Here is a 53,923-nt window from a genome sequence, read left to right on the forward strand (position 1 = left end):
TGCACCCACAACAATAACAACAGGTAGATCTGCTCATGAACACACACTTTTCCGGGGTTGTACTGTGCCTGCTGGCCAGTGGTTTCTCCGCCGGCAGCTTCGCTTATGACGCCCTCGATCCTCAATCGCCCTGGCTGCTGGGAGACTGGAACGGCGAGCGGCAAAAGCTCGCTGAACAGGGCTTCGACTTCACCCTCAAGTACGTCGCCGAACTGGGCTCCAACCTGGCTGGCGGCTATGACAGCAGCACCACGGCGCGGCTCAGCGACCAGATCATCCTCGGCGTCGACATGGACCTGCAAAAGCTCCTGGGCTGGCAGGACGCGACGCTGCGCATCGGCATCGGCGAACGCCATGGCAAGGACATCACCAACGACCGCGTGCACCACCCCGACGCCACCGGCCTGACCTCGACCATGGAAGTCTACGGCGGCGGCAACGCCTGGCGCCTGTCGCAGCTGTGGTACGAGCAGAAGTTCTTCGAGCGCAAACTGGCGGTGAAGCTCGGCCGCTTCGGCCACGGCGAAGACTTCGACCAGTTCCCCTGCGAATTCCAGAACGTGACCCTGTGCGGCTCCCAGGAAGGCAACTGGAACGGCACCTGGAACAGCTTCCCCATCAGCCAGTGGGCCATCCGCGCGCGCTACCAGTTCACCCCCGAGTTTTATGTGCAGGCCGGCGCCTATGACAAGAACCCCGGCAACGCCGAGCTGAGCAACGGCTTCAAGCCGTTTATCGCCGGCTCCATCGGCACCAGCTTCCCGGTGGAAGCGGTGTGGAAAGGCCGGATCAATGACCTCTCTTCCGAGTACCACCTGGGCTATTACTACAGCGACGTGGACGGCCGCGACCCGCTCAAGGACGCCAACGGCAACGCCGCCGCCCTCAGTGGCCAGCCGTACAAGAAATACGCCGACAACAGCGGCTGGTGGCTCTCGGCCCAGCAGCAACTGACCACTGTCGACGGCAACAACAAACGCGGGCTGAACGTATTCACCAACCTGACGTTCAACGACCCGGACAGCAGCAGGGTGAAAAACCTGATCCAGGTCGGCCTGATCTATCGCGGGCCTTTTGCTTCGCGCCCGGACGACACCGTCGGCCTCGGCGCCTCGCGGCTCAAGGTCAACGACCGGGTCAGCCGCAACGCCGAGCTGATCAACGCCAGCAACGGTGTGAATGCCCTGGACGACGCTCTCTACGTGCCGGAGCAGAAGCGCGAGTACAGCTATGAAATCAACTACGGCTACCAGGCCACCCGGTGGCTGATGGTGCGGCCCAACCTGCAATACGTGAAATACCCCGGTGGCCTGACCCAGACCGACTCGGCCGTGGTCGGCGGCGTGCAATTCATCGCCGACTTCTAAGCCCCTGCGACACGCCCCGTCCGCCGCGCTCAACCGAGTGCTGTCGTGACGGGGCGCAACTTGCTACATTCGGCGCCCTCTGGACAGGAGGTCCCCATGCTGCGCCATCCGCTGTTCAACCAACCCTACCAACCCGAGTTGCGCTCCTGCATCGCCTGGTTCATTGGCTATGACATGCCCCCGGAACTGGATGCCGAACTGAGCCGCTACAACCCCAATGACCCCGAAGACCGCGAATACCTGATCCGCCAGTACGGCCTGAAACGCTTCTACAACCAGGAAAATTTTCGCCATCGGCAGCGGCTGGTGGAGGTCCTGGAAACGGCCCTGGCCGATCCGGACTACGACTTCGAGCAGATCTGGGAACCCGTCGAGGACGACTATGAATTCGATCAGTGGCCCAGCAGTTGGCCCGCCGTGCTCGACAACAGCCGAGACTTCTTCCAGCGCATGCTCAATGCCGCACGGGAGCTGTGGCACGAAGACCTGACCCGCGCGAGCCTGCCTTCGCTGGCAGAGTGCCGGGCCATCCCGACCCGCGATCGCGGTTCCAGCGACTGGCTGTTCAGCATCGACAACACCGAGGCCTGGCGCGCCGTCTTCGATATCACGGCCACCCCCTATGACCTGGACACCTTGGGCGCGCAGTTCCAACGCGAGCAATTGAGCTTGAACCTGTCCGGCGTCCTGCCGCGCCAGTCCGTGCCGGCCAGTTGGCCGGTGAGCCAGGCCCCGACCCACTGCAGCTTCGTGCTCAACGTCCAGGGCATCAGCGAACTGGCGGTCAGCGGCTGCCGTTTCGACGGGCGCATGCGCACCCAATTGACCCGTTTGAACCCGGGTTATCACCTGCGCCTGGAGATCGGCTTCGACTGCGTGATCGAATGCGTGGCGCTGTACGTGAGCATTGCCGACGTCAAAGGGACACGAGATGAAAAGCAACTTTGAAATAGCCCTGGAACGCCAGGAAACACCCCAGTTCTTTCGCGGCCAGGGCGAGTACCTGACCCGGGATGGCGATTGGGACGAACACCTGTTCTGCATCAACTGGCCGGGCATCTTCGCCTACCTGCGCGACCACGCCGACGGCGAGCAGCAACTGAGCACCAGCTTCGAAGGCTACGTGTACAGCATCAAGGAAAGCCTGGAGGACTGCTTCGGCCTGCGGGAGAACCTGTTCGGTTACTACACCACCCGCACCCGCTGGGCGCCCGAGAGCAGCGACCTGATGGCGCAACTGCCAGAGCCTTGCCGACGGCGGATCATCCAGCGCCTGAGCTGGTACCGCTGGCAGTTGGAAAACCACACCCGCCTGCTGTCGCAACGGGCACAACGCATGGCCGAACACGGCGCTGCCGCCGAGTTCATCGACCTGCCCGCTTCGCCCTACGCCTGAACGCGCCGGCCGCCGAGATCATTGATCCTCGGCGTCTTGATCGTCCTGCTGATCGGTATCCACCTGCGCTTCTTGATCGATATCCTCCTCGCCCTCTTCAAGTTCGAAGTCTTTGCGACTCTCCTTGATGGCCTGACGGATATCCGCGCCCTTGATCGGGCAGTTCAACATTGCAGCTATGCGGTCGATGCGTGGCGCCATGACCCGCCTCTCACTTTCTGGAAACTGGCTGGATAGTGCGCGCTTTCGGCGCTCACGACCAACTCTTGCGCATTATTCAGGCTTCAGGGCCTTCAGGCGCAGGTTCAGGTCCTCCTGTGGATAACGTTTGTGCAAGGCCGCCAACAGCGCATCGGCTTGGGCTGCCTGGCCGTCCTTACGCAGGCGCAACACCTCACGCAGTTGCTGATCCAGCGGCTTGGCCGGCGCCGCAGCACGTTTGGCCATCTTGGCTTGCGCGGGTTCTGGCGAGGGTTTGGCCAACGGCGGCGCTTCATCCATCAGCATCTCGGCCTGGGGCGAGGCGGCAAAGCGGCCCATCGGCGCCACGGGTGCAGGGGCCGCGGGCGCGCTCAAGGCACCGGCCAACTCAGCGGGGGCCGACTCGGCCCGCAAGCGCGCCAGCGGCGCAGCGGGGGCCGCAGCGGGTGCCGGTGCAGGTGCCAACATCGGCGTCGGGTACGGCTCGGGCGAGCGCTGGACCCATGTCAGGATCAGGGCCACGCCAAACAGGCTGGCGAACGCCATCTGCCAACGCGGCTTCTGGCAGGCGTTCAGCCAGCGCTGCCACAGGCTTGGCGCAGGGGCCGGGACTTCACGCCGGGCGCTGGCCAGAATCAACGCATCGAGGCTGGCCGGCGGTTCACCAACACGGTGTTGGCGCAGGTGCGTGAGCATCTGCTCTTCGGCAGACGGCGGGGTTTGTCGGGCGTCAGTCATGTCAGTACCTCGTCGGCCAGCAGCCGACGCAGTTTTTTCAGCGCGTAACGGAAACGGCTTTTCACCGTTTCCAGCGGTGTGGCGGTCAGGCTGGCGATCTCCGGCAACTCCAGCTCGCCATGGGCCCGCAACAGGAACACTTCCCGCTGGTCGGCGGGCAAGTCCTGCAGGGCGGCTTCAATGCGCTGCCGATCACGACTCAGGCTCAATTGCTGCTCGGGGCCGGGGTCGTTGTCGGCCTGGCCGTGGGCCTCTTCGTCGTAGCTGTCGTGCAGCGGATTGCGCACCCCATGCTTGCGCCAGTGGTCGATCAGCCGGTTGCGGGCGATCTGGTACAGCCAGGTGCGAAAGCTCGCCCGGCCCTGGGGCTGGCTGGCGCTGCGAATCAGGCTCAGCCAGGTGTCCTGATACACCTCGTCAACCAGCTCCGGGCTGTTGCACAGGCCTTGGAGAAACCGGTAAAGGCCCTGGCGATGGCGCTGGTAAAGCACCTCGAAGGCCACGGGATCACCGGCGCGGTAGCGCGCCAGCAGCGTTTCATCGCTGCGGGCGTCGACACTGGGTTGTGCAGCTGACATAAGCGCGCTGAACTCCTGTTCGCTGCAAGGCATGGGATTACTCAAGGCGGCCCTGGACGTTGGCCGCATTGGCCGGTGCCGGAGTTTGCAGGCTTTGCGCCAACTCGACCAGTTGCACAAATTCGCCGCGCAAGCCGAAGGGGTCGTCACCCTTGGCGCCACGGGCCAGGGCTGCGGTGTCCTTGAGGCTGAAGCTGGCGGTGTAGCGCCCGTCCTTGAGCTGCTGGGCGAACGCTGCCACGGCTGCCGCAAAGCGTAGATCATCGCTGGCCTGGGCCAGGCTGCGGTCTGTTGGCGTGGCGCTGACAGGGCGTTCGATCAGGCGGCTGCTGCCTCCTTCCGGGGCTTTGTAACGCACCCGCAGCATGGCCAGCTCGCCTGACTTGCCGCCCTGCTCGGGGGCCTTGGCCTGGCCGTAACGCAGCGGCTCCAGCCAGCCCTTCTGGCCTACCGGAACAATTTCATACAACGCGGTGACCGTATGCCCGGCACCGATTTCCCCAGCGTCGACCTTGTCATTGCTGAAGTCTTCACGCTTGAGCGCGCGGTTTTCGTAACCCAGCAAGCGGTACTCGCTGACCTGGGCCAGGTTGAACTCCACTTGCAGCTTCACGTCCTTGGCCACCACCGCCAGGGTGGAACTGAGCTGATCCACCAGCACCTTGCGCGCTTCGCGCAGGTTGTCGATGTAGGCGTAGTTGCCATCGCCGGCATCGGCCAGTTGCTCCATCAGGTGCTCGTTGTAGTTGCCCACGCCAAAGCCCAGGGTGGTCAGCGACACGCCGCTCTTACGCTGCTCGGTGGCCATTTGCTTGAGGCTGTCGAAGTCGCTGATGCCCACGTTGAAGTCGCCGTCGGTGGCCAGCAGGATGCGGTTGATCCCGTCCTTGATAAAGCCCTGGCGGGCCATCTGGTACGCCAGCTCGATGCCCGAAGCCCCCGCCGTGGAACCGCCGGCGGTGAGTTGCTCGATGGCTGCGCGAATCTTGGCTTTGTCGCGCCCGGAGGTAGGCTCCAGCACCACCCGAGACTCGCCGGCATACACCACCAGCGACACTCGGTCCTGGTCACGCAGTTGATCCACCAGCAGCTTGAGGGTGCTTTTCACCATGGGCAGGCCTTCGCGGCGGTCCATGGAGCCGGACACGTCCACCAGGAACACCAGGTTGGCCGGTGCCAACTCGGCCACGGCACGGTCCGAGGCCTTGATGCCGATACGCAGCAATTGGGTGTGCGGGTTCCACGGCGACGGCGCCAGCTCGGTGGTCACGCCAAAGGGCGAACCGTCCTTGGGCAGGGCGTAATCGTAGGGGAAGTAATTGACCATCTCCTCCAGGCGCACCGCGCCCTCGGGCGGCAGGCTGCCCTGGTTCAGCAGGCGGCGCACGTTGGCATAAGCTCCCGTGTCCACGTCGGCACTGAAGGTCGAGACCGGCGCCTCGGCAACGCTGTGGATCGGGTTATCCGGCAGGTTCTGATACTGCTCACGGGACGGCTCGGCGTAAGCGGTCGAGCGGGAGTCCGGTGCCCTCTTGGCCAGACGCATCGGTGTGGGCGCCGCCGGCATGCCCAAACTGCGCGTGACCTCCATGTCCGCCTGCGGCGCTGCCTGCTCGACCAATGGCTCGACCGGGGCCTGCAAGGCACCTTGGGGCTCGGGGCTGGCGACGGATGGCGGTGGCGAAGAGACGCCGCAACCGGCAATGGCCAACAACAACCCGGCGGCGAAACCCTGTGCGGCCGGGCGAAGGTAATGCAGAGGAAGGGACATGGGGGCTGACCTCGGGAAAGAAATGATCCATTCCTCCCATCAGACGAAGGGCTTCAGCGATTCGGGTTAAGCCCCCAGCATTTTTTTACTCAGCGCACGTAACGGCGCACCACGCTGCTGTTGCGCAGCACATGGCCGTTGATCTTCTCCAGCAATTGCACACGGGTCAGGCCGGCCGGCAGCGCGTCGGGGGCCAGGTCCAGGGCAAAAATCTGGATCACGTAGTGGTGCGCGCTGTCGCCCACCGGCGGGCATGGGCCGACGTAGGTGGTGATGTTCTTGCTGTTGGTGCCGCCCAGGCCTTCCAGGGTGGCCTTGGTGCCGGCGCCGGCAGCAATCTGCCGGGTACCGGCTTGATGCCGTAATGCACCCAGTGGTCCACGCCCTGGCCCTTGGCGCCGTCCGGGTCGTGCATGACGATGGCGTAGCTGCGAGTGCCCTCGGGGCCTGCGGTCCAGTTCAGGGCCGGGGAGTTGTTGTGCCCGCCGCAGCCCTTGGCGTCGCTGGCATTGCCAGTGGTGAACAGGCGGTCATCCGAAACCCCTGGAATGTTCAAGGTGAAACGCTCCTGGGCCTGGGCCGGCAGGTGCAGGCACAGCAACAGGGCGCTGGCGACCAGCCAAGGAGTGCGAGAGGCAAAGCGAGACATACGGAAGCACCTTTTTGCGGATGGGGTCAGGGGGCCAGAAGACTATAGGCGAGCCTCGGCACGGCACACCGGGAGAGATTGAGCTTGAGGATGGGGGTGCTTGTAAATGGCCCGAGGTGGATTTAATCAAACCCGCGCGGCAGCGAGCGGCCTCGGGCCAGGCCGAGGCCAGCGCCTCCTCAGTGGGCGGGGCCCATGATTTCTCGAACGTCGTCGTCCAGGTCCTCAAGGCTGAGCTCCGGGTTCAACAGGGCCAGTTGCTCAGCGCTGATGGTCAGGCTGTGCAGCACCGCCTCGATCACGTCCTTGGGCAAGTCCACTTCGTAATCGTCAGCCGCCAACTGTTGATACAGCGCTGCCGTGTCGACGAAAAAACCCAGCCAGGCATAAGCGCCCAGGTTCGCCGGCGCCGCCGACCACGACGGCTCATCGACACCCCGCCAGAAAAAAGAACCGGGCGCGGTCATTGGAGAACGCTGGCTCGTTCTTGAAACTGGCGAAACGCTCCGGCACTTGCTGCAAGAGTTCGCCGGTATCAGTCACGGCTCCGGGTTCAACCACCTTGCCCGCCACGCCTTCAGCGGTGAAGTGCAAGAAGTACTCGCTGCCCGAACTGTCACGCATCGACGCCATCAGTTCCTGCCCAGCGCCATCCCAATCGCCGTTGCAGGAAAAGTACCGGTATTGCCACTCGGGCATGACGGCGGCTTCCAGCAGTGCCAGCCCCTGGGCCAGCCTTTTCAGCTCGTTGATTGGGGGTAATTGGTTTATCGCGTTGAGAGCCTGGGCCATAAGCCGCACCTGTTCCTTGTGCCTGTTAGCGAAGCCGCTGTTTAACCGCCGGGTTTTATGCCCCGCCGCGGCCAATGTTCGAAAAGTCGAACGTTGGATGTCGGCCGTCACTGTAACGCCACTTTTTCCCCGACATAAACGCATCCTCGCCAAAGTGGCTGCGGATCGCCAAACGCACCTCGTCCGGCACCGGGTCAGTGACCTGCTCGGTGGCCTGCAGCCAATACAGATCATCGGCCAACTGCTCGATCCGCAGGAAAGGCGCACGCTCGATAAGCTCCCTGCCGAACAGCTCGATGTAGGGTTTGCCGTAGAGGGAGACATTGGGGATTTCAGGCAATCGCAGGCTGAGATTGAAAGGCGTGTCCCACCCGGGAAAGGCCATGCTTCGGATGTCGCCGTACACCCCCTCGGTGGAGGCCGCCAAGCGCTTCACCAGGGCCAGGAAGTCGTCGAGCACCGCGGGTTTCTTGAGAAACGCCTTGTGCATCAGGAACCCGCCGACAAAGGGCAATGACGGCGGCGTCGACTTGTTCCACTGCACCTGATACTCACCACTGCCCCCCGCCGACAGGACCAGGCTGCCAGCCTCAGCCGTATGGCCGGGCTGGGCCAGGAACTTGACGGGTTCATCCACGTCGACGAAGGGCTGGTTTCCCTCGAAGGGCCCAAACTGGGTGGGCCGTATGGAACTCGGGGCAGCCTGAAGCGTGTGCACGATTTCCCGCGCCACCACGGGGTCGGAAAAGTCGCGCAATGAACTCAATGAAAAGGTAATGCCTGGAAGTAAATGGCTCACGAAACACCTCACCAGGTGGACGTTATAAAAAACTAAATTATTAAACAGCCTATTAAACATACCGCCACAGGAACCGTGGCTTTTAATTTATTTTTTAAAAAGTTATATACACCCCTTTTTTTTCGTCTATCGCCTGCTCAAGCATTTCTTTAAACTCTCTAACAGCCTCAAGCGCATCATCTGGAACTTTTCCTTCGACCTCCAAAACCTTACTTAAGCTTTCGCTCACTTCATTTTGAGTCTGGAAGTAAGAACCCATTTTCCCAGGATCAAAAAAATTTTCATCCGAACCTAACGGCACGCCTAAAAAAGGCGAAAACCTTAATTGACTTTCATCAGAAAACAGCTCTTGAGAAATACTCCACCACAAGCCAAGCCCTCGGTCATCAGTGGGCGAATAATATTTCGTAAGTGCGAAATCCCCATACTGATGAACATCCTTGCTTTCAAGCATATCCTCCCAGCCATTTTCTAACGCGAAACCCTCATATGGATCAACTAAATACTGCTTATTAGAAATAATGAAATCCCGCACCTGATCGATATCTCCCGAACGCAAACTGCCCTCCAACAACGGCTTAAGTTCACGATTGAAACCATCAATATCAAAAACAAATGCTTTATGCTCATAGCTCATAATTTAAATCCCGTGATTTTATGGCAAAAATTCACTTGGCAAGTGCAAATCTGTTCTCACAGGTACGCCGGTTTTAGGGTCATATCGCTGTATGCCTATGGTTTGTAGCAAAACGCCCTCTCTTTGCCTGAATGCCTCAATAAACCTAATGATCTCTTGTCTATCCTTCGCGATCGGACAGCCTAACAGCTTATCATCCACAATAAGCCTACGATCAAAGTTAGCTGCATCAAGAATGGCTTTTTGGAGATTTGCTCCGGGCGGTGCTTCCCCTGTTTTCAAATCGACTCGCTTTGGAACAAAAATTGGATTCCCCGACTTATCGACAGTAGGTTGTTCAACGATACTGAACAATCCGGACTCTCTGCGAATATCCGCTTGTTCTTTATAGACCTATTTACCAAGAAAAGTCGTTGCTGCTTCACCGGTAACGGCTGCCTTGCTAACCCCGTTCGCTCTCAGCTCTTTTGCACCAAAAAACCACTCTTATTTTTCTAATTTCTCCATCACATATTGATCAAGATATTCTTTTAGAGGCTTGGCAGTCCCTAGAACATGAAGCTCTCCTGTTTCCTTATCAATTAGGAACGGTCCGTTTCCAGCCAGTTGAGCCGAAAAACTCACTGTCTCTAAATACTCTTTAGACTGATAGCAAAAGAACCAGCCCTCAGAAAACTCTCCCTCATGTGTTAACTGCAGAGGACCATCTGAGTCTTTTAAATACGCCTTAGCTCGTTCCAGAGCACTCTCATAGGTAATCATTAATTAGTTATCAGTAACTGTAGCGCCTTAAAGTTACTCATATTAGCCGGCTTTCCAGCTTGCCCATCTAGATATCGGATAACCCCATTCTGATTAACTACGTTGAATACATGGCCTGGCTGACCTGGACCATAGGAACCGAACACAATACCGCGCGCCGTCCCCGCCACCGTCCATGTGTTGGGTGATCGGGTGAAGACACACCGCTAAACTTAGCGCCATATTGCTTCTCTAGCACTGTCAACGGAACACCTTTGGTGGAATTTATCGGCAATACAGATGCTGAGTTACCTGCCAGTGTTGCATCAGTAGCAATCGAATAATTAACACAGTTATGGGTTCGTCCAGCATCTGGATAACCTGGATTGACGTTCCTTATTGAACCTGCAGTCTCATCCGCAACGCCTGTCGCTTTTGGACCAAGTGTTCAACTGCCGTTCTGATCCAACACCTTTATCTCGCGCCAGTAAATACTTTCTGGTAATGCCTGATTCTGATTAAACAGTGAAAAAATCTCAATCACATCATCAATATTAAACCACTCATCTTTTTTTAATGGAACACGGCCTGCGCTAAACGACAGCAGGGTTCCATCTTCAAAGTTCGTGCTGGAGTTTGAATGATAACCTCTAAACAGCTTTTTACTTTTTGCGTCATATCTTTCAATAAAACAAGTAAATCTGCCTCCAGCCACTTGCACGTAGTTACCCTCATCGTCAGTAATGCATGCGAATGAGCTAGGGCCGTAGCTTTTTAATTTTTTTAGCACCTTTATAATCTGCGCCTGATTAACACCAACTTTTACAGGACTATTTTCGGCTTCGAGCTTCATATTTACCACCATCACGACACATAGACTATTGTAGTGTTTTCGATAACTTTGCCATTTAGCCGTCCTTTTTCTTGCGCCCCAAACTTATTAACAAAGTAGTCGACAAACTCTTGATAGCTGGTCTTGCTAGCGGTTCCGCTTTTGACCTCAAGACCGTGCAATTTACCGTTCGCATCACGTACTACTATGTCATACCTACAATCACCGAGAGGTCATTTAACAACCATCTCAGTGCCTACAACTTCCATCCAGTTTGATTCTAAATGTTTAGCAAACTCATCTGCCTTGACTGTTCCCGGAGGAGATACACCAGTCGTACTTGCAAATTTTCCGTCAGGGGTTCGATAGCTTCCATCTGAATGCAGTTTTATTTCGGGAGTTAGATTATTCTCTAGGCTAACTTTCGTCCCGCCCGTCGTAGCTGTACCTGCTACCTCCTTTGCATCACCAGTCGCTTTTGGACCAACAGTATCAACCGACGCGAATTTCGCTGCCTACACGCGCAACGCCAGACGTGGCGCGGCCTGCGCGCCGGTCAGCCCAGCTGATTCGCGCTCACTGAATAAAACCACCCCGACGCGGGTTTTGAGCCTGTCACAGCACACCCGGACGACCCAAATCAGCCGACGACAAAAAGGCCCTGGCGGTTCGGTGGCGAGGCCATCGGACCGCCAGGGGCCAACAAGCGCAGCGCGTTAGGCTTCGGGGTTCAAAGGGGTTTCCCCTTTGGTACGGTCGATTGGTTACGAATGGCGCAGCTCATTTGTAAACAGTCGGTAACGTGCCTCACCAAAAACGTGCTGGCTCTACGTCAGAGGGAAATTGCTCTGAGTCGCTCTAAATTGATCTGATTTGCTCTACGCTTCTCTAATTTTCACTAACCCAACGGGGTATCGGGGCACAGCCCTGATCAGGTTTTTGGGGAGACCGACTGCGTGCAGGCGGTGGCCACAAAACATTTCCTGTCCGGCAGCAGCAATTGGAAGCCATTGATCAACTACCCAAGAGCCAACAGAAATTTATTGCGCAGATGCTCGATGCCCTGATCGCTCAAGCCACGACCAAAGCGAGCAACGAAGGACGGGAGGTTTTGCAGTAAGCAGATAGAACAACACCGGCGCGAGGCCGGTGCAATTCCAATCACTTTTACAGAAAACATCAGTGAGAGTTCTGCAATCGGGGCCAAGCAAAATATCTAAACATCAAGTTATGGATATATGCCGAGCCGCTCAAGCTCAGAGAAAAAATACTCCATACCTTCCCGCATGCTATCTGTATCTTTCCTTATTACAACATCATTACTTGTCGACATATTTAAAATAAAAGTATAAATATTACGTTCTCTTTCGCCATCCACCTTAAAGATGAAAAAACCCTTATTTTTCATCGCCACCAACTCTAGCACTTGAATAAATTCCTCTAGCCCGACGCTATTCATATTTGGCGACCGAAACGGGCTGCATATTTTTCAGAAAGCTCATAGAAAGACATTAATCCAGCCCTCTTAATGCTTTTGAAATATCTTGGACATTAGTCAGCTTCCCCGTCGCAACCTTATCCACAACATTCCAAATAATTTGTTTTGGCGGGCCATCCACGCCGTTTTTTATAATCAACTGCTCAACCACCTCAACGGCAGTCCGCTTGTTCCCATTATCAAACAGATGCCCGCCAGCAATATCCCTGACCATTGAGCCAGCCTTATTATAAAAACCATCATAATTGGCAGCATTTGCAATAGCCGTATCAACTTCTCTAAATGAAACCGAACCGCCAAACTGTGAATTTATAGCAGTGATGTCGTCTGCACTTAAGCCGACCTTGAAACCACCAAGACCTGTTCCACTTGGAAGGTTTGACGCTGAACTTAAGCCACTAGTAGCTAGATCATCTACCTTTCCGGCAGCGCCACCAGTTACTTTTGCACCACCCAACGCCAACGGCGAGCTCACGGACTGGCTATAGGAGCTTAGTTCTTTCGCTCCATTGGGGTAAACCACCTTCATCGTATCGTCGGACACCGTGACGACGCTGCCCTTGGGCAGTACTTTGCCGGTGGCCAAGGTGATTGCTTCACTGAGCTGGACCGTGGTGTTGGCCTGGATGACTTTGCTCTCGACCAGCTTCGCCCCGCCCACCAGCAGCAGTTCGCCGCTACCGGCTGCCACGGCCTTGGCACCGGCGGCGCCTGCGGCTCCAGCCCGGCCAACGGGGGTGAACTCGAGCATGGTCACGGGTTTCAGGTCCGGGATGACCGTGGACGTGGCCCGCTCGGTGAGGTCGTCGAAGCGCTGGCTGGAGCCGTTGAAGAGACTGATCTCGGAGTACTTGTTGAGCGCCGTCTTCGAGCCGTACTGGTTGCCGGTCAGGGCGATGTTGCCGCCGCCCATGGAGCCGAAGGAGCCATAGTCGGTCCTGCCGAACAATGAGCTGTCGGCCTTCTGCTCGGCCGTCGCCTGGAAGGCCAGCACCGGCTTGCCGTAGGCGGTGATGGCCGAGCCGTCGTTCCAGGTCAGCGGCGTCCCCTGCTGGGCCATCTGGGTGACCGCGGCCTGGGCCACCTGCATGTCCTGGGTGAAGTCGCTGGACAGCGGGTTACCACGGCTGGATTCATGGGCGAACTTGTTGGCCAGGGCCGCGTATTTATTCGCGGTGCTGTTATCCAGCTGGCTGTCGCTGGCAATCGTCAGCAGTTCTTCCCAGGTGAAGTCCTGGAAGCCCGGGCGGCCGCGCTCAGCGGTCAGCTGCGCGGCTTTTTCCTTGATCCGACGCACTTCCTCAGGGTGCAACTGACGGTTGTACGCCGTGGCGTTCTTGGCAATGTTCGCCCCGGTCTGCAGGTCGCCATCGACCACGCCCGCCGCCACCAGCCCGACCAGCTGCGAGGCCGCCAGCTGCAGTTTCGAGTCTTTCTTGACCAGGTCGGAGAGGCTGTTGCTCAGTGCCTCATTGGCCCCGGCTGCCGCAGCACCGACCGCGAATCCTTGGCCGGACGCTTCACTCAAGATGCCGCCCACCAAGGCGTGCAAGGCCACTTTCTGCGGGCTGCCATCGGCCCACTTCTGCTCCAGGGAGTAACCGCCCACCGCATTGAAGGCCACGCCTTGAAGGGCGTTCTGCAGTTCGTTGGTCAGCGAGCTGCCCAGGTTGTCGCCAAAGCTGCCGCCCTGGATGGCCGTCTGGGCGATGGCATGGGTGGCGCCCTGGGCCCCGGAATACAGGCCGAATTTGCCGATGTCGCCCCAGTCGGACAGGTTGAAGCCCTTGGTGACTTTATTGACGTTGTCGCCGGTCACGCCAAAGGCGCCGTCCAGCACGCCGGAGGTAAAGCCTGCCGTCACTGCGCCCGTGGCATAGCCCTTGAGCGCATCCTTGGTGGTGATGTCCTTGAAGGCGGCGCCGAGGTTGCCGCGGTTGTTAATCACGCTGACCGCGCCTTGGCTGGCCATGGAGGTCATGACGCTGGTGGCCATGACGTTGCCCCAACCCGCCGCTACCGTGGTGGTGGTCGTCACGCCGCCGACCGTGGCGGTGGTGGTGCTCGCGGCCGCCATCGCCGAGCCTTGAGCGGCACCGGTCGCAGCCAGGCTGCTGGCCGCACCGGCGGTGAGCACCGTAACCACGATGATGATCGCCAGGACCGCGCCCTGGCCCAGGCTCGAATGGCTGTACTTGAAGGAGTCGTGCACTTCCTTCACTTGCCGCCAATCCACGTCACCGCGCTGTTCGGCTTCCTTGACCCAGGCCAGTTGCGGGTTGCCCTTGACCATGGCGTCGATGGTCTGGCTGACCGTCTGCCGGTCCACTTGCTTGACGTCGATGGTCAGGCCATCCACGGCCTGGATCGCCATTTGCCCCTGGGCCACCAATTGGGTCTGGCGCAAGGTTTCGTCGGTCTTGCCCTTGCCCTTGGCACTGGTCCAGGCCAGGTCGCTCTTGCTGCGCTCATGGCTCTCTTGATGCAGGTCCTTGACCGCCTCGAAGGTAATGGCGCCGCCGCTGTCGATCAGCAGGTCCTTGCCGCTGTTGAGCGTGGCGACCTGGTACATCTGGTCGCCGGCGCTCTTGACGGTAAGGTTGCCGCCGGTGGTGATGGTCGAGCCCACGTAGCGCACGTCGGTGACTTCATCACGCCGGGTTTCCTTGCTGCCCCAACCGCCTTTTTTCTTCTTGTCGTAGAGGTGGTAGTCGCTGTTCTCGGCGGCCAGCATGCCCAGTTGCTTGCCGCCGTAGAGATAGGCTTCGCCGCCGCTTTTGAGCTGGCTGGCGATCAGCAACAGGTTGCCGCCGGCCACCGCCTTGAGGTTGCCGCCAGCCTCGATCTCGCTGCCTTGCTGGCGCACCACGCTGTCTTCGACGTCGAGCTTTTTGCCACCGCCTTTCTTGTGATATTCGCTGTGGCTTTCGTTGGCGGCGGAGGCAATGTTGAGGTTGCCGTCGATCGCCAGGCTGAGGTCGCCCCCGGCCTTGATCTTGCTCGCCACCACCGCCATATCGCCGCCGGCGCTGGCAATCAGGTTGCCACCCACCGTAACGTCGCTGCCGTATTGGGTGGTCTGGCTCTTGCTCCAGTGGGCTTTCTTGCGTTGCCCGGTGCTGCTGTCGAGACCTTCGGCAGCGATGATGTTCAGGTCGCGGCCGGCGCTGAGTTGGGCGTCGCCACCGGCGCTCAAGGTGCTGCCGACGCTTTGCAGGTCGCGCCCGGCGCTGACCAGCAACAGGTTGCCGGCTTCGACGCGGGCGCCTTTATCGACGAAGTCCACGCGCTGGGTGCCATTGGCATGGGCGGCGTCGTGGGTGGTGACGCTGCGCAGGTTGAGCACATCGCCCTGCTGGGCGACCAGGGTCACGTCCTGGCCCTTGAGAATGCCGCCCTGGGCGTTGCGGATGCTGTCGGTGGCCAGCAGCGACAGGCGCTGGTTGGCTTCCATCAGGCCGCTGTTGTCGATGTTCTCGGCGCCGATCAGCAAGCTGTTGCTGGCGCGCAGGGTGCCTTGGTTGCTCAGGCCGCTGCCCGCCATCAATTGCACATCGGTGCCTTGAATCAGCGCGCCGTTGGGGGCCAGGCGGTTGTTCGCCTGAGCCAGGTAGAGCACCGGCACCAAGACCTTCTGGCCCTGCACTTCCTGCTCCTGCATCCACACGATGTCGTGGGTCAGGGCCGCTACCTGGGCCGACGTTAGGGCCACGCCCGGCGCCAGGTCGAGGGCGTCCTTGCTGGCAATGGCGTTGTCCATCAGGTAGCGGAACATCGCCTCATCGCTGGTCAGGCCGGCCAGGAAGCGCTGGCCGGTACGAGCCAGCACCGCGTCGCGGATCAGCCGCTGCTCGTACAAGCCGTCGCCCAGGCGGCGCTGTGCCACATCGGTGTCGAGGCCCAGGCGGCTGAGCAGGTAGTCGGAGTTGAGGAAGTTGCCCAGGTTGGCGAACCGCGGGTCGCTCTCCACCAGGTACGGGTGGCCTGGGTCGCTGTTGACGTGGAACAGGCCGCCCGGGCCCTGGGGCAGGCTGAAGCCCGGCAGGCTCAGGGGATCGACCGGCTGTTGCGTGGTGTCCGCCGCCAGTTGCGGGTTGAGGGTCACCGGGGTGGCGATGGCGCTGCCGCCCACGCGGGTGTCGCCGACTTTGCTGCCTCCGGTGACAAACGCAAACGACGGCCGGATCACCCCTTGCTCGATCACCTGGGCATTGATCTGCACCTTGCCGCCGGCCTGGACCACTGCGTTGTAGGAGAGGTCCTGGCTCGGGGTGTACACCGGGGTGGCCAGCAGGTAGTTGTCCGAGGTGCTGGACTGGATGAACTGGCTGATTTCGGTGGCAATGTCGCCGGTGCCGCCCGGCCAGTTGCGGGCGTTGAAGCCCTCTACCCAACGGAAGATCGACCCCAGGGAACGAGAGCGATAGGAGTTGAGGAAACGCTGGGTGTTGTACTCGCCCAGGGTCGCGCCCTGGTTGTTGAAGGTCAGCGCGTCGATGGTCAAGTCGCCCGCCGACGACAGCAGGCTGTAGCGGTTTTCCACCTGGCCGCCGGTCAGGGTCATTTCCGCGCCGGAAATCAGCGAGGCCCGGGGGCTGGAGTTTTCAGCGTAAGTGCGGTCGATCTCTTCAAGGATGAAGTTGGCGTTGCGCTTGCCGCCGGAGCAGTCGTAGCAGCTGTCGTAGGTCATCCGGGCAGCGACTTTGCGGGTGACGATGTCCACGCTTTCCCGGGCGTTTTCCAAGGTCGCGGCGTTGATGCTCATGCCGCCGACGCTTTCCACGGTGCCGGAGAGGTTATGAAAGCCCTGGGCCTGGCTGCCGTTGAGGTCCCGGGCCATGTCCAGGCGGCCAAAGCTGTACAGGTCGCCACGCAGGTTGAGCAGGTTGTCGCTGAGCAACAGCATGTTGGCGCCACTGAACATCAGCCCGCCCTGGTTGACCAGGCTCGGCGCCTCGATGCGCAGGGATTGGCCCGCGCCGAGGGTGCCTTGGTTGTTCAGGCTGGCGACCTGCAACAGCATCTGGCCGGTGCTGATGATGCTGCCGCGGTTGATCAGGTGGGTGCCCAGGACGAAAGTGCCCTGGCCGCCGCTGCGCACATCGGCGCCCTCGCCCAGTTCGGCACTGGCCGCGCTGACGCTCATGTTGCCCAGGCTTTTGAGCCCGCCATTGCCTTGGTAGCTGCCGCTGAGGGTCAGCCGCAGATCGCCGTCGGTTTCCAGGCTGCCATGGTTGATCCAGTGGTCACCGCTGGCTTCCAGGCCGTCGATGGAGATCAGCTTGCCGCTGGCGCTCTGGGTGAAGGTGCCGACCTTGAGGCCGATTTTCTGGGCCTGGATCACGCTGGTGTTGGTCCAGTCGGCCAGGTCCAGGTCAAGCCGGCTGTTGGTGATAAAGCTGCCACCGGCATTGCCGGTGTCGGCCAGGGACAGCGCAAAGCCTTCGCGCCCCAGGTGGCGCACGGTGCCTTGCTGGTTACTCAGGCCGACGCTGTTCAGGCTCAAGCGGGCGTTGCCGATTTCCACCAGGCCCTGGCTGTTGTCGAACAGCCCACCAATGGCGAAGCGGCTGGTGCCTTGGGTGCCCAGGGCCCGCAGTTGGCCATTGGCGTTGCGCAGGGCTCCGGCGTCCACATTCAAGGTCGAGCCGGATTCAATCAGGCCGTTGCTGTTGTCCAGCGAGCCCACCAGCAGCAGGCTGACCAGTTTGGCGCCGAGGCTGCCGCCATTGCTCAGGCTGTGGGCGTCCACGGTGACGCTGTTACGGGCCTGAATGAGGCCGCGGCCGTTGGCCAGGTCGCCCCCCTTGAGCAGCAGATCACCGCTGCCCAACAACTGGCCCTGGTCGTTGTTCAGGCTCTGGGCCAGCACGTCGAGCAGGCCGCCCTGGGCACTGATCATGCCCTGCTGGTTGTGCAATTCGGCGGCGCTCAGGGTCAGCAGCCCGGCGCCGGTCAGCAGTTGGCCGCCCCGGTTGTCCAGGGCCCCGGCCACCGTGGCCCGCAGTTCGCCGCGGGTGGCCTGGAGCGTGCCCTGGCGGTTGTCCAGTTGTTGCAAATCGGCACTCAAGCGGCCCTGGCTATTGATCAGGCCCTGGTTGCTCAAGCTGCCGCCTTCAAGGTGCAGATGGCTGTTGCCGTCGAGGCCACCCTCGGCGTCGAGCCCCGCATTGACCTGCCCCTGGTTGACGATCTGCGACCCTTGCAGATGCACATCGCCGCCGCGGCCAGTTGCTTGTTCACCGTCACCTGATTGCGCGCCACCACCTTGGCTTTCTTGGCGGCGTAAACAGTGTCGTTGAGGGCGACGTCCTGGGCCAGCAGCTTGACGTCGCCAGCCGCCGAGGCCCGAGCCATGCTCAGTTTGCCGTTGACGTCGATCTGCAGGTCGCCGCCGCTGGCGGCCATGTCGCCGGCCAGCTTCACGCCCACGCCGGACTCGGTACCCACCAGTTTGATGGCTCCGGCGTACATGCCGCCCAGGGCCGAAGAGTCAATGGCCAGTTGCGGGGCCTGGCTACCGTCCGGGGCCTTGGCGGTGGCGGCCAGGGTCTTGGCGTCCACCTCGTTGCGCCCGGTGACGATGGTCAGGTCCTTGGCATGCAACTCAGCGTTGATCTGCGCGCTGCGGGTGATGATCTCGAAGCTGCCGACATTGCTCGCATTGAGGCCACGGCCTTCGATGGTCACTGCGCCGCCGTCGACGTCGTAGCTTTTCAGCTGGCCCTTGGTGTCGATCACCGGCCGCCCAGTGGTCAGGGTGGCCTTGGGCGTGTTGATAAAGCCGCAGCCGTCGCACGTGATGCCGTGGGGGTTGGAGACGATCACATGGGCCGATTTGCCGGCCACCTCGGTGTAGCCCTTGAGCTGGCTGGGGCTGCCGCCGTTGACCTCGTTGAGGATGACCTTGGCCGCCTTGCCCTGCAGGTTGCCGTTGCCGGTGATGTAGCCGCCAAGCTGGGTTTTCTGCACCTTGCTGGTGCTGTTGTTGAGGATGACCCCCTGCTGGCCGACGTTGTAGTCGCTGAACTTGTTGTGGGACAGGCCCGTGGCGTTGGGCTTGGCGATGTTGATCACCGGTACGCCGTTGCCCGCCTGGCCGACGCTGGTGGCGCTGCCGTTGACCACGATGCCGTCCGCCATCGCCCACAGCGGTTGCCAGAACATGACGTTGGCCAGCAAAAACGCCAGCCCGCGCTTGGGCAAACCCCAGAACGAGCGGCGCGGTTGCAGGGTCGCGGAGGGCTGGCGAGCCAGGAAGGCAAGTTGGCGAACATCCATGTCGAGGGCCTCGAAAGAGCGAAAGTTAGAGGAACAGGTCCAGGCGGAAGTAGATCGGCGCTTCGCGCTCGCTCAGGGCATCTGGCCGCTCGAGGGAGTGGGCGAAGGTCACGCTGGCCGCCACATTGGGGCCGCTGGCGAACAGTTCCAGGGAGTTGCTCGACACCCGGCCGTGCTGTTCTTCGTTGTAACGGTCGTTGCGGATCGCCCCCAGGTCATAGCCCAGGCCCGTGCCGTACTGGTTGAACACTGGGCGCAGCCAGTCCCAGGTCACTGGGCGGCTCCAGCGCAGGTCGTTGCGCCAGTAGTAGCCGCTGTCGCCGGACAGGGTCTGGTCCTTGTAGCCGCGGATCGAGGCCTGCCCGCCCAGGCTCATGCGCTGGTTGCTGAACAGCACATCTTCACTGCGCTGGCCGGTCACCAGGCTGCTGAACACCAGGGACTCCCCCGCCACCGTGAACGGCTGCAGGTAGCTGGCGGTGGCGCTGTACTTGCGATAGCGAGCCTTGGGCGTGAGGTTGCCGGAGGGGTCGCGCTGCTGGTTTTCGGCCTGGGCATCAAAGGCGCCAATGCCGTTCTGCATGCCCAGGTCGAGGTTGACGAAGGCGCTGCCGATCCGTCGGCCATGGTTGATGCCGAATTGGGCTTCGCTCAGGCGGTTGCTGCTGTCGAGCTTGATGTCTTCGAAGTAGTTGTTGGTGCGCAGGTAGCTGGTGCCGACGCTCAGGGAGGTCTTGCTCACCGCATCGCGGTGGATCACCCGCTCGGCGCGCAGTTGGTGCAGCTGGCTGTCGCCGCTCTGCTTGAAACTCAAGCCATCGAACGCCAGCGGGTAGCGGTATTCGTTCTGGTTGAAGCTGTAGCTGAAATTCCACCAGCCCACCGGCAGGTTGTAATAAAGCATCGAGCTGCGGGAGGTTTTCTGGTGATCGCTGACCGCGTCGTGGCTGCCGCGCAGCACCAGCATGTCCGCCAGGCCCAGGGGGCTGTCCCACTCCAGGGAGGCGCCCCACTGCTGCTCGCCGGTGGCCTTCTGGCCGTCGTTGCTGCGCGACAGCCCGGCGCGCCATGGCTTGTCCGGGGTGTTCCTGACCAGCACTTCACTGCCCCCCACGGCCTGGCCCGGGGTCAGCTCCATTTGCGCACGGTTGGAGGGCAGACGGTTGAGCTGGTCCACCAGTTGTTCGATTTCCCGCAGGTTGAGCAGGCTCCCGGGCGTGCCGGGGAACGCCATGTTCAGCTCACGCGCCGAAAGCCCGCTGCCCTCGGCGCCCTTGAGGCCTTCGAGGGTGCCTTCGACCACCAGCACCTGCAGGTGGCCGCTGCTCAGGTCCTGCTGCGGCAGGTAGGCGCGGCTGGTGACTAGGCCCTTGGCGAGGTAGTGATCGGTGACGGCCTTGAGCAGTTGGTTGAGCTGGGGTACCCCCAGGCACTGGTGACTGTAGGGTTTGACCAAGGCCTCGCGCTCAGCGGCGGACAGCGAGTCGGCACCCTTGAGTTCGATGTCGGTAATGGGGAAGCAACGCACATCCACCGGCGCAGCAGGCGTGGCCGGCGTGGCACTGTTACCCGGCAGCTCCTTGAGCTCTTCAAGGCGCCGACGCTGCTCTTCGAGCAGGCGATTCTGTCGGTCGCGGATCAGGTCCTGGTCACCTGGATTGGGTGTAGCGGCGAACGCCGGGCTGAACAGGCCGAGGCCCAACAGGCTGCACAACACAGGGGCAAAAAACCGCTTGCCTTGGATAAGTAAATCCATGTTCGATCCTTCGAAACAGCAGATGATGGCAACTAATGGCGAATGATCTTAATTAGCCATTGAATTGATATCACCCAACTATCAACCACACTTCAAGAAACCCCAGAGTTCGCACTAGGCTGTTTCTGGCGAGGAGGCAAGTTCGACTGGCAACCTTTAATAAAATTCCTGGAGGGGATGACGCTTTATCCGAAAAGTGGACTCAAGTCACATTTATCAACAATCAAACGCACTTAAAAAACAGCGTTCAAGCAAACAGAAAGCCCAGTATTCACTGGGCCAAAGGGTTAAAAACAAGAAGCTAAGCGCTCGTTGACGGCACTTGACTTGAACACTGCTTAATCGTTAGCAGCCAGTAATACCCGTTAACCAACACCCGATATAACTGTCTTTGATAGCGCAATAAAACCGACAAGCGGTACAACTTTCATACAGGCTCATCGCCACTAACTAGGGACTGACCAAAGACACAACACCCACTTCCTCCACTCAACTTCCGGGGGCCAGATGCCGGGTGGCCGACTGCGCAACAGGCCAGCGTTCTTCCGGGCGCATGCGCATCAGCAGCGGCGTACTGACATGGGTGATTCCACCTTCATCATCGTTGTGCACGATCAGGGTGCCCAGGCGGCGCATGCGCGAAAAATTGTCCGCGCTGAGGCTGAAGCTCTCACTCAGGCGTCGGTCATCCACCACCGGGGCGGGCTGGCGGGGCGGGTAGCTGCGCGCCTTGAACTGCCGATACCGGGCCCAGCCGATCAGCACTGCAGCGTTGAACACCGCCACCCAAAAGTAGATTTGCAGGGTGGTCAGGGCGTTCAGCAGGCCAATCTCCAGGCGCGGCCCGCCGTGGCTTTGCAGCAGAGGCCACAAGCCCCGTGCCAGCAAGTACAGCAAGCCGATCCAGGCCAGCAGGGTCAGGGCCGTGTCCACCCACAGCAGGACCGGGCGTTGTCGGGTTCTGATGATTCTCATCCGTTGATCTCCTCAGGCTCATCCAGGGGTTTGATGCCGCGATCCGGGCTGACCCAGCGCGCGCGTTTCTGATGCTGGCCGAACAGCACCTTGGGAAAGCTGACCAGGGTGGTGAACAGGCTCACCAGCCAGAACACCAGGGGGTACCAGACCACCCAGAACAGGGTTTTCCACAAATCTTTTTCATAGCGCCGGTCAATCAGCAGGCTGATGGCGAACTGCAGCAGGCAGACCATCGCCAGCACCAGCCCGGTAAAGGCCGGTGGCAGGATGTGCTGCACCGCGATGGCCTCGGGCATGACGATGAATTTGCCCAGGGCCCAGAACAGGATCGACAGCAGGAAAGTGAATGCCCAGCCGGTGGACAGGCAGTAATCGAAGAGCAGCACCCACAGGTAGCGGTGACGCCATTGCCAGATGCCGCGAATGTTCTTGAGCAGCACTTCGGCGCCGCCCTGGGCCCAGCGCAGACGCTGCTTCCACAGGCCGCGCAGGGTTTCCGGCATCAAGATCCAGCACAGCGCCCGGGGCTCGTAGAAAATGCTCCAGTGGTCCAGTTGCAGCTTCCAACTGATGTCGATGTCTTCGGTGATCATGTCCGGGCTCCAGTAGCCCACCCGGTGCAGGGCCGAACGGCGGAAGGCGACCACCACCCCAGACACCGTGAAAACCTTGCCGAATACGCGCTGGGTGCGCTTGATCAGGCCGATGATCGAGGAAAACTCGCCGACCTGGACCCGCCCCACCAGGGTTGAACGCGTGCGAATCCGTGGGTTGCCGGTCACCGCACCGAGGCGGCTGTTGTGCAGCATCGGCGCCACCAGGTAGGCCGCGGTGTTTGGCGCCAGCAGCGCATCGCCGTCGATGCACACCAAGTACTCACTGCGCGCCGCCACCGCGCCCATACGCAGGGCCACGGCCTTGCCCTGGTTCTCTGCCAGGTGCACCACCCGCAGGCGCGGGTCTTCTGCGGCCAGGGCATCGAGGACCTCGCCGGTGTTGTCCTTGGAGCCGTCGTTGATGGCGATGACTTCAATGTTCGGGTACTGCTGAGCCAAGGCCGCGTGCAGGGTGTCGGCCGCGTTGTCGCCCTCGTTGTAGCAGGGCACCAGGATGCTGATCAGCGGCTCACCGACCAGGGCCGGCGGCAGGGTGTCGGCGTGCCAGGGCCAGTGGCGCTCCCAGTGCAGCCAGAAGTACAGGCCGCCGGCGATCCACAAGCCAGACATGAACAGCGGGTAGAAGAACACGAAGTCCATCAGGAACTGGCCGGTGGCCAGGAAGATCAGGCCCAGAGGCACACCCAGGACAAGCGCCAGCACGCACAGGGCTAACAGTCGATCCATCATGATTCAAGGGTTCCATTTATTGGAGAGGGCGGGCCGCAGGGTTTCCAGGTTCGGCGAGGCGTCGAGAAAGTTGTCCGGGTAGTAGCCCAGGTGCACGGCGCCCTGGCGCTTGAGCCGGCCCAGCCAGTCGGCCAGTTGCGCGGCCGGCAGGTCCACCGCCGGCCGTGGCCGCCAGTCACGGGCCTGGAGTTCGAACACCGTGCGCTTGAGGGCCCCGGGTCGCGCCTTGATGCGCTGCACCAGGGCCTCCAGCCAGGGGCCGGATTGCTCCAGGCTCTGGCCTTCCATCAAGGGCATGGCCATGGGCGCGGTCCAGTCGTAGCTGGCGAGAAAATCGTCGAGGTTCTGGGCAAACCAGGTTTCGCTTTCGGGGTTGAGAATCGGCTCGGCGAACAGGTTGCGTGCGGTGCGTACCTGGGGCCCGCGAATGGCCCGGACCTGGGCCGTCAACTCGTCGGTGAAGGCGATCAGGTAGCGGCTCTTGAAGCGGGTCCAGCGTTGCAGGGTGGCCGGGTCGCCGCGCAAGGCGGCCAGGGAGTCCGGCAGGCCATTGGCAGCGTAGCTGCGCAGGGCACCGGGGCTGGCGTCTTCGAAATCCGAGAGCAGCGCATCGTCGTGATAGAGGATGCCGTCCACCGAAGTCAGCCGCGCCAGGTCCTGGTAGATCTCACCAATAAGGCGCCGCACCTCGGGGTCGAACGGCGACAGGCGCGGGTATTGATCGGGGTCCACAGCGCTGCGGCCAGTGGCCGGATCCCAGCGAGTAACCCGGGGCAACGCCCCATCCAGGGCGAAGCTGAGCACCGGCATCCAGGCATAGACCTTGACGTTGGCCCGGGTACGCAACTGCCAGGCGACCCGATCGAACAGGTCGGCGCGCATCGGCAAATGGCGGTTGGGGAAATACAACTCACGCGTCAGGCCGTCGCCCAGGGGGTCGGCGAAGGCTTGCAGGAACACCGTATTGACCCCCAGGTCAGCCATGCGCTGTACCAGCTTGCCCAGGTTGATTTCCTGCTGGGCCGGGTCCGGGTCGTAGACGTTGTCCAGGTCGACGTGGGCCACCCGCAACGGCCCCTGACTTTGCACACCGACAATGCTGTTGGCGAAGCGCTGGCCGTCCGGGTCCGAGGCCACCAGGAAGCGCGGGCTGCTCATCAGGTTTTCCAGGGTGTCGAGCCCGTCGTCGAGGGTCAGGGCCATCTGATAGCCCTGCTCGCCAACCACCCGCAGCGCGGTGCCGTCGGCGGCGCCATAGGGCCAGACCCAGACGCGGGGGGCGCGGCCGGTGGCGACGCGGATTTTTTCCGAGATGCGCGCCACATCGCTGCGCAGCCGGGCCTGGAACTCGGCCTCGCTTTCATAGCGCCCGCTTTGGGGGTTATAGCGTCGGGTAGCGGCCGCCGGTTGCAGGTTGCCTTGGGGATTGGCCAGCACGCCCTGGTGGCTGGCGTCGGTGTGGGCAGCGATTTCCACCAGACCGGAAGCGGCCACCTCGCGCACCTGCGCCCACGTCAGGAACTGCTCGCGGGGGCGCCGCTCGCCGGCAAAGTCCACCGCCTGCCCGGCCGGGGTATCGACCCAGGCGCCGACGGGCGCCAGCAGCGCCGGCCACTGGTAGCTGCGCAGCAGTGGCATGACCCGGGTGTAAAAGCTCGCGTAACCGTCGTCGAAACTCAGCAGCACGGCCTTGGCCGGCAGTTCCGGGCCACCCTGGCGGGCGCGGAGGATCTGGTCCACCGACACCGCCTGGTAGCCGTTCTCCCGCAGCCAGGCCAGTTGCTGGATCAGCCGCTCGGTGCGCACCGCCACCACCGCCTGGTCCGGGTCGCGGTCCTCGACGTCGTGGTAGGCAATGCCCAGCACCTGGTTTTTCGGCCAGGGCGCTTCACTGTCGGGCAACGGGCGCTGGGCCGGCGGCACGAAGTCCGCGGCGGGCTGGGCGCAGGCACTGAGGACCAGGGCGCCCAGCAGCAGGAGGCAACGGGTGATCGAAGGCATCGGCAGACTCTTCTTAGAAACGGTAGGTAAGGTCGAGGGCCAGGCGCAGGTCGGTTTCCCGGTCGCCGTCGTAGGGCCGGTTGAGCAGGCTGAGGACGGCGCCGGCTTCAAACACGTCGTTCCACAGCAGGCGCTGGCCGTAACTGAGCAGCCCCACCGCGCCGGTGCCGTAGTCGCGCTGGCTGTAGGTCCCGGCACCCACCTGGAATTGCTGGCTCCAGGCGGTTTCGTAGTGCTGGTACAGCAGGTGGTTGATGCTCACCGTGGGCAGCACGCTGAAGTCCGAGCGCGGGTTGAAGTACGGCGTGTTGTCGAGGCTGTTGCGGCTGGCGGCGACTTCCAGGCCCAGGTCCACCTGCACCGACGGCGAGCGGTAGACGCCTTCGCGGCCACTGAGCAAGGCTTCCAGGCGGCGGTTGCCATCGCTGAAGCGGGACGGGCTGAGGGCCAGCTTCCACTCACGGGCTTCATGGGCCCGCCAGCGGACAAAGCCGCTGCCGCCGTTGGCGGTGATGTCACTGTTGAGGGCCCGCAACGGGGTGTTGGCCGAAAGGTGCTCAAGGCTCGCACCGTATTGCCAGTGGTCGTCGATGTCTCGGGCCAGGGACAACCGGGCGCCAAGCTTGTCGGCCACCCCGTAGGCATGACGGGAAACTTCTGCCTCCAGGGTCATGTCGCGGCTGCGATGCTCCACCCCCAGGCGCTGCCAGCGGTGATGGCCGGTGCCTTCGGCAAAATCGCCAGTGGCGTAGCCAGCACCGCCAAACAGACGCCAGTCTTCAGCGATGGGCGGGCTGTAGAGCAGGGCTTCGATCCCCAGGTCGCGGCTGCCGGAAACTGCACCCGCCCCCCCCTCACTGCCGCCGAAGCTCTTGCCGGTGTCGGTGGTCAGCCGCAACTCGGCCATGTCGTGCACCTGGCGCTGACGGGCCAGACGCTGCACCTGGCGATTGTCGGGGTGGCGCGCCAACACATCGTCAGTCAGGGCATCGAGCTGTCGCCATTCCTGCAGGTCCTGGGCGGTGTGGGCCTGGGCCACTTCCAGGCCGATGTCGCGGGGGGCGAGGCTTTCACTTTCCTTGAGCAGGTTTTCACTGCGCCGTGGCCAGTCCCGGGCCAGGTACAGGTCGGCTTGGGCCAGGCGCAGGCCGAGGTTGCCCGGGGCCTTGTTCACCAGGCTTTCCAGGCGCTGCTGGCTGCCCGACAGATCGGCCCCGTAGACACCGGCCTGGGCCGCCAGCAGTTGGCTGTCCATCCATTCGTCGTTGGGGTTGCCAACCGCCAGACCCTTGAGTTCGACCCGTGGGTTCTGGCTCTGGGCCAAGGTGTTGGCCACCTGCAGCGCCTCCTCCGGCTGCTGGTTTTCCAGCAGCGCGTAATACAGCGCCGTGCTGTCCTCGACCCGGTCGCTTGGGTCGGCATCGGCGGCAGCCAGTACCTGGCGATACAGCTTGGCTGCGACGTCTGGCTGGCGCTGGTCGAGGTAGGCCGACGCCACCCAGCGCAGGGCATAGGTCGGCAGGCTGACACCCGCCGTGCGCAGCGCCTGGTACTGGCTGATGACCTCGGCGCTGCGCGCCCGGGCCTTGAGGGCGCCGAGGCGATCGATGCGCCAGCGAACGCACTCAGCGGTGGCGCTGGGGTCGTCGCCCCAACGGGCCAGCAAACGGTCGTAGTCGGCCAGGGCACGGTCGGCGATCACGTAACGCTCCCGTTCGCTGCGCGTCGGCAATTCCGCCAGGCGCACGCGTTCGGCGGCCAGGTCGCCTTCCAGGCGCCCCACGGCCAGCGGCTCGATCAGCCCCGGGCGTTGCCGGGCCAGACGCAGGGCCGGCTCCGGCAGACGTGCCCGCTGCAAGGCGAACAGGTATTCCCGAGCCACTTCGGCGCGCTGGCCGGCGCGGACAAACCCTTGGTCGAACTCGAACAGCGCGTCGTAGGTCGCCCCGGCACGGGTCAAGGCATAGCCCAGGGCCAGCCGGCGCGAAGGATCGTCGGGTTGCGCCGCCACCAGGGCCCGAGCCCGGGCCACCGCTTCGGCGGGCTGGCCGGCATCGGCCTGGGTCAGTGCCAGGCCCAGTTGCAGATCGGCGTTGCCAGGCGCCTGGGCCAGGGCTTGGCGATACAGGCGGCTGGCGTCGTCCCAGCGCTTGAGGTTGCGATAGGCCCGGGCGGTGGCGCTCAGGGCCTGGACCGGCAACGGCCGTTGGCGAGCCTGGGTTTCATAGACCGCGACCACTTCGGCATCAAGGCCGGCCCAAGCAGCAATTTGCAGGTGGTCGCTGACCAGGCCGTTGCTCAGTTTCGCGTCCGGCACTTGCCGCAGGTAATTCAGAGCCGGCCCTGTAGTCCCCGAGCGGGCTTGATGAATCAGTGCGTCGTAGGTCGCGTCGGCCAGGGCCAGGGTGGACCAGAGCAGCGGGCCGCATAAGGCCAGACGGACCAGAGGTCGCAACCCAAAGCGGCGAACGGGGTGGGCAATTCTCGGCATCGCGTCAGCATCCTTACGTGGCTAGCCGGGGTCATGCAGTCCGGCACGGCAGTACGACGCGGATTCTTCCACGCAAGGAGGGGCAGACGAGGGGAATGCAATATTTCTTCAGATTCGCGGCGCCGGGCGCGCCAAACAAAACGCCCGGCCTGCGCGGGAAAGCGCAGGCCGGGCGTTGACGTGCCGGGGATAAGGGTCGGGGCTTAACGCAAGCCGCCGGCGCCACCCACTTTGCTCATGACGAAGCCGACGAACTGCTCCAGCGTCATCTTCTGGCCATTGAACTCCACTTGACCCGCGGCGTAGTGCAGCTTGGAGACGATGTCATTGCCTTCCAGTTTGGCCAGCTCGGTGCCCAGGGCCATGCTGCTGAGCATTTCCGCCGCCATGGTGCCTTGGTCGGCAGCGGCCTTGGCGTCGGTCACACCGTCTTGTTGCGCCTGCAGCGCGCCGAAGTCAGCAACCATCGGCTTGGACAGGATCACTTTGGCGTCCAGCTGGCTGATCGCTTGCTGGGCCAGGAGCGGCGTCGGCAGGTCCAGGGACTGCGGCTTGGCCAGGTCGATGACCAGGCTCACACGGCTTTCACCGCTACCGTTCTTCAGGGCCAGGCTTTCCAGGGCGACCTGCGGCTTGGCTTCCAGAACCTTGTTCACCGCAGCGCGTACCTTGGCTTCGTCGGCTTCGCTGATCTTCAGTTGCGGCGCCTCTTCACCCTGGGCTGCCGCTTCGGTGGCGGCCTTCTGGTAAGGCTGCAACAGGTTCTGGTAGATCTGCACCAGTTCCAGGCTGCCCTGGGTGTCGAAGTTCTTGAAGCTCCAGAGCATTTCAGCGGCGCCGATGACTTTGCCGTCCAGGGCGATCTCACCGACTTTGTAGTCGGCACGGCCGCCCAGAGTGGCGCCGGTTTCCTGGGTGGCGGTCTTCTGCTCGAAGTTCTTCAGGGTCAGCACCGACTGCTTCTCGCCGAAGGTGGCCTTGGTGGTGCTCAGCTCCAGGGTGTTCTGACCCAGGTAGTAGCCGAAGCTGCTTTTTTCCAGGTTGCTGGCCACGGTCAGGCCGTTGAGTTCAACCAGCACCGGCGGCTTGTCGGCGGCGGTGACCGACAGCTTGAGGCTGTCCATGTAACCGTCGACCTTGGCCTTCTTGCGCTCGTCGGAGGTGACAAAGTTGAGGTTCATGCCGGAGAACTTCAGGTTGGAGTTGGCGTCCATCGCCACGTCCACGGGGGCGAACTCCATGTTGCCGTCGGCAGAGAGGTCATAACCGACGTTGACGGCGCCCTTGAGCGGCGGCAGGTCCTTGGTGGCAGCGAACCACTTCTCGGTGGACGGGCTTTTTTCCAGCTGGTAGTTGCTGGTGGCCATGACCGGCAGCCACTTCAGGCGGATCAGGCGCGAAAACGGCAGCGGGCCGTGCTGGATGTGGTCGACGATCAGGAACTCGGCGTCGCCGTGGACCATTTCGCCCTGGGCCTTGAGGCGGTAGTGGGCAGTACTGCTGAGCAAGCCACGCTCCAGCGACACCAGTTCCAGGGAGGCGGTGAGGTCGTAGCCGATCAGCGACGATTGCATCTCTTTGTTGCTTTCGACGATCTGGTTTTTCAGGACCCCTTCCAGCTGGGTTCCGGTGTACCAGGCACCGCCGACACTGATTGCCCCGACCGCGACGACGATTCCTAACAGTACGCCTGCTGATTTATTCATGTTTGACCCGATCAATATCCGTTGTTTGAAGGTGTGCTGGTCTTCCCTGAACCCATGACGGGTTGCGGCTCGACTCCGCGTAAACCGGCGAAGCCTACCATTGGCGAAGGCCCCCGGCACAGTTCTGAATGGCTGAGAGGGAGCAGGCAGACAAGCGTTGGCCGCCGACCATGGTGCTCTCACGAGCGCCATCGCGGGCCGGCCAATGCCTGGGCAGAGTGGACCGGGGAGCGGGATGAAGCGCAATCAGCTGAATTCCAGTTCCAGGGCGTCGAGCTGGTGGTCAAAGCTCTTCAGACGCGCGGTCCAGGTGTAGACCAGCACTTCAAAGTCTCGGTCGATGACTGCGCCGCCCGGCAACTGGGCGCGCGGGTCACAAAAGTCCAGTTGATAGCGTTCGCGGGCCATGGCCGTAGCGACGTCGGACAGCTCCCGGGCATTGTTCAGCCAGTGACGCCCATCCGAGGCTTGCTGGTCGAGCAGGATGCACTGGCGCTTCAAGGCCTCCAGGCTCTTTTCCAGCGGGGTGCCGGTCAGTTCGCCCATCACTTCGGCGAAGGTTCGCCCGGGTTGCCAGTAGCTGCCCCAGAAGTAGCGATCAAAGACCGTCTCGACCCGTCGCAGGGCCACTTTGGTGTCCCAAATGGCCACCAGGGTCTTGCTCTGGTCGAGCTGGCGTTTTTTCAGTTTGTTGCCCTGGAACGAGGCCCAGGCCACGACCCCGATGGCCAGCACCGCGATCAACGCGCTGGCACTGTCGAGAAATACCAGGGCCATGTCGATCTGGTGGGCCAGCATGATGCCGTAGAAGTACGTTGCGGAGAGCAGCACCAGTGCACAGAGCAGGCACCAGAAGCCGGGAGCATAAGGGTTTTTCATTATTGGAATCCCCATGACCATCACATGCCTAGAGCGTTGGAGGGGGCGTCTCGCGCAAGGCGCTGTCCAACAGATCAAAGCATAGCAATGGCCTCAGGGTTTGCTGGCCGAGGAGCCTTGCGTTCGTCCGCTTTCCCAACCCCCGCCCAGGGCCAGGAACAGGTCGATCTGGCTCATGGCGACCTGGGTGTTGGCCGCCGCCAGTTGCGCGCGCATGTCGGTGTAGGTCCGGGTGGCCTGCAAGTCGGCCAGAAACGACACCCGGCCGGCCTGGAAGAAGCGGTGGGTCTGGTCCGCCGCCAGTTGCGCCGAGGCTTCGGCCTCGACCAGGGCGTCACGGCGTTGCAACTGGGCGCTGTACTGGGCCAGGCCAGTCTGGGTTTCGCGGAGAGCGTTGAGCACCACCCCGTCGAAGTGCGCCAGGGCGCCCTGGCTCATTGCTTCGGCCTGGTGGATCCGCTCGCGGGCGCCGTTGGACGGCACGCTCCAGCTAAGCAGCGGGCCAAAGCCCCAGCGATTGGTCGGCGCGGTGCCGAGGTTTTCGAGAATGCCGACGCTGCCCACGGTGGCGCCGATGCTGATGTCCGGGTACAGGGCGCCGATGGCCACGCCGATTTCGGCCGTCGCCGCCGCCAGGCGCCGTTCGGCCTGGCGCACATCGGGCCGACGCTTGAGCAGCGCTGCGCCGTCGCCCACCGGCAGCAACTGAGCGATGTGCGGCAGCTCGGCGCAACTGGATGTGCCCACCGGCAGTTGCTCCACCGGTTTGGACAGAAGCATCGACAGGCGGAACAGCCCGGACTGACGCGCCGCCTCATAACGCGGCAACTCGGCGCGCAGGGACTTGAATTGGGTTTGCGAACGGGTGACCTGGGTCTCGTCGCCGCGCCCGGCGTCGCGCAGGCGCTGGGTCAACTGGGTGCTCTGGGCTTGCAGGTCGAGGGAGTGCTCGGCAATTTCCCGCTCTTCATTGGCGGCGCAGATTTGCGTGTAGGCCCGCACCACGTCTGCCACCAGGGTGATGCGTGCGGTGTCGGCGGCAGCCTGGGTCGCGTCGGCATTGGCCTTGGCCGCCTCGATCCCGCGCTGCAGGGTGCCGAACAGGTCGAATTGATAGGACGTGCTGATGGCAATGTTGCCGACGTTGGCCACCGGCACTTTTTCGGTCAACAGAAAGGCCTCGCCGGACTCCTGCAAGCGCTCGGCGCCGGCCTTGACCCCGCCGCTCCAGCCACCGGCCGCCTGGGCCTCGTCGACCTGGGCTCGGGCCCGCGCCAGGTTGGCCGCAGCCACCCGCAGGTCCGTGTTGGAGGCCAGGGCCTGCTGCACCAGCTGGTCCAGACGCGGGTCTTGATACAGCCGCCACCAATCGCCGGGCACCGGCGCCGAAACCACGTTGGGGTCCTGGGTCGCCAGTTGACCTTGCAGGTCATCGCGCTGCACGGCGGCATCGGCGGGCAGGTGGTAATCCGGGCCGACCGTCTGGCAGGCCGACAACAACAGACCGAGGCCAGCCAGCGTCCAACGCGCAGCGGGGTTCATTGCGCCGGCTCCGACGGTTTGCGGTCGTCGATGATCGACACTGTGGCGGTGCGCCCGGCGATCATGCGGAAATCCGTCGGTACATCATCAAAGGCGATGCGCACCGGGATACGCTGGGCCAGGCGCACCCAACTGAAGGCCGGGTTGACGTTGGGCAGCAGGTTGGAGCCGCTGCTGCGGTCACGGTCCTCGATGCCGGCGACGATGCTTTCCACGTGCCCGCGCAAACGCGCTCGGTCGCCGACCACGCGGATGTCCACGCTCTGGCCGACGTGAATGCCGTCGAGCTTGGTTTCTTCGAAGTAGCCGTCGATATGGAAGGAATGGCTGTCCACCACCGACAACACCGGACGCCCGGCGGTAACGAACTCCTGGCTGCGCGGCGCGCGGTCGTTGACGTAGCCGTCCACCGGGCTGCGGATCACCGAACGGTCTAGGTTGAGTTGGGCGCTGTCCACCGTCACCTGGGCTTCAGCCAGGGCCGACTGAGCGCGGGCCTCGCGGGACAGGCTTTCTTCCAGTTGCTCACGCGGCACCAGGTTGCCCAGGCCGCGGTTGCGCTTGGCTTCACGCTGGGCCTGGGCCAGGGTTTCCTGACGATCGGCCAGCGCCGCCTTGGCTTGGCGCAGGGCCAGTTTGAAGCGGTCCTGGTCGATGCTGAACAGGACCTGGCCGCGCTTCACCCATTGGTTGTCACGCACCTCCACTTGCTGGATCAGCCCGGACACGTCCGGGGCGATCTGCACGATATCGGCACGGATGTGCCCATCACGGGTCCAGGGCGCGAACATGTAGTACATGACCATGCGCCACACCACCACCACGGCGAAGGTCACCACCAACAGCGTCAGCACCACGCGACCGAGGGTCAAAAAAGGTTTTTTCATGTCATCAGGTACCGACTGAGTGAGTCCACGGCGCCAAGCAGCAAAGCGTAGAGCCCTACATTGAACAAAGCCCGGTGCCAGACCAGACGATAAAAGTGCAAGCGCGTGAGCACCCCGTGCACCAGCAGGTACAGGATGTAGGTGATGCCCATCAGCACCAGCAGGGTGGGCAGGAACACCCCGCTGATATCCAGATCACCGATCATAAGGGCGCTCCATCGATGCCATGGGGAAGGGGTTCCTCGAGTTCAGCGCCACCGACGAATTCCACCCCCGGCAACAAGGCCAGGCGCAGGCCACTGAGGGCGTGCAGCAAGTGCAGGCGACTCTCGCCGTCGTCGTGGCCGGCGGCATTCAGGGCGCGACGGCTGCGGTCCAGGGTCATCAGCAGGCCGGTGGGTGCGGGCAGGCGTTCGCCGGCCTTGAGACAGGCCTTGAAGTAATCGCCCACCTCGCCCACCACCTGACGCAGCAACGCCTGGGCCGGACCGTGCACCCGCGGCGCGTAGGCCAGCAGGTCCAACAGGTTCAGGGCCACCCGCAGCTCGCGCAGCGCCACGCCGGTGTCTTGCCCGGTCATGGCCAGGCGCGGCAGGTGCTGCATCAGCCGGTCGAGCATCTGCACCCCCAGGTGTCGATGCTCGGCCAGGGTCGCAGGTTCCGTGAGGCCGACAATGTCGCGCCAACTGAAGCGAGTCAGGCGCTTGGCCGCCAGCTCCGAGCCGAAGGGCCGGGCGATCAGGGTCCAGACAAAAGCGAACAGCAGGCCCATGGGCCCGGCCAGATTGGAGTTGGCAAAACTCAGGAAGTCGGCGTCGTAGGCGCCCTGGATGCTGATAAAGGACGAGGTATTGACGATGGTCAGCAGCATGCCCAGGTAAAAACGCGGCTGCACGGTCAGGGTGCCGACGCAGATAAAGGGCACGGCGAACGCCAGCACCAGCATGGGGAAGTCGTGCAGGTTGGGCAGGATCAGAAACAGGTAGAGGCTGGCGAACAGCACGGACATCGCGGTCCAGAAAAAGAACCGATAGATCTGTGGCGCCGGGTCGTCCATGGAGGCAAAAAAACTGCAGGCCACGGCAGCAAGAATCACCGCACTGCCGCCGTCGGTCCAGCCCAGCAGAATCCACAGCACCGAGGCGGCGATGATCGCGGTGATGGTGGACGCCACGGAATAAAGCATCAGCCCGCGATCGAGGAAGGGGCTCAGCCGGCTGAGGCGCCAATGGCGATAGACGGCGCGCCACGGGGCCTGGCTTTCACACTGGATGGCGTGCTGTAGGCTGCGGCAGTCCTGCCACAGGTCGATCCATTCGCCGAGGCGGTACAGGGCGTTGGAAAACAGCAACTGGCGGCGGTCGTCCAAGGCTTCGGGGCTGGGCTGCAGGGCTTCAAGCTGTTCACGCAAGGCTTGCCAGCGCGCCACCGAGGCATCCTCGGCACTGGCCTGCAACCACTGCTCGGTGCGGGCCAGGAGCGGCGCCATCTGCTGCACCAGTTCCGGCGTGCGGCGCTCCAGGGCGTACAAGGCGTCGTCCAGGGCGTCCACCACCGGCAACAGGTGGATCATGCGCCCGCGCAGTTCCTTGGTATTGCGCACCGTCTGCGGTCGCGCGCCTTCGTGGGGCAACTGGCCGATCATCAATTCCAGGCTGTTGAAGGTGGCGACCATGGCGCCGCGCAAGGCACTGACTTCCTCGGGTTGCACCTGGCGGCTGAGAAAGCGCTGACTGTAAGTGGCAGCGTCGGCAAACCACTTGCCCGCCGAGTCGACGAACACCGGAGCCAGACGCCGAGGCCAGAACAGGCTGCCGACCACCGCCGCGCAGACGATGCCGAGAAAGATCTCCTCGGTACGCGCCTCGGCCACATCCCAGACCGCCAGGGGGTTGTCCACCACCGGCAGGGCGATCAACGGCAAGGTGTATCCGGCCAGCATCAGCGCGTAGCTGTTGGCGGTGCGCAGGTGCAGGGAAAGGAACAGCAGGACCCCAGTCCACAGGGCGACGATCACCACCAGCACATAGGGACTCTGCACAAACAACGGCACGAACAACACGGCCGCGGCGCCCCGATAAACGTGCCCACAGCGCGGTACAGCGCCTTGGACGTGGTGGGGCCGACAAAGGGGCTGGAGACGATGTACACCGTGGCCATGGCCCAATACGGACGAGGCATCTGCATCAGCATGGCGATGTACAGGGCGATCATCGACGCGGCAAAAGTGCGCACGCCGTAGAACCAGTCACGCGCCGGGGGCACGCCGGTAAAGAAGCCGTTCAAGAGCCGGTCACCGGCAGCGGGCCGGCCGATTCGAAGGCGCGAATCACCCGCAACGCGGCTTCCAGGTCTGACGGTGCGATGCCTTCCAGAACTTCACGGCGCAGGCGCACCAGCTCCGTTTCCACCGCCTGCACCAACTCGCGACCGCTGGCGGTGAGGCTCAGGCACTTGGCCCGGCGATCATTCGGGTCTTCGCTGCGACAGACGTAGCCGGCGTTGCAGAGTTGATCCAGCAGACGTACCAGGGACGGGCTTTCCATCCCCGCCGCCTGGGCCACGGTGACCTGGCGCACACCCTCGCCCAGGCGCCCGATCATCAACAGGGGCACGGCGCAGGCTTCGGAAATACCGTAGTTGACCAGGGTGGTCTGGCAGATCCGCCGCCAATGCCGGGCGGCGACCACCATGCCACTGCTGATGTTCATCTGGAGCGCTTCGAGGGTGCTGGACACAAGACTGTTCACACACTGTTAGTTTGCTAACTATCAATATGTCATTGGCGAATAAATTCAGTCAAGTTTTGTAACAATTACCCAGTGCGGGTCATCAGGCGCTTATCCCGGAGCGCGCCTCAACGCTTCTTCGCCCGTTCGTACACGGCTCCGCGTTCGCGTTTACCAACAGTGACGACCGACACCACCACGCGCTCGTCGATCACTTGATAAACCAGTCGGTAGCCCGACGCCCTGAGCTTGATCTTGTAACAGTCAGGCAAACCATGCAGAGCATCGGCAATAACTCGAGGCCCCTCAAGACGCTCCGCGAGTTTCTTCTTGAATTGCTCACGAAGCGTGTGCCCTAACTTGTCCCACTCCTTGCGCGCCGAAGGCAGGAACTCAAGCCTATAAGTCATCCAGGCTTACCGGAACAGGCGTCTCATGGCTCCTGGCTCGAACGATCTGCGCCAACTCCAAATCATCCAGACGCTCCATCAAGGCTTCAAAAACCTCAGCAGGCACCATGTAGCCCATGACGCGATTGTGGTTCAACACCGCTACAGGCCCGCCTTGGGCGCTGCTCAAGACAGCGGATGGGTTCTTCTTCAATTCAGAGACGCTGACGGCTTTGTCAGCCAGAATGCTTTGCATATTATCGACCTCAATTAAGGTCGTTATTTTGGTCTAAATACCTCATATCAACAACCTGCACTTATCCGCCTCCCCGCCCCTTCCTCAACAACACATCCAATTGATCCACCACCTCCGCCCAGTCCGCGTCGTCGAGCACTTCTTCACGCAGGAATTGCGCCTGGCTCGGGCTCCAGAAAAACGCATCCGCCAAATGCAGCTCGGGCTTGAGCGGCGAATGGGTGGCGATAAAACGATCGATGCTCACCGGGTCGTCGGCCAGGCCGAGCTGTTTGAACAGGGATGGCAAGCTGTGGGTCGGTGATTCCATGGGGCCTCCTTGATCATCGGGGTACGGGGCTGTCAGTCAGTGGCTGAGTTCACAGACTTGGGCGTGGGGCACCATTTTCAGGTACTGCTCCATGCTCATGTGCACCAGGTTGTGGTGGTTGCCCGCTTCTACGTAAATGTCCTGCTGCCGGGTCAACAAGGGGTCGATCAGCATGTCCAGGCCATAGGATTCGCCCAGGGCCGGCACCGCGCCGCGCTCACAGTCGTTGAACAGATGGGCCAGGGTACTTTCCCGGGTCAACTGCCACTCGCCGCTGCCGCGAACCTTGCTCAAGTCCAGGTGCCGGCTGGCGGGCAGTACCGCCATCAGGTAATGACCGTGACGGTCGTCGAGGATCACCGACTTGGCCACCCGCTCGGCGGGAATACCCGCGACCCGCGCCGTCTCCAGGCTGCTGGCCGAATGGGGGTGGGTCACCAGATCAAATTGGCAATGGGCCTGTTCCAGGCTGCGTTGCACCGTTTTTGCCATGCGCATGATGCACCTCGCGACCCTGAATCCGCTTCAGGGCAATGGTGGGCTGTGTCTTCAGTCTAGGTCGGCCAACCCGGCCCAAGGCCATTAACTTCCGAACGGCAGCGCCGTTATTGGCTGTACAAAATTCAACCAGCCCGGGCTCAACTAGACTCAACCCATAGAGCCAATCAACGAACCCCAAACGCGGTGCGTGACTCTCCAGGAGGGTCAGATGAACAGGTGCGGGTGGCGGACATGGCTGCTGGCCGGGCTGATCGGGTTGTCGAGCGTTCAGGCCTGGGCCGCGGCCCCGGTGGTGGTGCTGACGCTCAACGGTGTCATCAGCCCGGCCAGCGCCGACTACGTGGTGCGCGGCCTGAACCGGGCGGCCGAACAACAGGCGCAATTGGTGGTGATCGGCATCGACACCCCCGGCGGGCTCGACACCTCGATGCGTACCATCATCCAGGCGATTCTCGCCAGCCCCGTGCCAGTGGCCACCTACGTCGCCCCCAGCGGCGCCCGGGCTGCCAGTGCCGGCACCTATATCCTCTACGCCAGCCATATCGCCGCCATGGCCCCGGGCACGAACCTGGGCGCTGCCACACCGGTGCAACTCAATGCCGGGCCCGCTCCATCACCCAGCGACTCGGCGGGAGAGACCCTGACGCACAAGCAGATCAACGACGCCGCTGCCTACATCCGTGGCCTGGCGCAATTGCGCGGGCGCAACGCCGACTGGGCGGAACAAGCGGTGCGCCAGGCGGCCAGCCTGTCGGCCCAGGAAGCCCTGAAACTCAAGGTGGTGGATTACCTGGCGGACGATCTCGGCGCCCTGCTCAAACAGCTCGATGGCAAGCCCCTGAACGCTGCGGGCCATGAAGTGCAACTGCACACCCTGGGGGCCGCGCTGATCCACTACGACCCGGACTGGCGCGGCCAGGTGCTGTCGGTGATCACCCACCCCAGCGTGGCCCTGGTTCTGCTGATGCTGGGTATCTACGGTCTGTTCTTCGAGTTCGTCAGCCCTGGCACTGCGGTGCCCGGGGTGCTGGGCGGGATCTGTCTGCTACTGGGGCTCTACGCCCTGCAACTGCTGCCGGTGAACTACGCCGGCGTGGCCCTGATCCTGCTGGGCATCGCCTTTATGGTGGCCGAGGCCTTCCTGCCGACCTTCGGGGTGATCGGTTTCGGCGGCATCATTGCCTTTGTCGCCGGCGCGGTGATGCTGATGGACACCGACCTCCCCGGCTATGGCATCCCCCTGCCCTTAATCGTCGGCCTGGCGGTGATCAGCGCGGTGCTGCTGGTGGCGCTGGCGAGCATGGCCCTGGGCGCGCGCAAGCGCCAATTGGTCAGCGGCGATGCGGGCCTGGTGGGCAGCCACACCACCATCACCCAGGTGCAAGCGAACAACGCCTACAACGGCTGGGTGCAGTTGCAAGGTGAAAACTGGCAGGTGCTGAGCGCCACGCCCCTGAGCCCCGGGCAGGGGGTGCGGGTGGTGGCGCGCAAAGGGCTGCTCTTGGAAGTGACGGCAGCCCCGGCGGCGCCGCGAGGAGGATGACATGTTCATGCAATTGCTGTTCGGTGCGCTGCTGGCGCTGTTGATCGCGCTGGCCGCCTCGACCTTTCGCATCCTGCGCGAGTACGAGCGCGGCGTGGTGTTTCAGCTCGGGCGCTTCTGGCAGGTCAAGGGGCCGGGGCTGATCCTGCTGATTCCGGTGGTGCAGCAGATGGTCCGCGTCGACCTGCGCACCGTGGTGCTGGATGTGCCGCCGCAAGACGTGATCACCCGCGACAACGTCTCGGTCAAGGTCAACGCCGTGCTGTACTTCCGCGTGCTCGACCCGCAGAAGTCGATCATCCAGGTGGAGGACTTCCTCATGGCCACCAGCCAACTGGCGCAAACCACACTGCGCGCGGTGCTGGGCAAGCATGAGCTGGATGAACTGTTGGCCGAGCGCGAGCGCCTTAACGTCGATATCCAGCAAGTGCTGGACGCCCAGACCGACGCCTGGGGAATCAAGGTGGCGAACGTTGAGATCAAGCACGTGGATCTCAACGAATCCATGGTTCGCGCCATCGCCAAGCAAGCCGAGGCCGAACGCGAACGGCGGGCCAAGGTGATCCACGCCGAAGGGGAATTGCAGGCCTCGGAAAAACTCATGCAAGCCGCCGAAATGCTCGGGCGCCAACCCGGGGCCATGCAGTTGCGCTACATGCAGACCCTGGGGGCGATTGCCGGCGACAAGACCTCGACCATCGTGTTTCCGCTGCCCATCGAGTTGCTCAAGGGCATGGCCGACCTGTCTTCCAAACCCTGACCCAAAGCGGGCCGCCCTGCCCCTTTAACCGGCGTGGCAGACACCGGCCCGGAGCACCGCTGGCGCCGGGCAGATCAGCATCAAGCGCGCCCGCACATTGCCCGCGGCAAACTCATTGGTGGCGTGCCAGCCCGCTGGCAACGGGGCGAACTCATCCGGCTGGTCCTCGGTGCTGATCAGCCAGACCCGGCCGCTGCCGGTCGGCAGTGACGCCAGGTGGTCGACATAGATGTGGTCCGCCTGCTGATCCACCAGGGTGCCGAAACCATAGGTGTTGGGCCGGCTGGACAGGCCGTTGGGCAAGGGCGGCGTATACAGCAGCGGCTCGGCACCGGTGCGGTTGTAATACACGTAACTCAGGTACCAGAGCAGGTCGCTGATGACGATCCGGTCCCCCGGCCGGTACTGCGCATTCACCTGCTCGACCATGACATTGATCTGGTCATTCACGTCCACCTCGGTGTTGTTCTTCAGCCCCACGCCCTCGACCCCGAGGAACACCAGCAGCAAGGCCACGGCCAGCCACCGGCGGCGTTCCAGCAGGGCGTCGACAGCCATCGCGACCAGCAGCGGCAGGCCCAGGGCATAGGCGGTCAGGTAGCGTTCGATAAACACCGGCGAGAGGAACGACACGGCAAAAATCAGCAGCAGCGGCACCAGGCTGTAGCTCACCAACAGACGCTGCAGGCGCAGAGGCGAGTCGTCGCGCCAGGCCACCCAGCCGCTCACCAGCAGCATCGACAACGGCAACCCCAGGTACAGCGGCCCGGGTAGCCCTTCGCCCTCATCCTGGGTCAGCAACTGCCAGACCATGGATGGCAACGACCCAAGGTCGACCGCCGGTTCCCAGCCCACATCGCCATTGGCCTTGAGCTGATCGAGGTGCTGCAGCAGGTCCACCAGCCCCGGCAGCCAGGGCAGGAACAGCAGGACAATCCCCACGTTGGCCAGCCACCAGCCGGGCCGGGTGATCGGGCGCGGGGTCAAGGAGCCCGGGATCATCGCCAGGTACAGCCAGTGGGCCAAGACGCAGAAGGTGGTGAAGTAATGGGTGTAGAACCCCAGGCTCATCAGCAACCCGTACATCACCAGGTAGCGCTGGCGTTGCGGCTGACGCAGCCAATACACCAGGGCGATGGTCGCCCCCAGCAGCCACACGCCGAGCAAGGCGTACATGCGCACTTCCTGGCTGTAGCGCACCGCCGTGGGCAGCAACGCCAGGAGCACGCCGGCAAGGACCGCTGCACGTCGGGTGGCCAGCAGCCCCACCAGCCACACGCCCAGGCCGACCGTGACGATGCCCGGCAAGGCACTGAACAGACGGACTGAAAAGATCCCGTCGCCAAACAGCTCGACCCAGCCGTGCAGCGCCACGAAATACAACGGTGGATGAACATCGTGAGCCGCGTGGAACCAGATCTCCCCGAGGGAATACTGGCTGAGCAACAGGCTGGAACCTTCATCGCCCCAAATGGCCGCGTCCGTGAGGCCATAGCAGCGGGTCAGCGTCGCCAGCGCCAGGATCGGCAGCAGCCCATAGTCGAGCGCCAGCCGCCAAAGCCCTTGGAAGCCCCGAGGCTGAAGCGCCAGCGGCCGACCGGCCAGTTCCGCTGCTCTAGGCAATTCCATCCGTTCCCCCGTCGCTCAGGCATGGGCCACAGCATCTTCTTTTGCCGGAAAAACCGCAAAGGCCAGCCGTCTGCCCACGGTTCCGGAAAACGCTGCCTCGATCCCATCACAAAGCGCAGCGACAGCCGCCCTGACCCGGCCCTGGCTTCTGTATGATTCGCCACATTCTCGGCCCATCGAATTCACCGCTGTGCGGATTAAGGACAATTCATGCGTATCGGTCTTCTGCCCTCCCTGACCCTGGCATTGGCTTCCCTGCTGAGCAGCCAGGCCCACGCCAGTTCCGACGACATTTGTTACCCGACGTGGAGCCTGGTCAAGAACCGCCTCGACGCGTGCAGCAACCTGGTGTCCCTCAACCCGGGCAACGACAGCCGGGTCAACCTGCGCCTGTTGCTGGCCGACCTCGGCTCCTTGCCGCTGGCGCCCCGCGCGCTGAGCGAGGACAACCTGACCCAAGGCTTCGGCCCGGTGCCTTTTGACCTGTCGCGACTGAGCCCGGTGGCCGCCGATGGCGAGCAGAATGAGTCCGCCCCCACCGACAACGGTCAGCTCAACACCTTGTTGGCCGGCCTTCAGGTGCGGCGGGAAAGCAACGAGAACGCCGGCGATCAATTCCTCTACGGGGAAGGCAGCCGCTGCCGCAGCAACTCCGAAACCAGCGCCCTGGCCTTTGTCGAGCACGTGACCCAGGCCGACCTGCCCCAGGCTGAACAACGCACGCTGGCGCAAAGCCGGGTCAATCTGTTGACCGCCTGCCAATGGGACACCGCCCAACAAGGCGCGCTGTTGCCGACAGGCATCGAGTCGGCCACGGGCAAAGCCTTCGCCACCTACCTGCAAGGCGCTGCCGATTTCTACAGCGGGCGGTTTGCCGAGGCCAGCCAGGCCTTCACCGCCCTCAAAGACAGCAGCCAGCCCTGGCTGAAAGAAACCGCGTCCTACATGGCCGCGCGTACCCTGCTGAACCAGGCCCAGCAAAATGCCTTCGACGAGTACGGCTGGCTGAAGGCAGACCAGGTGGACCAGAGCGGCATGCAGCAGGCCGAAGCGGGCCTCGTTGCCTACCTCGAGGCCTACCCCCAGGGCGTCTACAGCGTCTCGGCCAAGGGTTTGCTGCGGCGCACCCACTGGCTGAGCGGCAACACCGAGGCCCTGGCCAAGGACTACGCCTGGCAGTTGGCACAAAAGGACGACAACCTGCGCAACCAGTCCCTGGATGAGTTGGTGGAGGAAGTCGATAACAAGCTGCTGATGAGCGCCAAGCAACCGTTGCAGGCGCCACTGCTGCTGGCGGTCAAAGACCTGATGGCCATGCGCAGCCAGCCTGAACCCAGCCTGACCCGCGCCGCGCTGCTGGAACAGCAGGCCAGCTTCGCCCAGCAGCCGGTGCTGTATGCCTACCTGCAAGCGGCCTTCAGCTTTTACGTTGAGCAGAAGCCGGACGCGACGCTGAAACAACTGCCCGCCGAACTGCCGGCCAGCCTTGATTACCTGGCCTTCAGCCAACATACCCTGCGTGGCCTGGCCCTGGAAGCCAAGCAAGACTGGAAGGCCGCCGCCGAGCTCTGGCAGCAACTGCTGCCCCTGGCCACACTGCCGCTGCAACGGCAACAGCTGGAACTGGCCCTGGCGATGAACTACGAACGCAGCGGGCAACTGGCCAAAGTGTTTGCCGCCGACTCGCCCATCGGCACGTCCCAGGTGCGCGCCTTGCTGCTGCGCCAAGTGGCGGGCGCCGACCTGCTGCGGCAACAGGCCGAACAGGCCAGCGACCCGGTGGAGCGCAGCAGCGCCCTGTTCGTCCTGCTCTACAAAGACCTGATGCGCGGCCAATACGCGGCGTTCGCTGAAGACCTGCAACGCCTGCCCACGCCACTGCCCCAGGAAAAGCTCGGGGCCAACCTGGGCTACGTCTACAACGACGGTCCCAGCCTGGCGCTGTTCAGCTGGCATGGCGAAGAGCCGGACGACGGCTATCGCTGCCCGAACATCGCCACCAGCGCCGCGGCCTTGCAACTCGACCCGAAGAACCCCCAGGGCCTGAACTGCCTCGGTGATTTCATCCGCCGCAACGACCTCGACGGCATGCCGCTGGATCAACAGCCCGACGCCGGCACCCTGGGCAGCACCGCCTCGGCCTTCAAGGGCAAGGTGTTCTCGCGCCTCGACGGCTATCAGCAAGTGATCAACAACCCCAAGGCGCCGCGCAATGACCGCGCCTATGCGCTGTACCGAGGCATCTACTGCTACGCCTCCTCGGGCAACAACCGCTGCGGCGGTGCCGGGGTCGAGCTGGCGGTGCGCAAGGCCTGGTTCCGACAGCTCAAGGGCAGCCTGGGCGATACCCAGTGGGCCAAGTCCCTGCGCTACTACTGGTAGCCCATGACGCGCCTCGGCTGTTGCCTGCTGCTGTGGCTGGGCCTCGCCGTCGGTGCCCAGGGCGCGGTGGACGCCCGCGAACACGACGCCTTCTGGCTGTGGAGCGGGGTCCAGCCCCAGCCGGTGCTGGCCCAGGCCAAGACCCTGTACATCCTCCAGGGCCAAGTCAGCCAGTCACGTCGGCACCCGGAACAGGGCGTGCGCCTGATCGCCCAGGGCGTTTCGGTGCCGCGCCTGCGCCAGGGTGACATCTGGGTGGTGTATCGCGCCCACACCCTGGCCTGGCCAGAAGCGGTCTATGAGCAATTGCTGGGGCAAGTGGAGCGTTGGCAAGCCGCAGGCAACCCCGTGGTGGGGGTGCAGATCGACTTCGACGCCAACACCCGCGAACTGGAGCGCTACGCCGACTTCCTGCGGGACCTGCGCCAGCGCCTGCCCGCGCAATACCGCCTGAGCATCACCGGCCTGATGGACTGGGGCAGCCACGGCGACCCGCAAGCCATCAGCCAGCTCAAGGGGGTGATCGATGAAGTGGTGGTGCAGACCTACCAGGGCCGCCACAGCATCCACAATTACGCCGCCTACCTGCCGCGCCTGGATCGCCTGGGCCTGCCGTACAAGGTCGGCCTGGTGCAGGGCGGCGCCTGGCAAGAACCCCAGGCCCTGCGCGATAGCCCCTGGTTCAGGGGCTATGTGGTGTTTCTGCTGAACCCGCAATAAGCGCGCTTACCAGTCGTAGGTCAGGCTCGACAGCACGGTCCGGCCTTCACCGTAGTAGCAGTCCACGTCACTTCGGCAGAGGTCGACATAGGTCTTGTCTTCCAGGTTCTTCACGTTGAGCGCCAACTTCACGCCCTTGAGTTGCAACGGCGATTTGCTCAAGTCGTAGGTCACCGCCGCATCCAGCACCGTGTAGGACGGAATCTGAAACGCGCCCGCATAGTCAGTGCCATAGCTGCTGCGCACATAGCGCGCGCCCAACCCGGCACCCAGACCAGCCATCGGGGTGTCACCCAGCAAGGTGTAGTTGACCCAGAGCGCCGCCGTCAGCGGCGGGCTGCCGGCCGGGTGGCGACCCTGGCGACCCGAATCATCCTTGGTGTACTTGATGTCGTTGCGCGACAACGAGCCGATCACTTCCAGGGCCTCGCTGAGGGCCGCCTTGCCTTCCAGCTCGAGGCCGACGGAACGCACCGCGCCGCTCTGATCGCTGAACATCGTTCCCGGGATCGAATTCAGCACGTTCTCTTGGTCCAGGTGATAGGCCGATATTTGAACAAAGCTCTCCTGCCCCGGCGGCTGGTACTTGATGCCCACTTCATACTGACGGCCGGTGGACGGCTCGAAGGCTTTGAAATCGGCATCGGTGCCACTCAACGGCAGGAAGGATTCCGAGTAGCTGACAAAGGGCGCCAGGCCGTTATCGAACAGGTAGACCAGGCCGGCACGACCGCTGAAGGCTTCATCCTTGCCGCCGCTGCGCGTCTTGGCCAGCACCACTTCGTTGTCGGTCTTGGCCCAGTCGTAGCGCCCGCCGAGTACCAGCACCCAACGATCGAGCTTGATCTGGTCCTGCACGTACAGGCCGGTCTGGTTCACCGTGTTGTCCCAGCGATAGAGGCCGGTGAAGTCCAACGACTGGCCGTAGGTCGGGGTGTACAGGTCGATGATCGGCGGGGTGCGGTCGTACTTGCCGGCGAACTGGGAGTTGAAGCGGTAGTAGTCCAGGCCGACCAGCAGGGTATGTTTCAGCGCCCCGGTGTCGAACTCGGCCTGGGCGATGTTATCCACCCCCAGCACTCGGTTGTGCTGCTTCCAGTCCACGCCATATCGGGTCATGTAGCGCTGATCGTTGGCGCCCGTCACCGGGTTGGCGACAAAGCTGTAGCCGTGCAAAGGCGCACGGAAGTGGTCGTCGACATCGGCGTAGCGGGCGTTCTGCTTGAGGGTCCAGGTCTCGTCAAGACGATGGGACAGCTCGTAGCCCAAGACAAACTGATCGCGGTCATAAGCGTTGACCCCCGGCTCGCCAAGGAACAGGTCGCGGTCGATCTTGCCGTTGACGGTGGACACCAGGGTGCCGATCCTCGGCAGCCCCTGGGCTTCAGGCACGTCATTGTCTTTCTGGTATTGGCCGAACAGGGTCAGGCTGGTGTCGTCATTGGGCCGCCAGGTCAGGCTGGGGGCGATGAGCTGACGTTTCTGCTCGGCGTAATTGACCTCCGACTGGCTGTCGGTGACCCGGCCGGTGAGGCGATAAAGAAACTGCCCTTGCTCGTCCAGCGGCCCGCCCAGGTCAAGGGACACGCTCTTGTGGTCGTAGGTGCCAGCTTCCAGCACCACTTGGTGCAACGGCGTCTCGGTGGGGCGCTTGCTGACCATGTTGACGATCCCGCCGGGCTGGTTCTGCCCGTACAGCACCGAGGCCGGGCCCTTGAGCACTTCGATGCGCTCCAGAGTGTAGGGATCGATCTGCAGGGCGCCGCCGGTACTGCCGCCGCCGTAAGGCAGGTGCAGGCCGTCCAGGTACAACGGGGTCGGCGAGAAACCGCGCGAAGTCGGCTCATCGAAAACCTTCACCCGGTCGGCAAAACCGCCGCCGGTCATGCCCGGCGTATAGCGCAAGGCTTCGGTCACACTCATAGCGCCTCGGGCTTTGATCTCGCTCGCCGTGACGACGTTGATGGTCTGGGGAATTTCCACCAGGGCCGAGTCGGTCTTGCTCCCGGTGGCGCTGCGCTTGGCGACAATGCCGGCCACCGGCCCCCAGGCACTCTCCTCCACCTGGGCGGCGCTGACCTGGGTCGCGCCCAGTTGCAGCGGACCGTCCGCGGCCTGAGGTTGCAACATCCAGCCGTTACCCGCCTGCACGGCCTGCAAGCCGCTGCCCGCCAGCACGCGCTGCAAACCCTGGGCAACCTCGTAGCGCCCTTGCAGGCCGTCGCTGCGCTTGCCTTCGGTCATTTGCGCGTCCACCGACAACAGGATGCCCGCCGCACTGGCGAAGCGGTTCAGCACTTGGTCGAGGCTGCCGGCAGCGATGTTGTACTGGCGCGCTTCGGTCTGGCTGGCCGTGTCGGCCTGGGCCAGGCCCGGCAACACCGGAGCGACGGCCAGCAGGCTGAGGAACAGGCCACGACGTACGGCGGCGCTCAAGGTCTGGGTGGTGGATGTGGCGTGGTAAGGCATTCCGGAACTCCCCATGAGAATGCGTCTTGATCGACTTTCAAGAGGTATCCCGAGCGGGGCAGCAAAACCGACAAAGGCCAGGCGAATTATTTTTTCCGCTCTCAGCCCCGGGCCTTGAGGGTCACCCAATAGCGGGTCACGGCGTGGGCGCGCACCGGCAACGAGCGCTCCAGGGCCTGGATAATCGCGTCGTGGTCATCCAGGGGGAACACCCCGGTCAGCAACAGGTTGGCCACCTGCGCATCACAGCGCAGCACCCCGGCGCGGTAGCGCGAAAGCTCGGCGATAAACTGCCCCAGCGGCTGGCGCTCGGCGATCAAACGCCCCTGGCTCCAACTGCTGGCGTTGGGGTCCAGCGCCTGCCTGGCGCCCACCTGATGGGCGTTGAACCACAGCCGATTGCCGGCCTGTAGCTCCACCACCGGCGCCTGCCGGGGGCTAATGCGCAACGCACCTTCGTAGAGGTCGACCCGGGTGCCGCCCTCCAGGTCGCGCACGGTAAAGCGCGTGCCCAGGGCCTGGATATCACCGGCCGGGGTCTCGACAATCAGCGGCCGCGACGGGTCCTGGCCGCTGTTGAGCTGGATCTCGCCACGGATCAGCCGAATGCGCCGTTCGCGGGCGCTGTAGAGCACGTCAATGGCGCTGTCGCTGTTGAGGTCCAGGCGGGTGCCGTCGCTCAAGGTCAGGTGGCGGATTTCCCCGGTGGCGGTGTGCTGCCCGGCAAACGCCGCGCGCCACGGCTGGCTGCCTTGGACCAGGTAACCGCTGCCACCGGCCACCAACAGCAGCCCCAGCAACTTCAGGGCCGAGCGGCGCTGGCGGTCGGGCAAGGCCTTGAGCACCACCCGGGCGCTGTCGGCGGGCACGTCACCCAAGGTCTGCTGCAGTTGCTGCAGACGCAGCCAGGCCCGTTGATGCTCGGGGTGAGCAGTCTGCCAGCGGGCGAACGCCAAGCGTTGCTGATCATCGAGTTCACCGCCCCAATGCAGCATCAACCATTCACTGGCCTGCTCGACGATTTCGGGGGCGATGGGCGCGTCGTGGGTCGCTCTCATTCTTCGTAGACCACCTGGTAGCAAGCCTGGATCGCCCGAATCATGTACTTCTGCACCGAGCTGACGGTCACCCCCAGGCGCTCGGCGATCTGCGCGTAGGTCAGGCCCTCGAACTGCGACAGGACAAAGGCCTGGCGCACCTTGTCCGGCATGCGGTCGAGCATGGCGTCGATCTGCATCAGGGTTTCGAGGATCAGTGCCCGGGTCTCCAGGGACGGCGACTCCGGTTCGGGCAAGTGGGCGATGCTTTCCAGGTAGGCCCGCTCGATGCGCAGCCGACGCCATTGGTCGATCACCAGGTTGCGGGCGATTTGCGCCAGGTAGCTGCGGCTTTCCAGGGGCCCGGGAAAGCGCCCCGAAACCAGGAGCCGCAGAAACGTGTCCTGGGCCACGTCCGCCGCGTGCTCGCGATCCCCCAGGCGTTTGCGCAACCAGCCCTGCAACCAGCCATGGTGGTCAAGGTAAAGACGCTGGACCTGAGCGTTGCCGTCAGTGGTTGCTGCCATGGAAGGGAACCGTGTGCATGATTGAGAGCAATTATCATTACACTTTTGCCAACTTCCAGGCAAAGCCCGTTTTCAGCGAACCGCCACTGGCGCCTGCAACGGGTACACCGACTCCCAGCCGCCACCCAGCGCCTTGTACAGGCCGACCATGGACAGGGACACGGCGGTAGAGCTTTCCACCCATTGCTCCTGGGTCGTCAGCAAGGCGCCTTGCACCGTGAGCACGTTGACGAAATCCACCACCCCTTCGACGTATTGCTGTTGCGCGGTGCTCAGGGCGATGCGGTTCTGCCGCACCGCTTCGGCGAGGCTGTCGCGGCGCAACTGGTTGGCGTTGTAGCGGGTCAGTTGATCGTCGATTTCATGCCAGGCCCGAAGCACGGTCTGTTGATAGGCCACGGCCGCTTCCTGCTGCTGGGCTTCACGCAGTTGCAGCATGCCGCGCAGGCGTCCGCCGTCGAACAACGGCAGGCTGAACTGCGGGCCGATGCCGAACTGACGTGAACTCCAGGAGCCGAAATCCGCCAGTTGCAGGGCCTGAGTCCCGAGGTTGCCCGACAGGGTGATGCGGGGATAGAAATCGCCCTTGGCCACGCCGATGCTGGCAGTGGCGGCATGCAAGCGCGCCTCGGCCTGGCGGATGTCCGGGCGGCGCTCGGCCAGTTGCGACGGCAAGCCAATGGCCACTTCGCGCGGGGTCTGGGGCACCGGCGCATCGGCCGCCAACTCGGCATTCAGCGCCTGGGGCGCCTCCCCCATGAGCAGGCTCAGGGCGTTGATCAGTTGCGCCTGGCGCTGCTGCAAATCCGGCAGGCGCGCCTCGATGGTCGCCACTTGCGCGGCGGCTTCGGCCACGTCCAGGTCAGTGGCCACGCCGTCGGCCAGGCGCAGCTGGGAGAGCTTGAGGCTGTGGCGCGCCACGTCCAGGTTCTGCTCGGTCACGGCCCGGGTGCTCTGCACGCCACGCAACTGGATGTAGTCCTGGGCGGTTTCCGCCAGCACCGCCAACAACACGCCACGGCGATCGTTTTCCGCCGCTTCCAGGTTGGCGTCGGCGGCTTCGGTTTCGCGCCGTACCCGGCCCCACAGGTCCAGTTCCCAGGAGGCCGAAAAGCCCGCTTCCCACAGATTGAAGGCGGACTTGCCGCTGTTGCCCGACGGGTCGTTCAGGCCCTCGGCGCTGTTGCGCTTGTGGGCATAACCGCCAGTGGCCGCGGTGCTCGGGTATTCCTCGGCGGTGATCACCTGGCGCGCTGCACGGCTCTGTTGCAAACGGCTGCTGGCCAGTTGCAGATCGAGGTTATCGGTCAGCACCCGGCGGCTCAGGGCCGAGAGCTGGGCGTCATGGAACACGTCCCACCAACGTTCCTGCATGGCGCCGTGCACGGCCTGGCTGGCACCTTGCTGCTGCGGCATCGACCAATGGCCGGCCTGCGGACCTTCGGGGCGCTGGAAATCCGGGCCGACGCTGCAGGCGGACAGGGCCAGCACACTCAGCAACAACAGCGAGCGACGCCCGCCCATGGCGTGTACAGGGTTCATCGCTGGGTCACCTCGCGTGCACTGTCGGCGCCGCGACGGGTGTCGACCCGGGCCTCCACCGACATCCCCACCCGCAGGCGCTCGGTCAGCGGTTGGTTGGCGTCCAGCAGGATTTTCACCGGAATGCGCTGCACCACCTTGGTGAAGTTACCCGTGGCGTTGTCCGGCTTGACCGCCGCGAAGGTCACCCCGGTGGCCGGCGCCAGGCTTTGCACATGGCCTGACAGCGTCTCGCCGCCGAGGCTGTCGACCTGCACCTGCACCGCTTGCCCGGCGTGCATGTCGGTGAGTTGGGTTTCCTGGAAGTTGGCCACCACGTAGGCCTGCTCCAGGGGCACCACGGCGAGGATCTTGCTGCCCGGGGTGACGTAGGCACCCACCCGCACCGCGCGCTCACCGACCATGCCGTCCACCGGCGCCACGATGCGCGTGTAGGACAGCTCGTAGCTGGCCATCTCCAGGGCCGCCTGGGCGCGCTTCAAGCCACCTTCGGCAGCGTCACGCTGGGCACTGAGGATGTCCACCTGCTTGCGCTCGGCCGCCAGCACCGCCGTGGCATTGGCCAGGCGTGCATTGGCCTGGTCGATGCGGGTACGCGCCTGCTGGGCGTTCTGCACCGTGCCGGCGCCCACACCGGCCAGGTGGTTGTAGCGGTTCAGTTCATGCTCGGCGAAGTCGCGCTCGGCCTTGGCCGCCACGAGGGTGGCCTGGGCCTGGGCAATCACCGAGACCTGGCGTTCCAGGGTGGCCTGGGTGTTCAGCAACTGGGCCTTGGCCACCAGGGTTTCGGCATCGGCGGCCTGGGCGGCGGCGCGCAGGTCGCGGTCGTCGATCAAGGCCAGCAATTGCCCAGCCTTGACCTGCTGGTTGTCCTCCACCAGCACCTCTTTGATAAAGCCCGCGACCCGCGGCGCCACCAGGGTGTAGTCGGCGGCGACGAAGGCGTCGTTGGTGCGTTGTTCGGACGCCTTGCCGAACAGGCCCGGCACCAGCCCATAGAGCAGCGCGCCGACAGCCACCAGCGCGCCGACGGCAATGGCCACTTTGTGTGTGTTTTGGGTTGTCATAAAAACCTTCCGTCTCAGTGAGCGTTCAAGTCGGTGCGCGCGGTGGATAGACCCGCGTCGGCAGCCAGAAAATCAACAGGATCAGCACCGCCGCAATGCCGGCCATGCACAGGTAGAGATCGGCCGAGGTCAGCACCACGGCCTGCCGGTGCAGGCGCTGGGCCAACCCTGCAGCATCGCCGGCGGCCAGGGGGGAGTTGCCCAGGCGGTCCACCAGCATGGTCGAGTGGAAATGCAGGCGGTGGGTGGTGAGCACGTCCAGCACGCCGGTGGCGATCACCGCCGACAGGCCCTTCACGGTGTTGAACCAGGCCGAGGCAAACGGCCCCTCGATCGGCTGGATGCTGCCCGTGGCGAGCATCAGCAGCGGCAGCACCGCCATGGGCTGGCCAAAGATCTGCAGCAGTTGCAGGACGTAGAAATCGTCGCGGATCCACACCGAGGTCAGGTGCGTACCGCCCAGGCACGACAGCACCAGCATCGCCAACCCGATGCCCAGCACCCAGCGGCAATCGACCCAGCGCAAGTTGCACAGGGCAGCCACCAGCGGCAGGGCAATCAACTGCGGCAGCGCCATGACCAGCATCACCGGCGCGGTCTGCAGAGGTCGGTAACCCTGAACCTGAGCCAGGTAGCTGGAGGGAATGATGATCACCGCGGTCAGCACCACCAGCACCCCGGCCAGGGTCAGCAGGGCAAACGACAGGTTACGGATGCCGAGCATCTGCAACTTGAAGAACGGGATCGGCTGCGACCATTCGTTGATCAGGAACAGCACCAGCAACACCAGGCCGCCGACCAGCAACACGCTGATCAACGGCGAGGTGAACCAGTCCAGCCGATTGCCCTGGAGGATGCCGATCACCAGCATGCAGATCGCCGGAAACCCCAGCAGCAGGCCGCGCCAGTTGAACTGCTTGAAACGCTCCAGGCGCAGCGGGTCCTGGGGCAGGCCGTAGGCCACGGCGCCCATGGCCAACAGACAGGGTGCCACCACTTGCCAGAACGCCCACTGCCAACCCACGTACTCGGTCCACAGCGCCGCCAGGGGGGTGCCCAGGCTGGGGCCGAAGGTGGCGGTCAGGGCGTAGCCGGCCAGGCCGTAGAGCTTGACGTTGGGCGGCAGAAAACGCAGGGCCACGGTCATCAGCATCGGCGGCAGCGCACCACCGGCCAGGCCCTGCAAGGTGCGCAACAGCAGCAGGCTTGGGTAATCCGGGGCAAAGGGGCACAACACCCCCAGCAGGGTGAACAGGCCAATGGCGCAGAGGGTGAAGCGGCGCAGGGAAAAGGTCACCCCGCACCAGGGTGCAAAGGCCATGGCGGCCACCGAAGTGGCGGTATAACTGGCCACCAGCCAAGTGCCTTCGTCATAGCCGATGGCGAGGGCACCACGGATATCCGCCAGGGCGATCTTGGTCACCATCTCGTTCAAGCCGGACACCAGCACCGCCAGCAACACGCCCACCAGGCCAATGATGATGCGCGGGCCGAAGGTCGGCGGGGCGATGACGGCCGGCTTGCTCGCGGCTTCCAGGGAAGCGGGCGCGGCGGCGAGGGAACTCATGAAGGGATGACTCCGGCTTGGAAATACCGAAGCATTTTAAGAAGCGCCACTGCTGACGAAAACTGACTTATCGACAGCTTATAAGTGCACCAGACGCAACAATTACCCCGCCCCCCCACTGTAGGTTCTGGCTTGCCAGCGATGGCGTCCGCAAGATCGCTATCGCCGGCAAGCCGGCTCCTACGGGAAGACGATCGCGGTACCGGAGAAAGGATGGGCAAGCCCGAGAGGGCTGTAGGAGCTGGCTTGCCAGCGATGGCGTCCGCAAGACCGCTATCGCCGGCACGCCGGCTCCTACGGAAAGTGCCAGAGAGGGCGGGCGGGGCTCAGGTGGGTTGGGCTTCGTGCCAGGTTTCCTGGCAGCAGGTGCGCAGGGTTTCGCGGAACCATTTGTGGGCCGGGTCTTTGTCGTAGCGCGGGTGCCAGGCAGTGGTCAGCATCAGGGTCGGCAGGGCGATGGGCAGGGTAAAGGCCCGCAGGCGCAAGCCTAGGCGAGTCACGCTGAGCAGGGTTTCCTTGGGCACCGGCAGGATCAGGTCCGAGTCGGGCAGCATAAACATCGCGGCATGAAAACTCGGGGCAATCAGCGGCACCCGGCGTTGCAGGCCGAGTTCGGCCAGGGCAGCGTCGATGGGCCCGCGCGCGATGCCGCGTCGCGACATGCTGATATGGGGATAAGCGGCAAAGCGCTCGGCGTTGATCTCTTCGTCCAGCAGCGGGTGATCGTCACGGACCAGGCCGACGAAGTGGGTGGAAAACAGGTTCTGCACCTTCACTTCCGGGGTCAGCGGCCGGGTGTTGCTGATGTGCAAGTCAATGCGGCCTTCGCGCAGGGCCTCGTCATCGGCGTCGCCTTCGGGGACGAAGCGCAGCTCGCACAGCGGTGCCTGACGCTCCAGGGTGTCGATCAGCCGCCCGCCGTAGACGCCGACGAAAAAGTCGTTGGCACGCACGTTGAAGCGACGCTGCAGGGCATGCAGGTCCACCTGGTCCGCCGAGCGAAACACCAGCGCCGCCTGCTCCACCACGTCCCGCACCTGGCTGCGCAGCTCCAGGGCCTTGGGCGTGGGCACCAGGCCACGGCCGGCGCGCACCAGGATCGGGTCGCCCAGGGCCTCGCGGATGCGGGTCAGGGTGCGGCTCATGGCCGCTGGGCTGAGGTTCATGCGCCGTGCGGCGCCGACCACGCTGCCCTCGTCGAGCAAGGCGTCGAGGGCCACCAGAAGGTTCATGTCCGGGAGTTGCATGCTGAGCACTCGTGGCTGATCGGGAATGATCCGGACGCAATGCTAGCAGGCTTGTGGCTCAGAAAGAGGGCTGCCATGACCGTAGGAGCCGGCTTGCCGGCGAACAGGCCCCCGAGCCGGATGCAAACCTGGAGGACGCCTTCGCTGGCAAGCCAGCTCCTACGGTTGGGGGTGAGTCCGGTGGGGGGCCGTTCAGCGCTGCATGCCCCAGCGTTTGACGGTGACGCGCTCCAAGGTGTCGAACACCAGGTTTTCCACCAGCAGGCCGATGAGGATCACCACCGCCAGCCCGGCGAAGACTTTGTCGGTGTAGAGCTCGTTGCGGTTCTGGAAGATGTACCAGCCCAGGCCGCCCTTGCCACTGGTGGCGCCGAACACCAGT

44 protein-coding genes and 4 pseudogenes are annotated in these 53,923 nt (G+C 63.3%); 7 read left to right on the plus strand and 41 right to left on the minus strand.

Going from position 1 to position 53,923, the window contains the following annotated elements:
- Nucleotides 1-35: 35 nt before the first annotated feature.
- The 3 genes from M1B34_RS04275 to M1B34_RS04285 all read left to right on the plus strand — a co-directional run bounded on the left by M1B34_RS04275 (nucleotide 36) and on the right by M1B34_RS04285 (nucleotide 2,763).
- Nucleotides 36-1,367 (plus strand): carbohydrate porin, encoded by a 1,332-nt coding sequence (locus tag M1B34_RS04275; RefSeq protein WP_268264512.1) that lies wholly within the window; start codon nucleotides 36-38, stop codon nucleotides 1,365-1,367.
- 96 nt (nucleotides 1,368-1,463) lie between these two features.
- Complete coding sequence (locus M1B34_RS04280; protein ID WP_268264513.1) at nucleotides 1,464-2,315, plus strand: hypothetical protein; 852 nt, start codon at nucleotides 1,464-1,466, stop codon at nucleotides 2,313-2,315.
- A complete protein-coding gene (locus tag M1B34_RS04285; RefSeq protein WP_268264514.1) occupies nucleotides 2,299-2,763 on the plus strand; it encodes a hypothetical protein in 465 nt (154 codons plus the stop codon). Before M1B34_RS04280 ends, M1B34_RS04285 begins: the two co-directional genes overlap by 17 nt.
- Nucleotides 2,764-2,781: 18 nt before the next feature.
- Here the strand turns inward: M1B34_RS04285 and M1B34_RS04290 are convergent, their stop codons facing one another.
- From M1B34_RS04290 to M1B34_RS04440, 32 genes and pseudogenes are all read right to left on the minus strand, one after another.
- Nucleotides 2,782-2,964: a hypothetical protein gene (locus tag M1B34_RS04290; protein WP_268264515.1), complete on the minus strand. Its 183-nt coding sequence runs from the start codon at nucleotides 2,962-2,964 to the stop codon at nucleotides 2,782-2,784.
- A 72-nt stretch (nucleotides 2,965-3,036) separates the two neighbouring features.
- Nucleotides 3,037-3,702 (minus strand): hypothetical protein, encoded by a 666-nt coding sequence (locus tag M1B34_RS04295; protein ID WP_268264516.1) that lies wholly within the window; start codon nucleotides 3,700-3,702, stop codon nucleotides 3,037-3,039.
- Nucleotides 3,699-4,280: an RNA polymerase sigma factor gene (locus M1B34_RS04300; RefSeq protein WP_268264517.1), complete on the minus strand. Its 582-nt coding sequence runs from the start codon at nucleotides 4,278-4,280 to the stop codon at nucleotides 3,699-3,701. Before M1B34_RS04300 ends, M1B34_RS04295 begins: the two co-directional genes overlap by 4 nt.
- Nucleotides 4,281-4,317: 37 nt before the next feature.
- Nucleotides 4,318-6,051, minus strand: coding sequence for a vWA domain-containing protein (locus tag M1B34_RS04305; protein ID WP_268264518.1), 1,734 nt, complete (start codon nucleotides 6,049-6,051; stop codon nucleotides 4,318-4,320).
- Nucleotides 6,052-6,140: 89 nt separating this feature from the next.
- Nucleotides 6,141-6,700 (minus strand): annotated as a pseudogene (locus M1B34_RS04310) (YbhB/YbcL family Raf kinase inhibitor-like protein).
- Nucleotides 6,701-6,879: 179 nt separating this feature from the next.
- Nucleotides 6,880-7,167, minus strand: coding sequence for a hypothetical protein (locus M1B34_RS04315; RefSeq protein WP_268264519.1), 288 nt, complete (start codon nucleotides 7,165-7,167; stop codon nucleotides 6,880-6,882).
- On the minus strand, nucleotides 7,127-7,603 hold the full coding sequence (locus tag M1B34_RS04320; RefSeq protein ID WP_268264520.1) for a hypothetical protein: 477 nt from the start codon (nucleotides 7,601-7,603) through the stop codon (nucleotides 7,127-7,129). The genes M1B34_RS04315 and M1B34_RS04320 overlap by 41 nt, the downstream gene beginning before the upstream one ends.
- On the minus strand, nucleotides 7,548-8,249 hold the full coding sequence (locus M1B34_RS04325) for a hypothetical protein (RefSeq protein WP_268264521.1): 702 nt from the start codon (nucleotides 8,247-8,249) through the stop codon (nucleotides 7,548-7,550). Before M1B34_RS04325 ends, M1B34_RS04320 begins: the two co-directional genes overlap by 56 nt.
- A 136-nt stretch (nucleotides 8,250-8,385) precedes the next feature.
- Nucleotides 8,386-8,928, minus strand: coding sequence for a hypothetical protein (locus M1B34_RS04330; protein ID WP_268264522.1), 543 nt, complete (start codon nucleotides 8,926-8,928; stop codon nucleotides 8,386-8,388).
- A gap of 18 nt (nucleotides 8,929-8,946) precedes the next feature.
- Nucleotides 8,947-9,282 (minus strand): hypothetical protein, encoded by a 336-nt coding sequence (locus M1B34_RS04335; RefSeq protein ID WP_268264523.1) that lies wholly within the window; start codon nucleotides 9,280-9,282, stop codon nucleotides 8,947-8,949.
- 132 nt (nucleotides 9,283-9,414) lie between these two features.
- Nucleotides 9,415-9,690, minus strand: a complete 276-nt coding sequence (locus M1B34_RS04340; protein ID WP_268264524.1) for a YrhB domain-containing protein — start codon at nucleotides 9,688-9,690, stop codon at nucleotides 9,415-9,417.
- Complete coding sequence (locus tag M1B34_RS33965) at nucleotides 9,690-9,860, minus strand: toxin glutamine deamidase domain-containing protein (RefSeq protein ID WP_425273490.1); 171 nt, start codon at nucleotides 9,858-9,860, stop codon at nucleotides 9,690-9,692. The genes M1B34_RS04340 and M1B34_RS33965 overlap by 1 nt, the downstream gene beginning before the upstream one ends.
- A gap of 257 nt (nucleotides 9,861-10,117) precedes the next feature.
- Nucleotides 10,118-10,522, minus strand: coding sequence for a hypothetical protein (locus M1B34_RS04345; protein ID WP_268264525.1), 405 nt, complete (start codon nucleotides 10,520-10,522; stop codon nucleotides 10,118-10,120).
- Between the two features lie 1,207 nt (nucleotides 10,523-11,729).
- A complete protein-coding gene (locus M1B34_RS04350) occupies nucleotides 11,730-11,960 on the minus strand; it encodes a hypothetical protein (RefSeq protein WP_268264526.1) in 231 nt (76 codons plus the stop codon).
- A gap of 52 nt (nucleotides 11,961-12,012) precedes the next feature.
- Nucleotides 12,013-18,213 (minus strand): DUF637 domain-containing protein, encoded by a 6,201-nt coding sequence (locus M1B34_RS04355; RefSeq protein WP_268264527.1) that lies wholly within the window; start codon nucleotides 18,211-18,213, stop codon nucleotides 12,013-12,015.
- A gap of 145 nt (nucleotides 18,214-18,358) precedes the next feature.
- Nucleotides 18,359-19,280, minus strand: a pseudogene (locus M1B34_RS04360) (filamentous hemagglutinin N-terminal domain-containing protein); the annotation flags it as partial.
- A gap of 25 nt (nucleotides 19,281-19,305) precedes the next feature.
- Nucleotides 19,306-21,036, minus strand: a complete 1,731-nt coding sequence (locus M1B34_RS04365; RefSeq protein WP_268264529.1) for a ShlB/FhaC/HecB family hemolysin secretion/activation protein — start codon at nucleotides 21,034-21,036, stop codon at nucleotides 19,306-19,308.
- Nucleotides 21,037-21,525: 489 nt separating this feature from the next.
- On the minus strand, nucleotides 21,526-22,011 hold the full coding sequence (gene pgaD, locus M1B34_RS04370) for a poly-beta-1,6-N-acetyl-D-glucosamine biosynthesis protein PgaD (protein WP_123328859.1): 486 nt from the start codon (nucleotides 22,009-22,011) through the stop codon (nucleotides 21,526-21,528).
- Nucleotides 22,008-23,360, minus strand: coding sequence for a poly-beta-1,6-N-acetyl-D-glucosamine synthase (gene pgaC / locus M1B34_RS04375; protein ID WP_268261822.1), 1,353 nt, complete (start codon nucleotides 23,358-23,360; stop codon nucleotides 22,008-22,010). Before pgaC ends, pgaD begins: the two co-directional genes overlap by 4 nt.
- Nucleotides 23,361-23,363: 3 nt before the next feature.
- Nucleotides 23,364-25,361 (minus strand): poly-beta-1,6-N-acetyl-D-glucosamine N-deacetylase PgaB, encoded by a 1,998-nt coding sequence (gene pgaB, locus M1B34_RS04380; RefSeq protein ID WP_268264530.1) that lies wholly within the window; start codon nucleotides 25,359-25,361, stop codon nucleotides 23,364-23,366.
- Nucleotides 25,362-25,374: 13 nt separating this feature from the next.
- Nucleotides 25,375-27,852, minus strand: coding sequence for a poly-beta-1,6 N-acetyl-D-glucosamine export porin PgaA (gene pgaA / locus M1B34_RS04385; RefSeq protein ID WP_268264531.1), 2,478 nt, complete (start codon nucleotides 27,850-27,852; stop codon nucleotides 25,375-25,377).
- Between the two features lie 203 nt (nucleotides 27,853-28,055).
- Complete coding sequence (locus M1B34_RS04390) at nucleotides 28,056-29,558, minus strand: YdgA family protein (RefSeq protein WP_268264532.1); 1,503 nt, start codon at nucleotides 29,556-29,558, stop codon at nucleotides 28,056-28,058.
- Between the two features lie 246 nt (nucleotides 29,559-29,804).
- Nucleotides 29,805-30,437 carry an NADH:ubiquinone oxidoreductase subunit N gene (locus M1B34_RS04395; RefSeq protein ID WP_123328854.1) on the minus strand — a complete coding sequence of 211 codons (633 nt, stop codon included), beginning with the start codon at nucleotides 30,435-30,437 and terminating at the stop codon, nucleotides 29,805-29,807.
- Between the two features lie 93 nt (nucleotides 30,438-30,530).
- A complete protein-coding gene (locus M1B34_RS04400; protein ID WP_268264533.1) occupies nucleotides 30,531-31,979 on the minus strand; it encodes an efflux transporter outer membrane subunit in 1,449 nt (482 codons plus the stop codon).
- On the minus strand, nucleotides 31,976-32,866 hold the full coding sequence (locus tag M1B34_RS04405) for an efflux RND transporter periplasmic adaptor subunit (RefSeq protein ID WP_268264534.1): 891 nt from the start codon (nucleotides 32,864-32,866) through the stop codon (nucleotides 31,976-31,978). The genes M1B34_RS04400 and M1B34_RS04405 overlap by 4 nt, the downstream gene beginning before the upstream one ends.
- Nucleotides 32,863-33,072, minus strand: a complete 210-nt coding sequence (locus M1B34_RS04410; protein ID WP_268261818.1) for a DUF1656 domain-containing protein — start codon at nucleotides 33,070-33,072, stop codon at nucleotides 32,863-32,865. Before M1B34_RS04410 ends, M1B34_RS04405 begins: the two co-directional genes overlap by 4 nt.
- Nucleotides 33,069-35,152 (minus strand): annotated as a pseudogene (locus tag M1B34_RS04415) (FUSC family protein). The gene M1B34_RS04410 and the pseudogene M1B34_RS04415 overlap by 4 nt, the downstream one beginning before the upstream one ends.
- Nucleotides 35,149-35,577 carry a MarR family winged helix-turn-helix transcriptional regulator gene (locus M1B34_RS04420; RefSeq protein WP_123329873.1) on the minus strand — a complete coding sequence of 143 codons (429 nt, stop codon included), beginning with the start codon at nucleotides 35,575-35,577 and terminating at the stop codon, nucleotides 35,149-35,151. The pseudogene M1B34_RS04415 and the gene M1B34_RS04420 overlap by 4 nt, the downstream one beginning before the upstream one ends.
- A 146-nt stretch (nucleotides 35,578-35,723) precedes the next feature.
- Nucleotides 35,724-36,005, minus strand: coding sequence for a type II toxin-antitoxin system RelE family toxin (locus M1B34_RS04425; protein WP_123328849.1), 282 nt, complete (start codon nucleotides 36,003-36,005; stop codon nucleotides 35,724-35,726).
- On the minus strand, nucleotides 35,995-36,240 hold the full coding sequence (locus tag M1B34_RS04430) for a type II toxin-antitoxin system prevent-host-death family antitoxin (protein WP_123328848.1): 246 nt from the start codon (nucleotides 36,238-36,240) through the stop codon (nucleotides 35,995-35,997). Before M1B34_RS04430 ends, M1B34_RS04425 begins: the two co-directional genes overlap by 11 nt.
- 61 nt (nucleotides 36,241-36,301) lie before the next feature.
- Nucleotides 36,302-36,550, minus strand: coding sequence for a DUF2789 domain-containing protein (locus tag M1B34_RS04435; RefSeq protein ID WP_268261817.1), 249 nt, complete (start codon nucleotides 36,548-36,550; stop codon nucleotides 36,302-36,304).
- A gap of 36 nt (nucleotides 36,551-36,586) precedes the next feature.
- Complete coding sequence (locus tag M1B34_RS04440) at nucleotides 36,587-37,048, minus strand: aminoacyl-tRNA deacylase (protein WP_268261816.1); 462 nt, start codon at nucleotides 37,046-37,048, stop codon at nucleotides 36,587-36,589.
- 211 nt (nucleotides 37,049-37,259) lie between these two features.
- On the opposite strand from M1B34_RS04440, the gene M1B34_RS04445 reads away from it, so the two are divergent.
- Complete coding sequence (locus M1B34_RS04445) at nucleotides 37,260-38,594, plus strand: NfeD family protein (RefSeq protein WP_268264535.1); 1,335 nt, start codon at nucleotides 37,260-37,262, stop codon at nucleotides 38,592-38,594.
- A gap of 1 nt (nucleotide 38,595) precedes the next feature.
- Entirely contained in the window at nucleotides 38,596-39,354 is a 759-nt protein-coding gene (locus tag M1B34_RS04450; RefSeq protein ID WP_123328844.1) for a slipin family protein, read from the plus strand.
- A 24-nt stretch (nucleotides 39,355-39,378) separates the two neighbouring features.
- Here the strand turns inward: M1B34_RS04450 and M1B34_RS04455 are convergent, their stop codons facing one another.
- Nucleotides 39,379-40,983, minus strand: a complete 1,605-nt coding sequence (locus M1B34_RS04455; RefSeq protein ID WP_268264536.1) for a glycosyltransferase family 39 protein — start codon at nucleotides 40,981-40,983, stop codon at nucleotides 39,379-39,381.
- A 210-nt stretch (nucleotides 40,984-41,193) separates the two neighbouring features.
- Between M1B34_RS04455 and M1B34_RS04460 the strand changes: the two genes are divergently transcribed.
- Entirely contained in the window at nucleotides 41,194-43,365 is a 2,172-nt protein-coding gene (locus M1B34_RS04460) for a PA5441 family protein (RefSeq protein WP_268264537.1), read from the plus strand.
- Between the two features lie 3 nt (nucleotides 43,366-43,368).
- Nucleotides 43,369-44,085: a DUF3142 domain-containing protein gene (locus M1B34_RS04465; protein WP_425273491.1), complete on the plus strand. Its 717-nt coding sequence runs from the start codon at nucleotides 43,369-43,371 to the stop codon at nucleotides 44,083-44,085.
- Nucleotides 44,086-44,091: 6 nt separating this feature from the next.
- On the opposite strand, the gene M1B34_RS04470 is transcribed toward M1B34_RS04465, so the two are convergent.
- From M1B34_RS04470 to M1B34_RS04505, 8 genes and pseudogenes are all read right to left on the minus strand, one after another.
- Nucleotides 44,092-46,554, minus strand: a complete 2,463-nt coding sequence (locus M1B34_RS04470; protein WP_268264538.1) for a TonB-dependent siderophore receptor — start codon at nucleotides 46,552-46,554, stop codon at nucleotides 44,092-44,094.
- A gap of 101 nt (nucleotides 46,555-46,655) precedes the next feature.
- On the minus strand, nucleotides 46,656-47,612 hold the full coding sequence (locus tag M1B34_RS04475) for a FecR domain-containing protein (protein WP_123328839.1): 957 nt from the start codon (nucleotides 47,610-47,612) through the stop codon (nucleotides 46,656-46,658).
- On the minus strand, nucleotides 47,609-48,118 hold the full coding sequence (locus M1B34_RS04480; protein ID WP_123328838.1) for a sigma-70 family RNA polymerase sigma factor: 510 nt from the start codon (nucleotides 48,116-48,118) through the stop codon (nucleotides 47,609-47,611). Before M1B34_RS04480 ends, M1B34_RS04475 begins: the two co-directional genes overlap by 4 nt.
- A gap of 72 nt (nucleotides 48,119-48,190) precedes the next feature.
- Nucleotides 48,191-49,660, minus strand: a complete 1,470-nt coding sequence (locus M1B34_RS04485) for an efflux transporter outer membrane subunit (RefSeq protein ID WP_268264539.1) — start codon at nucleotides 49,658-49,660, stop codon at nucleotides 48,191-48,193.
- Nucleotides 49,657-50,727: an HlyD family secretion protein gene (locus tag M1B34_RS04490; RefSeq protein WP_268264540.1), complete on the minus strand. Its 1,071-nt coding sequence runs from the start codon at nucleotides 50,725-50,727 to the stop codon at nucleotides 49,657-49,659. Before M1B34_RS04490 ends, M1B34_RS04485 begins: the two co-directional genes overlap by 4 nt.
- Before the next feature lie 25 nt (nucleotides 50,728-50,752).
- Nucleotides 50,753-52,294 carry an MFS transporter gene (locus M1B34_RS04495; protein ID WP_123328835.1) on the minus strand — a complete coding sequence of 514 codons (1,542 nt, stop codon included), beginning with the start codon at nucleotides 52,292-52,294 and terminating at the stop codon, nucleotides 50,753-50,755.
- Nucleotides 52,295-52,620: 326 nt separating this feature from the next.
- Nucleotides 52,621-53,541 carry a LysR family transcriptional regulator gene (locus tag M1B34_RS04500; RefSeq protein ID WP_123328834.1) on the minus strand — a complete coding sequence of 307 codons (921 nt, stop codon included), beginning with the start codon at nucleotides 53,539-53,541 and terminating at the stop codon, nucleotides 52,621-52,623.
- A gap of 192 nt (nucleotides 53,542-53,733) precedes the next feature.
- Nucleotides 53,734-53,923 (minus strand): annotated as a pseudogene (locus M1B34_RS04505) (ABC transporter permease); the annotation flags it as partial.

Origin of the sequence: Pseudomonas morbosilactucae (assembly GCF_023241715.1) — a bacterium.
In the GTDB taxonomy this organism is placed as follows: Bacteria; Pseudomonadota; Gammaproteobacteria; order Pseudomonadales; family Pseudomonadaceae; genus Aquipseudomonas; species Aquipseudomonas morbosilactucae.

What these genes read in the sequence shown, in the direction of transcription:
- M1B34_RS04275 (WP_268264512.1), top strand. Translation starts at nt 36, where the DNA reads ATGAACACACACTTTTCCGGGGTTGTACTGTGCCTGCTGGCCAGTGGT.
- M1B34_RS04280 (WP_268264513.1), top strand. Translation starts at nt 1,464, where the DNA reads ATGCTGCGCCATCCGCTGTTCAACCAACCCTACCAACCCGAGTTGCGC.
- M1B34_RS04285 (WP_268264514.1), top strand. Translation starts at nt 2,299, where the DNA reads ATGAAAAGCAACTTTGAAATAGCCCTGGAACGCCAGGAAACACCCCAG.
- M1B34_RS04290 (WP_268264515.1), bottom strand. Translation starts at nt 2,964, where the DNA reads ATGGCGCCACGCATCGACCGCATAGCTGCAATGTTGAACTGCCCGATC.
- M1B34_RS04295 (WP_268264516.1), bottom strand. Translation starts at nt 3,702, where the DNA reads ATGACTGACGCCCGACAAACCCCGCCGTCTGCCGAAGAGCAGATGCTC.
- M1B34_RS04300 (WP_268264517.1), bottom strand. Translation starts at nt 4,280, where the DNA reads ATGTCAGCTGCACAACCCAGTGTCGACGCCCGCAGCGATGAAACGCTG.
- M1B34_RS04305 (WP_268264518.1), bottom strand. Translation starts at nt 6,051, where the DNA reads ATGTCCCTTCCTCTGCATTACCTTCGCCCGGCCGCACAGGGTTTCGCC.
- M1B34_RS04315 (WP_268264519.1), bottom strand. Translation starts at nt 7,167, where the DNA reads ATGACCGCGCCCGGTTCTTTTTTCTGGCGGGGTGTCGATGAGCCGTCG.
- M1B34_RS04330 (WP_268264522.1), bottom strand. Translation starts at nt 8,928, where the DNA reads ATGAGCTATGAGCATAAAGCATTTGTTTTTGATATTGATGGTTTCAAT.
- M1B34_RS04340 (WP_268264524.1), bottom strand. Translation starts at nt 9,690, where the DNA reads ATGATTACCTATGAGAGTGCTCTGGAACGAGCTAAGGCGTATTTAAAA.
- M1B34_RS04345 (WP_268264525.1), bottom strand. Translation starts at nt 10,522, where the DNA reads ATGAAGCTCGAAGCCGAAAATAGTCCTGTAAAAGTTGGTGTTAATCAG.
- M1B34_RS04350 (WP_268264526.1), bottom strand. Translation starts at nt 11,960, where the DNA reads ATGAATAGCGTCGGGCTAGAGGAATTTATTCAAGTGCTAGAGTTGGTG.
- M1B34_RS04365 (WP_268264529.1), bottom strand. Translation starts at nt 21,036, where the DNA reads ATGGATTTACTTATCCAAGGCAAGCGGTTTTTTGCCCCTGTGTTGTGC.
- pgaD (WP_123328859.1), bottom strand. Translation starts at nt 22,011, where the DNA reads ATGAGAATCATCAGAACCCGACAACGCCCGGTCCTGCTGTGGGTGGAC.
- pgaC (WP_268261822.1), bottom strand. Translation starts at nt 23,360, where the DNA reads ATGATGGATCGACTGTTAGCCCTGTGCGTGCTGGCGCTTGTCCTGGGT.
- pgaB (WP_268264530.1), bottom strand. Translation starts at nt 25,361, where the DNA reads ATGCCTTCGATCACCCGTTGCCTCCTGCTGCTGGGCGCCCTGGTCCTC.
- pgaA (WP_268264531.1), bottom strand. Translation starts at nt 27,852, where the DNA reads ATGCCGAGAATTGCCCACCCCGTTCGCCGCTTTGGGTTGCGACCTCTG.
- M1B34_RS04390 (WP_268264532.1), bottom strand. Translation starts at nt 29,558, where the DNA reads ATGAATAAATCAGCAGGCGTACTGTTAGGAATCGTCGTCGCGGTCGGG.
- M1B34_RS04395 (WP_123328854.1), bottom strand. Translation starts at nt 30,437, where the DNA reads ATGAAAAACCCTTATGCTCCCGGCTTCTGGTGCCTGCTCTGTGCACTG.
- M1B34_RS04400 (WP_268264533.1), bottom strand. Translation starts at nt 31,979, where the DNA reads ATGAACCCCGCTGCGCGTTGGACGCTGGCTGGCCTCGGTCTGTTGTTG.
- M1B34_RS04405 (WP_268264534.1), bottom strand. Translation starts at nt 32,866, where the DNA reads ATGAAAAAACCTTTTTTGACCCTCGGTCGCGTGGTGCTGACGCTGTTG.
- M1B34_RS04410 (WP_268261818.1), bottom strand. Translation starts at nt 33,072, where the DNA reads ATGATCGGTGATCTGGATATCAGCGGGGTGTTCCTGCCCACCCTGCTG.
- M1B34_RS04420 (WP_123329873.1), bottom strand. Translation starts at nt 35,577, where the DNA reads ATGAACATCAGCAGTGGCATGGTGGTCGCCGCCCGGCATTGGCGGCGG.
- M1B34_RS04425 (WP_123328849.1), bottom strand. Translation starts at nt 36,005, where the DNA reads ATGACTTATAGGCTTGAGTTCCTGCCTTCGGCGCGCAAGGAGTGGGAC.
- M1B34_RS04430 (WP_123328848.1), bottom strand. Translation starts at nt 36,240, where the DNA reads ATGCAAAGCATTCTGGCTGACAAAGCCGTCAGCGTCTCTGAATTGAAG.
- M1B34_RS04435 (WP_268261817.1), bottom strand. Translation starts at nt 36,550, where the DNA reads ATGGAATCACCGACCCACAGCTTGCCATCCCTGTTCAAACAGCTCGGC.
- M1B34_RS04440 (WP_268261816.1), bottom strand. Translation starts at nt 37,048, where the DNA reads ATGCGCATGGCAAAAACGGTGCAACGCAGCCTGGAACAGGCCCATTGC.
- M1B34_RS04445 (WP_268264535.1), top strand. Translation starts at nt 37,260, where the DNA reads ATGAACAGGTGCGGGTGGCGGACATGGCTGCTGGCCGGGCTGATCGGG.
- M1B34_RS04450 (WP_123328844.1), top strand. Translation starts at nt 38,596, where the DNA reads ATGTTCATGCAATTGCTGTTCGGTGCGCTGCTGGCGCTGTTGATCGCG.
- M1B34_RS04455 (WP_268264536.1), bottom strand. Translation starts at nt 40,983, where the DNA reads ATGGAATTGCCTAGAGCAGCGGAACTGGCCGGTCGGCCGCTGGCGCTT.
- M1B34_RS04460 (WP_268264537.1), top strand. Translation starts at nt 41,194, where the DNA reads ATGCGTATCGGTCTTCTGCCCTCCCTGACCCTGGCATTGGCTTCCCTG.
- M1B34_RS04465 (WP_425273491.1), top strand. Translation starts at nt 43,369, where the DNA reads ATGACGCGCCTCGGCTGTTGCCTGCTGCTGTGGCTGGGCCTCGCCGTC.
- M1B34_RS04470 (WP_268264538.1), bottom strand. Translation starts at nt 46,554, where the DNA reads ATGCCTTACCACGCCACATCCACCACCCAGACCTTGAGCGCCGCCGTA.
- M1B34_RS04475 (WP_123328839.1), bottom strand. Translation starts at nt 47,612, where the DNA reads ATGAGAGCGACCCACGACGCGCCCATCGCCCCCGAAATCGTCGAGCAG.
- M1B34_RS04480 (WP_123328838.1), bottom strand. Translation starts at nt 48,118, where the DNA reads ATGGCAGCAACCACTGACGGCAACGCTCAGGTCCAGCGTCTTTACCTT.
- M1B34_RS04485 (WP_268264539.1), bottom strand. Translation starts at nt 49,660, where the DNA reads ATGAACCCTGTACACGCCATGGGCGGGCGTCGCTCGCTGTTGTTGCTG.
- M1B34_RS04490 (WP_268264540.1), bottom strand. Translation starts at nt 50,727, where the DNA reads ATGACAACCCAAAACACACACAAAGTGGCCATTGCCGTCGGCGCGCTG.
- M1B34_RS04495 (WP_123328835.1), bottom strand. Translation starts at nt 52,294, where the DNA reads ATGAGTTCCCTCGCCGCCGCGCCCGCTTCCCTGGAAGCCGCGAGCAAG.
- M1B34_RS04500 (WP_123328834.1), bottom strand. Translation starts at nt 53,541, where the DNA reads ATGCAACTCCCGGACATGAACCTTCTGGTGGCCCTCGACGCCTTGCTC.